At 40.9% G+C, this 57,671-nt stretch carries 52 protein-coding genes (1 of these 52 running past the window's edge); 39 read left to right on the top strand and 13 right to left on the bottom strand.

Annotation, left to right across the window (positions count from 1 at the left end):
- The 5 genes from fadB to EGC86_RS19560 all read left to right on the top strand — a co-directional run.
- Nucleotides 1-77 carry the end of a fatty acid oxidation complex subunit alpha FadB gene (gene fadB, locus EGC86_RS19580; RefSeq protein ID WP_123778739.1) on the top strand. Its footprint begins 2,074 nt before the window's first position, so the window shows 77 of its 2,151 coding nt (coding positions 2,075-2,151); its start codon lies off the left edge, out of view; its stop codon occupies nucleotides 75-77.
- A 22-nt stretch (nucleotides 78-99) separates the two neighbouring features.
- Nucleotides 100-1,263 carry an acetyl-CoA C-acyltransferase FadA gene (gene fadA / locus EGC86_RS19575; protein ID WP_011635504.1) on the top strand — a complete coding sequence of 388 codons (1,164 nt, stop codon included), beginning with the start codon at nucleotides 100-102 and terminating at the stop codon, nucleotides 1,261-1,263.
- A 245-nt stretch (nucleotides 1,264-1,508) separates the two neighbouring features.
- Complete coding sequence (tusA, locus tag EGC86_RS19570) at nucleotides 1,509-1,754, top strand: sulfurtransferase TusA (protein ID WP_102036113.1); 246 nt, start codon at nucleotides 1,509-1,511, stop codon at nucleotides 1,752-1,754.
- A gap of 3 nt (nucleotides 1,755-1,757) precedes the next feature.
- A complete protein-coding gene (locus EGC86_RS19565) occupies nucleotides 1,758-2,201 on the top strand; it encodes an MOSC domain-containing protein (protein ID WP_123778737.1) in 444 nt (147 codons plus the stop codon).
- Between the two features lie 292 nt (nucleotides 2,202-2,493).
- Entirely contained in the window at nucleotides 2,494-5,676 is a 3,183-nt protein-coding gene (locus tag EGC86_RS19560) for an amidohydrolase family protein (protein WP_123778736.1), read from the top strand.
- A gap of 65 nt (nucleotides 5,677-5,741) precedes the next feature.
- On the opposite strand, the gene EGC86_RS19555 is transcribed toward EGC86_RS19560, so the two are convergent.
- Nucleotides 5,742-6,305 carry a DNA-3-methyladenine glycosylase I gene (locus EGC86_RS19555; protein WP_011635500.1) on the bottom strand — a complete coding sequence of 188 codons (564 nt, stop codon included), beginning with the start codon at nucleotides 6,303-6,305 and terminating at the stop codon, nucleotides 5,742-5,744.
- A gap of 112 nt (nucleotides 6,306-6,417) precedes the next feature.
- Here EGC86_RS19555 and glyQ point away from each other — a divergent pair, with 112 nt between their 5' ends.
- Together glyQ and glyS are read left to right on the top strand one after the other, a co-directional pair.
- Entirely contained in the window at nucleotides 6,418-7,323 is a 906-nt protein-coding gene (glyQ, locus tag EGC86_RS19550; protein ID WP_011635499.1) for a glycine--tRNA ligase subunit alpha, read from the top strand.
- Nucleotides 7,324-7,332: 9 nt separating this feature from the next.
- Complete coding sequence (gene glyS / locus EGC86_RS19545; RefSeq protein ID WP_123778734.1) at nucleotides 7,333-9,417, top strand: glycine--tRNA ligase subunit beta; 2,085 nt, start codon at nucleotides 7,333-7,335, stop codon at nucleotides 9,415-9,417.
- A 136-nt stretch (nucleotides 9,418-9,553) separates the two neighbouring features.
- On the opposite strand, the gene EGC86_RS19540 is transcribed toward glyS, so the two are convergent.
- The 5 genes from EGC86_RS19540 to dnaA form a co-directional block, all read right to left on the bottom strand.
- Nucleotides 9,554-10,606, bottom strand: coding sequence for an HDOD domain-containing protein (locus EGC86_RS19540; RefSeq protein WP_123778732.1), 1,053 nt, complete (start codon nucleotides 10,604-10,606; stop codon nucleotides 9,554-9,556).
- 100 nt (nucleotides 10,607-10,706) lie between these two features.
- Nucleotides 10,707-13,124, bottom strand: a complete 2,418-nt coding sequence (gene gyrB / locus EGC86_RS19535) for a DNA topoisomerase (ATP-hydrolyzing) subunit B (RefSeq protein ID WP_123778730.1) — start codon at nucleotides 13,122-13,124, stop codon at nucleotides 10,707-10,709.
- A 15-nt stretch (nucleotides 13,125-13,139) separates the two neighbouring features.
- Nucleotides 13,140-14,222: a DNA replication/repair protein RecF gene (recF, locus tag EGC86_RS19530; RefSeq protein WP_059746106.1), complete on the bottom strand. Its 1,083-nt coding sequence runs from the start codon at nucleotides 14,220-14,222 to the stop codon at nucleotides 13,140-13,142.
- 88 nt (nucleotides 14,223-14,310) lie between these two features.
- Entirely contained in the window at nucleotides 14,311-15,411 is a 1,101-nt protein-coding gene (gene dnaN, locus EGC86_RS19525) for a DNA polymerase III subunit beta (protein WP_011635494.1), read from the bottom strand.
- A 19-nt stretch (nucleotides 15,412-15,430) separates the two neighbouring features.
- Nucleotides 15,431-16,816 (bottom strand): chromosomal replication initiator protein DnaA, encoded by a 1,386-nt coding sequence (gene dnaA, locus EGC86_RS19520; protein WP_011635493.1) that lies wholly within the window; start codon nucleotides 16,814-16,816, stop codon nucleotides 15,431-15,433.
- Between the two features lie 445 nt (nucleotides 16,817-17,261).
- Here dnaA and rpmH point away from each other — a divergent pair, with 445 nt between their 5' ends.
- The 6 genes from rpmH (at nucleotide 17,262) to EGC86_RS19490 (ending at nucleotide 21,704) form a co-directional block, all read left to right on the top strand.
- Nucleotides 17,262-17,399, top strand: coding sequence for a 50S ribosomal protein L34 (rpmH, locus tag EGC86_RS19515; RefSeq protein ID WP_006083827.1), 138 nt, complete (start codon nucleotides 17,262-17,264; stop codon nucleotides 17,397-17,399).
- Nucleotides 17,400-17,411: 12 nt separating this feature from the next.
- Nucleotides 17,412-17,768: a ribonuclease P protein component gene (gene rnpA, locus EGC86_RS19510; RefSeq protein ID WP_011639470.1), complete on the top strand. Its 357-nt coding sequence runs from the start codon at nucleotides 17,412-17,414 to the stop codon at nucleotides 17,766-17,768.
- Nucleotides 17,735-17,989 carry a membrane protein insertion efficiency factor YidD gene (yidD, locus tag EGC86_RS19505; RefSeq protein ID WP_011639469.1) on the top strand — a complete coding sequence of 85 codons (255 nt, stop codon included), beginning with the start codon at nucleotides 17,735-17,737 and terminating at the stop codon, nucleotides 17,987-17,989. The genes rnpA and yidD overlap by 34 nt, the downstream gene beginning before the upstream one ends.
- Before the next feature lie 3 nt (nucleotides 17,990-17,992).
- A complete protein-coding gene (yidC, locus tag EGC86_RS19500) occupies nucleotides 17,993-19,621 on the top strand; it encodes a membrane protein insertase YidC (protein ID WP_123778729.1) in 1,629 nt (542 codons plus the stop codon).
- Nucleotides 19,622-19,702: 81 nt separating this feature from the next.
- The gene (gene mnmE / locus EGC86_RS19495; RefSeq protein ID WP_123778727.1) at nucleotides 19,703-21,064 is read left to right on the top strand and encodes a tRNA uridine-5-carboxymethylaminomethyl(34) synthesis GTPase MnmE; all 1,362 of its coding nucleotides are present in this window, start codon (nucleotides 19,703-19,705) and stop codon (nucleotides 21,062-21,064) included.
- 25 nt (nucleotides 21,065-21,089) lie between these two features.
- Nucleotides 21,090-21,704, top strand: coding sequence for a 3'-5' exonuclease (locus EGC86_RS19490; protein ID WP_123778725.1), 615 nt, complete (start codon nucleotides 21,090-21,092; stop codon nucleotides 21,702-21,704).
- Nucleotides 21,705-21,755: 51 nt separating this feature from the next.
- On the opposite strand, the gene EGC86_RS19485 is transcribed toward EGC86_RS19490, so the two are convergent.
- The gene (locus tag EGC86_RS19485; protein WP_011639465.1) at nucleotides 21,756-22,622 is read right to left on the bottom strand and encodes a LysR substrate-binding domain-containing protein; all 867 of its coding nucleotides are present in this window, start codon (nucleotides 22,620-22,622) and stop codon (nucleotides 21,756-21,758) included.
- Nucleotides 22,623-22,763: 141 nt separating this feature from the next.
- Between EGC86_RS19485 and EGC86_RS19480 the strand changes: the two genes are divergently transcribed.
- From EGC86_RS19480 to EGC86_RS19375, 22 genes are all read left to right on the top strand, one after another.
- Nucleotides 22,764-23,894, top strand: a complete 1,131-nt coding sequence (locus EGC86_RS19480) for an S-(hydroxymethyl)glutathione dehydrogenase/class III alcohol dehydrogenase (RefSeq protein WP_011639464.1) — start codon at nucleotides 22,764-22,766, stop codon at nucleotides 23,892-23,894.
- A gap of 73 nt (nucleotides 23,895-23,967) precedes the next feature.
- On the top strand, nucleotides 23,968-24,813 hold the full coding sequence (gene fghA / locus EGC86_RS19475) for an S-formylglutathione hydrolase (protein WP_123778723.1): 846 nt from the start codon (nucleotides 23,968-23,970) through the stop codon (nucleotides 24,811-24,813).
- A 283-nt stretch (nucleotides 24,814-25,096) separates the two neighbouring features.
- Nucleotides 25,097-25,537, top strand: coding sequence for an FMN-binding protein MioC (gene mioC / locus EGC86_RS19470; protein WP_123778721.1), 441 nt, complete (start codon nucleotides 25,097-25,099; stop codon nucleotides 25,535-25,537).
- A 471-nt stretch (nucleotides 25,538-26,008) separates the two neighbouring features.
- On the top strand, nucleotides 26,009-27,898 hold the full coding sequence (gene mnmG, locus EGC86_RS19465) for a tRNA uridine-5-carboxymethylaminomethyl(34) synthesis enzyme MnmG (protein ID WP_123778719.1): 1,890 nt from the start codon (nucleotides 26,009-26,011) through the stop codon (nucleotides 27,896-27,898).
- A 112-nt stretch (nucleotides 27,899-28,010) separates the two neighbouring features.
- Nucleotides 28,011-28,631, top strand: a complete 621-nt coding sequence (rsmG, locus tag EGC86_RS19460; RefSeq protein WP_041413262.1) for a 16S rRNA (guanine(527)-N(7))-methyltransferase RsmG — start codon at nucleotides 28,011-28,013, stop codon at nucleotides 28,629-28,631.
- 62 nt (nucleotides 28,632-28,693) lie between these two features.
- Nucleotides 28,694-29,482, top strand: coding sequence for a ParA family protein (locus EGC86_RS19455; RefSeq protein WP_123778717.1), 789 nt, complete (start codon nucleotides 28,694-28,696; stop codon nucleotides 29,480-29,482).
- A gap of 9 nt (nucleotides 29,483-29,491) precedes the next feature.
- Nucleotides 29,492-30,373 (top strand): ParB/RepB/Spo0J family partition protein, encoded by an 882-nt coding sequence (locus EGC86_RS19450; RefSeq protein ID WP_102036199.1) that lies wholly within the window; start codon nucleotides 29,492-29,494, stop codon nucleotides 30,371-30,373.
- A 225-nt stretch (nucleotides 30,374-30,598) separates the two neighbouring features.
- Nucleotides 30,599-30,982 carry an ATP synthase subunit I gene (locus tag EGC86_RS19445; RefSeq protein ID WP_086019818.1) on the top strand — a complete coding sequence of 128 codons (384 nt, stop codon included), beginning with the start codon at nucleotides 30,599-30,601 and terminating at the stop codon, nucleotides 30,980-30,982.
- Between the two features lie 12 nt (nucleotides 30,983-30,994).
- Nucleotides 30,995-31,789, top strand: coding sequence for a F0F1 ATP synthase subunit A (gene atpB, locus EGC86_RS19440; RefSeq protein ID WP_011639456.1), 795 nt, complete (start codon nucleotides 30,995-30,997; stop codon nucleotides 31,787-31,789).
- A gap of 65 nt (nucleotides 31,790-31,854) precedes the next feature.
- Nucleotides 31,855-32,106 (top strand): F0F1 ATP synthase subunit C, encoded by a 252-nt coding sequence (gene atpE / locus EGC86_RS19435; RefSeq protein ID WP_011639455.1) that lies wholly within the window; start codon nucleotides 31,855-31,857, stop codon nucleotides 32,104-32,106.
- A gap of 37 nt (nucleotides 32,107-32,143) precedes the next feature.
- Nucleotides 32,144-32,614: a F0F1 ATP synthase subunit B gene (atpF, locus tag EGC86_RS19430; RefSeq protein WP_011639454.1), complete on the top strand. Its 471-nt coding sequence runs from the start codon at nucleotides 32,144-32,146 to the stop codon at nucleotides 32,612-32,614.
- Nucleotides 32,615-32,630: 16 nt separating this feature from the next.
- Nucleotides 32,631-33,164 (top strand): F0F1 ATP synthase subunit delta, encoded by a 534-nt coding sequence (gene atpH, locus EGC86_RS19425; RefSeq protein WP_011639453.1) that lies wholly within the window; start codon nucleotides 32,631-32,633, stop codon nucleotides 33,162-33,164.
- 14 nt (nucleotides 33,165-33,178) lie between these two features.
- A complete protein-coding gene (atpA, locus tag EGC86_RS19420) occupies nucleotides 33,179-34,720 on the top strand; it encodes a F0F1 ATP synthase subunit alpha (protein ID WP_011639452.1) in 1,542 nt (513 codons plus the stop codon).
- A 53-nt stretch (nucleotides 34,721-34,773) separates the two neighbouring features.
- Nucleotides 34,774-35,634 carry a F0F1 ATP synthase subunit gamma gene (gene atpG, locus EGC86_RS19415; protein ID WP_011639451.1) on the top strand — a complete coding sequence of 287 codons (861 nt, stop codon included), beginning with the start codon at nucleotides 34,774-34,776 and terminating at the stop codon, nucleotides 35,632-35,634.
- Between the two features lie 35 nt (nucleotides 35,635-35,669).
- Nucleotides 35,670-37,061 carry a F0F1 ATP synthase subunit beta gene (atpD, locus tag EGC86_RS19410; protein WP_011639450.1) on the top strand — a complete coding sequence of 464 codons (1,392 nt, stop codon included), beginning with the start codon at nucleotides 35,670-35,672 and terminating at the stop codon, nucleotides 37,059-37,061.
- A gap of 36 nt (nucleotides 37,062-37,097) precedes the next feature.
- Entirely contained in the window at nucleotides 37,098-37,526 is a 429-nt protein-coding gene (locus EGC86_RS19405; RefSeq protein WP_011639449.1) for a F0F1 ATP synthase subunit epsilon, read from the top strand.
- Between the two features lie 148 nt (nucleotides 37,527-37,674).
- Nucleotides 37,675-39,039: a bifunctional UDP-N-acetylglucosamine diphosphorylase/glucosamine-1-phosphate N-acetyltransferase GlmU gene (gene glmU / locus EGC86_RS19400; RefSeq protein WP_123778715.1), complete on the top strand. Its 1,365-nt coding sequence runs from the start codon at nucleotides 37,675-37,677 to the stop codon at nucleotides 39,037-39,039.
- A gap of 269 nt (nucleotides 39,040-39,308) precedes the next feature.
- The gene (locus tag EGC86_RS19395; protein ID WP_123778713.1) at nucleotides 39,309-41,402 is read left to right on the top strand and encodes a TonB-dependent receptor; all 2,094 of its coding nucleotides are present in this window, start codon (nucleotides 39,309-39,311) and stop codon (nucleotides 41,400-41,402) included.
- Nucleotides 41,403-41,588: 186 nt separating this feature from the next.
- Nucleotides 41,589-42,359 (top strand): DeoR/GlpR family DNA-binding transcription regulator, encoded by a 771-nt coding sequence (locus EGC86_RS19390; RefSeq protein WP_102037443.1) that lies wholly within the window; start codon nucleotides 41,589-41,591, stop codon nucleotides 42,357-42,359.
- Nucleotides 42,360-42,396: 37 nt separating this feature from the next.
- Nucleotides 42,397-44,226, top strand: a complete 1,830-nt coding sequence (gene glmS / locus EGC86_RS19385) for a glutamine--fructose-6-phosphate transaminase (isomerizing) (RefSeq protein WP_011639445.1) — start codon at nucleotides 42,397-42,399, stop codon at nucleotides 44,224-44,226.
- Between the two features lie 141 nt (nucleotides 44,227-44,367).
- Entirely contained in the window at nucleotides 44,368-45,429 is a 1,062-nt protein-coding gene (locus EGC86_RS19380; RefSeq protein WP_123778712.1) for a type I restriction endonuclease, read from the top strand.
- 148 nt (nucleotides 45,430-45,577) lie between these two features.
- Nucleotides 45,578-45,916: a DUF805 domain-containing protein gene (locus EGC86_RS19375; RefSeq protein WP_059746122.1), complete on the top strand. Its 339-nt coding sequence runs from the start codon at nucleotides 45,578-45,580 to the stop codon at nucleotides 45,914-45,916.
- 167 nt (nucleotides 45,917-46,083) lie between these two features.
- Here the strand turns inward: EGC86_RS19375 and EGC86_RS19370 are convergent, their stop codons facing one another.
- Both EGC86_RS19370 and EGC86_RS19365 read right to left on the bottom strand, forming a co-directional pair.
- Nucleotides 46,084-47,277 (bottom strand): class I SAM-dependent rRNA methyltransferase, encoded by a 1,194-nt coding sequence (locus EGC86_RS19370; protein ID WP_123778710.1) that lies wholly within the window; start codon nucleotides 47,275-47,277, stop codon nucleotides 46,084-46,086.
- 478 nt (nucleotides 47,278-47,755) lie between these two features.
- Nucleotides 47,756-48,421, bottom strand: coding sequence for a class I SAM-dependent methyltransferase (locus EGC86_RS19365; protein WP_059746124.1), 666 nt, complete (start codon nucleotides 48,419-48,421; stop codon nucleotides 47,756-47,758).
- Between the two features lie 546 nt (nucleotides 48,422-48,967).
- Here EGC86_RS19365 and EGC86_RS19360 point away from each other — a divergent pair.
- The 3 genes from EGC86_RS19360 to EGC86_RS19350 all read left to right on the top strand — a co-directional run bounded on the left by EGC86_RS19360 (nucleotide 48,968) and on the right by EGC86_RS19350 (nucleotide 51,591).
- Nucleotides 48,968-50,143: a porin gene (locus EGC86_RS19360; protein ID WP_123778708.1), complete on the top strand. Its 1,176-nt coding sequence runs from the start codon at nucleotides 48,968-48,970 to the stop codon at nucleotides 50,141-50,143.
- Nucleotides 50,144-50,257: 114 nt separating this feature from the next.
- Entirely contained in the window at nucleotides 50,258-50,788 is a 531-nt protein-coding gene (locus EGC86_RS19355) for an FMN-binding protein (RefSeq protein ID WP_123778706.1), read from the top strand.
- Nucleotides 50,746-51,591 (top strand): PepSY-associated TM helix domain-containing protein, encoded by an 846-nt coding sequence (locus EGC86_RS19350; protein WP_342634250.1) that lies wholly within the window; start codon nucleotides 50,746-50,748, stop codon nucleotides 51,589-51,591. The genes EGC86_RS19355 and EGC86_RS19350 overlap by 43 nt, the downstream gene beginning before the upstream one ends.
- 18 nt (nucleotides 51,592-51,609) lie before the next feature.
- Here the strand turns inward: EGC86_RS19350 and EGC86_RS19345 are convergent, their stop codons facing one another.
- From EGC86_RS19345 to EGC86_RS19330, 4 genes are all read right to left on the bottom strand, one after another.
- The gene (locus tag EGC86_RS19345) at nucleotides 51,610-53,211 is read right to left on the bottom strand and encodes a methyl-accepting chemotaxis protein (RefSeq protein WP_123778702.1); all 1,602 of its coding nucleotides are present in this window, start codon (nucleotides 53,209-53,211) and stop codon (nucleotides 51,610-51,612) included.
- A gap of 778 nt (nucleotides 53,212-53,989) precedes the next feature.
- Nucleotides 53,990-54,211, bottom strand: coding sequence for a DUF2061 domain-containing protein (locus EGC86_RS19340; RefSeq protein ID WP_059746129.1), 222 nt, complete (start codon nucleotides 54,209-54,211; stop codon nucleotides 53,990-53,992).
- 197 nt (nucleotides 54,212-54,408) lie between these two features.
- On the bottom strand, nucleotides 54,409-55,323 hold the full coding sequence (locus EGC86_RS19335; RefSeq protein ID WP_011639435.1) for a 1,4-dihydroxy-2-naphthoyl-CoA synthase: 915 nt from the start codon (nucleotides 55,321-55,323) through the stop codon (nucleotides 54,409-54,411).
- A 99-nt stretch (nucleotides 55,324-55,422) separates the two neighbouring features.
- Entirely contained in the window at nucleotides 55,423-55,770 is a 348-nt protein-coding gene (locus EGC86_RS19330; RefSeq protein WP_011639434.1) for a hypothetical protein, read from the bottom strand.
- A gap of 76 nt (nucleotides 55,771-55,846) precedes the next feature.
- Here EGC86_RS19330 and ccoG point away from each other — a divergent pair, with 76 nt between their 5' ends.
- Nucleotides 55,847-57,274: a cytochrome c oxidase accessory protein CcoG gene (ccoG, locus tag EGC86_RS19325; RefSeq protein ID WP_123778700.1), complete on the top strand. Its 1,428-nt coding sequence runs from the start codon at nucleotides 55,847-55,849 to the stop codon at nucleotides 57,272-57,274.
- Nucleotides 57,275-57,671 lie beyond the last annotated feature (397 nt).

The following is a 57,671-nucleotide window of genomic DNA, read 5'->3' as shown; positions in this document are numbered from 1 at the left end:
ATCTTGGTGGCTTATATCAGGTTACCGATGCAATGCGTGCACTTGCAGCCAACAATGGTAGTTACTACCAAGCCTAATTAGTGTGAAAGGAATTAAATCATGAAACAAGCTGTTATCGTAGACTGCATTCGCACCCCAATGGGCCGTTCTAAGGCAGGGGTATTTAGAAATGTACGTGCAGAAACATTGTCTGCAGAACTAATGAAAGCACTAATGGTGCGCAACCCACAATTAGACCCAAACGACATTGAAGATGTTATTTGGGGTTGTGTGCAGCAAACTCTAGAGCAAGGCTTTAACATTGCCCGTAATGCATCATTGTTAGCTGGTATTCCTAAAACGGCTGGCGCTGTAACGGTAAACCGTTTATGTGGTTCGTCAATGGACGCCCTTCATCAAGCGGCTCGCGCCATTATGACTGGCCAAGGTGATACCTTCATTATTGGTGGTGTTGAGCACATGGGTCATGTACCAATGAACCACGGTGTTGATTTTCACCCAGGCCTTGCAAACCGCGTAGCTAAAGCATCTGGCATGATGGGCTTAACCGCTGAAATGTTAGGTAAAATGCACGGTATCACTCGTGAGCAACAAGATGCATTTGCTGTACGTTCTCACCAACGTGCCCATGCTGCAACTATCGAAGGTCGCTTTGCTAAAGAAATTTGGGGCATTGAAGGCCACGATGCCAACGGCGCACTAATTAAAGTGATGACCGACGAAGTAATTCGTCCAGAAACGACACTAGAGTCACTTGCGGGTTTACGCCCAGCATTCGACCCAGTTAACGGCACGGTGACTGCAGGTACATCATCTGCATTATCTGACGGTGCTTCTGCAATGTTAGTGATGGAAGAATCTAAAGCACGTGCTTTAGGCTTAACCATTCGTGCACGTATTCGTTCAATGGCTGTTGCCGGTTGTGATGCTGCAATTATGGGCTATGGTCCAGTACCTGCCACCAAAAAAGCATTAGCACGCGCGGGCTTGTCGGTTGCCGATTTAGACCTTATCGAATTAAACGAAGCGTTTGCTGCACAGTCATTACCTTGTGTTAAAGATCTTGGCTTGCAAGATGTTGTCGATGAAAAAATTAACCTGAACGGTGGCGCAATTGCATTGGGCCACCCACTAGGTTGTTCTGGCGCACGTATCTCGACAACACTGATCAACTTGATGGAAGAAAAAGATGCAACGCTTGGTCTTGCCACTATGTGTATCGGTTTAGGTCAAGGTATCGCAACTGTATTCGAACGCGTTTAATCGTTCTCATACCAAGCTGATACTTTTCAGTTGTATGAAGTGAGTTGTAAAAACGAGCCAAATTGGCTCGTTTTTTTATTTTAAAATTCTTCTACTTTGGCTAATGTTCCACGTGAAACATGTTTTATGAAAATTAAAAAATAATAAAAAACTCAATATAACTTAAAAACCAAGCAAACTTGGCAAGCTTTAATGACAAGAGTAACATTAGCGCTAATTTGATAAGTAAACATAGACAGCATTTAATGAACGATATTTATACCCAGGCACAACACCAACTCGATGCACTTGGCCTTCGATGCCCAGAACCTGTAATGATGATCCGAAAAACAGTACGCAAAATGGCAGAAGGTGAAACCTTGTTAGTCATTGCAGATGATCCTGCCACAACTCGTGATATTCCGAGTTTTTGTGAATTTATGGATCACACGTTAATTGCCAGTGATACCAGCAAAACGCCATACCAATATTTACTCAAAAAAGGACTTTAACTAATGACCATCACATTGGAAGCTATCGCATATAAAACAGCGAAGCGCGGCATAATGAAGCCAGCCTTTTGTGCCAATGTGACCTTAGAACGAGGTGTCGAAAATGATATTTTTGGCAGACCAGGAAAACGTCAAGTTACTGTAATGTCAAAACAGCAGTGGCAAACAGTCTGCCAACAAATTAATGCCGATTTAGACTGGTTAACTCGAAGAGCGAATTTATTGATCAGCGGCTATGAATTTAGCGCTGCAGATGTTGGCAAAATAATCTCGATCGGCGCTGAACTTAAATTACAAATTACAGGCGAAACTGATCCGTGTAAAAAAATGCAACAAGCACATTCAGGACTAGAGCAAGCACTAACCCCCGAATGGCGTGGCGGAGTCACCTGCCGCGTAATTCAAGCTGGGTTAATACAACCAGATGACTCGGTAAACATAGATTAGTAAAACCGATAAATCATTTTCGTTTAAGCCTTTCATATTAAAATCTATCACTATAGCACTCGTTGTTTGTTAATAAATAACAAACAAACGTGTTAATGTCTGTCATTAATTGATACAGATTTGTTGTACACCTTATCGGTAATTTATGCGATAAAGGAACCATTCAAACCGACAAACGCAGTAAAGCCAAATACTCTTCAGGTCATCTAATCATGCCAAATGATATGAACTAAATGAGTATAGGCTTGATTAAATCCACTGAAAATAAAAACGACAACGGATAATCTACTCTATGTTGACTCAAAAACTCACCCCACTTTACACCGCAATAGCACTGACCCTTGGTATTTCTGGTTTTGCTTATGCCGAAGATGACAAAGTAAAATGGCATGTAAATGCTCCTGAAAATGCGCCATTAAGTAAAATAGATATCAATGTTACCGAAGGTACATGGATGAACGTCAATGTATCACCTGATGGTGAACACATTGTATTTGATTTATTAGGTGATATTTATCAAATACCGATAGCAGGAGGACAAGCTAAACCACTGGCACAAGGTATAGCTTGGCAAATGCAGCCAGTATATAGCCCAGACGGGAAGTATATAGCTTTCACCTCTGATGAAGATGGTGGCGACAATATCTGGATAATGAATGCCGACGGTACCAATCCACACCCTATCACTACCGAAACATTTCGTTTACTCAACAGCCCGGCCTGGAGTCCTGATTCACAATACCTAGTAGCACGTAAACATTTTACCGGCACCCGCAGCCTCGGAGCGGGTGAAGTGTGGATGTTTCACGTTGCAGGTGGCGAAGGCGTTAAACTAACGGAGCGCCCTAACGAACAAAAAGATTTGGGTGAACCGGCCTACTCGCCAGATGGACGCTATATCTACTTTAGCCAAGATGCGACCCCAGGCAAGACCTTTCATTACTCAAAAGATTCTGTGAAAGGCATTTATAAGATTAAGCGTTATGACACCCAAACAGGCGATATTGAAGTATTGATTGAGGGCACCGGTGGAGCAATTAGACCGACACCTAGTCCTGATGGCAAAACCCTTGCCTACATCAAACGCGATGGATTTCAGTCGACCTTATATTCCCTAGACTTAAAGTCTGGTGAAGAAACCAAGCTGTATGACAAACTCGATCGTGACATGCAAGAAACATGGGCTATTCACGGTGTATATCCAACAATGTCGTGGACCAAAGACAATAAGCACATCGTATTTTGGGCTAAAGGTAAAATCAATAAACTTGATGTCGACAGTAAACAAGTAACAGACATTCCATTCAGTGTTAGCACTCAAAGAGATATTCAGCCATCGGTCCGCTTTACTCAAAACTTAGATAAAGATGAATTTGATGTAAAAATTCTGCGTATGGCACAAGTATCACCAGATGGCGAAAAAGTGGTATTTGAAGCCTTAGGTAAAATTTGGGTTCGTGATATTAAAGACGGAAAACATAAACGATTAACCCGTTTAGATGATGACATCAATGAGCTATTCCCACAGTGGTCACGTGACGGTAAAGACATCGTGTTCACTACATGGAATGATCAACAGCAAGGCACCGTCAGTGTTGTTAGCGCCAGAGGTGGTAAAGCCAAGGTGTTAACCAACGAGCCTGGCAAATATGTAGAGCCAACTTTTTCGCCTGATGGCGAATATATTGTTTATCGAAAAGCTCGCGGTGGATACATGACACCACGAACTTGGTCACAAGAACCGGGTTTATATAAAGTCGATATCAAAGGAAAGCAAAGCACTAAACTAACTGCCAGTGGCCATCAACCACAATTTGGTAACGACTCAGATCGTGTTTACTTTATGGATTCTGGGGAGACCCCAGAGTTTGCATCAATCGGTATGAACGGTTTTGAAAAACGAACCCATTACACCAGCGACCACGCTACCGAGTTTCGTTTATCACCAAACGGTGAGCACCTAGCTTTTGCAGAGCGCTTTAGAGTGTACGTCACTCCTTTTGCGAAACACGGCGAAACCATTGCTATTGGACCTAAAGCAAGCAACTTACCCATTACCCAACTAAGTGCTCGTGCCGGCGAAAGCATTAGCTGGAACGGTAAAAATAACCAACTGTATTGGACATTGGGCCCTGATTTATACCAAGCCGATGTCGACACTCAATATACAAAATCTGAAACCAAGGTCGATCCTAAAATAACCTCTATTGGCTTTAAAGATAAGGCCGATGTTCCACGTGGAACAGTTGTGTTTACTGGCGGTAAAGTGATCACTATGGAGAATGATCAGGTTATTGATAATGGCGTTGTTATCGTTAAAGACAATAAAATTATCAGCGTTGGTGATGCCAATACGATTATTCCTAAAAATGCTCAAGTCATCGATATTAGCGGTAAAACCATTATGCCTGGCATATTTGATGCCCATGCACATGGCGGCCAAGCAGATGATGAAATTATTCCACAGCAAAACTGGGCCTTATATTCTGGCTTATCACTTGGAGTAACATCTATTCATGATCCATCGAATGACACAACCGAAATTTTTGCTGCTTCCGAACAACAAAAAGCAGGCAATATTGTTGGACCACGTATTTTCTCAACAGGGACTATTTTATACGGCGCCAACTTACCAGGTTATACCTCGCATGTAGATTCACTTGATGATGCAAAGTTTCACTTAGAGCGTCTTAAAAAAGTCGGTGCGTTTAGTGTTAAGAGTTACAACCAGCCACGTCGAGATCAGCGACAGCAGATAATTGCTGCTGCACGAGAACTCGAAATGATGGTAGTCCCTGAAGGTGGCAGTTTACTGCAGCACAATTTGTCTATGATAGCGGATGGTCACACCACCGTAGAACATTCGTTGCCAGCGGCTTCTATTTATAATGACATCAAACAATTTTGGAGCCAAACTGAAGTTCACTACACACCGACCTTAGTTGTCGCATATGGTGGAATTTCTGGCGAGCATTACTGGTATGACAAAACTGATGTTTGGGCTCACCCTCGCCTAAGCATGTATGTTCCGCATGATATTCTTGATGCCCGTTCAATGCGCCGCACGACCGCGCCAGACGAACATTACAACCATTTTAATGTTGCCCGTGTAGCAAATGAGTTAAACAACATTGGCGTTAAACCCAATATTGGTGCTCACGGTCAACGAGAAGGATTGGCTGCACATTGGGAGATGTGGATGTTTGCTCAAGGCGGTATGAGTAATATGGAAGTATTAAAAACAGCGACTATTAACCCTGCCGTCACCTTCGGTATGGATCATCAACTGGGTTCTATTAAAGTTGGTAAATTAGCGGACTTAATAGTGATTGATGGCGATCCATTAGCTGATATAAGAACGACTGATAAAGTCACTTACACCATGGTCAATGGTAAGTTATTTAATTCAGAAACCATGAATCAGCTAAATGGTGATAAACATAAACGTAAGCCATTTTTCTTTGAAAAAATCTAACAATTAAGTAAGACAATAAAAAGGGTGTTCCACGTGGAACACCCTTTTTTATACTTTTAATAAAATCAATACTGACCGTGACAATGACAATCTGTCGTATGATCGTTTACCATTCCAACCGCTTGCATAAAAGCATAACAAATTGTTGGGCCAACAAAATTAAAACCAAGCTTTTTTAATGCCTTAGACATAGCTTCAGATTCTGCCGTTTGTGCAGGAACTTGGCTTGATGAACTGAAGTTGTTTGCTCTCGGTTCACCACCAACAAATCCCCATAAAAACTTAGAGAAATCATCACCCTGCTCAACAAAGGCTAAATAAGCTTTAGCATTTCTGATGATCGAGTTTATTTTAAGACGATTGCGTACAATACCCGGTTCTAGCATTAACGCTTCCACTTTAGCTTGATCGTACTGTGCAATAATACTCGGCTCAAAATTAGCAAACAGTTGCTGGTAGTTTTGTTGCTTTTTAAGAATCGTAATCCAAGATAATCCAGCTTGTTGACCATCAAGACACAACTTAGCAAAAAGCTGTTTGGCATCGAACTCTGGACGTCCCCATACTGTATCGTGGTAATGCTGATATAAAGGGTCTTCACTTACCCAGCCACATCGGTTAACTTGCATGGTATGGTTCCATTAACGTTTTTATTAGTACGTTAAAAAATAACCTACATCTGCCTTGCTCTACAAGGTATAATCATTAACATTTTCTATTAATAGCCTGACAGTAGTAGACATGACGACGAAACACGACGTAAAGACATTTCAGGGTTTCATCCTAACCCTTCAGGAATATTGGGCGCAGCAAGGTTGCGCAATTGTTCAACCTCTAGATATGGAAGTTGGCGCTGGTACTTTCCACCCGCAGACGTTCTTACGTTCATTAGGCCCTGAGCCAATGAGCAGTGCATACGTGCAACCGTCTCGCCGTCCTACTGATGGACGTTATGGTGAAAACCCAAACCGCCTGCAACATTACTACCAATTTCAAGTAGTGCTAAAGCCATCTCCAGATAACATTCAAGAGCTTTACTTAGGCTCACTTGAAGCGCTTGGCATCGACACCAAAGTACATGACATTCGTTTTGTTGAAGACAACTGGGAGTCGCCAACATTAGGTGCTTGGGGTTTAGGCTGGGAAATTTGGCTTAATGGTATGGAAGTTACTCAGTTCACCTACTTCCAACAAGTTGGCGGAATTGAATGTAGCCCTGTTACAGGTGAAATCACTTACGGGCTTGAGCGTTTAGCCATGTACATTCAAGAAGTTGATAGCGTATATGATCTTGTTTGGACTGACGGACCACTTGGTCGTGTCACTTATGGTGACATTTTCCATCAGAACGAAGTAGAACAGTCTACCTATAACTTCGAACATGCCGATGTCGATTTTATGTTCACCCTATTCGATCAATGTGAAAAAATGTGCATGCACTTACTATCACTAGAAAAGCCATTACCACTACCTGCTTACGAGCAAGTAATGAAAGCATCACACGCTTTTAACTTACTTGATGCTCGCCATGCTATATCAGTCACTGAACGTCAGCGTTATATCCTTCGCGTTCGAACTATGGCAAAAGGTGTTGCAGAATCTTATTATCAAGCACGTGAAGCTCTTGGCTTCCCAATGTGTAAGTAGAGGTAACGAATGAATTTTGAAAACTTACTCATTGAAGTTGGTACCGAAGAATTACCACCAAAAGCGCTGCGCACGTTAGCTGAATCATTTTTAACGAGCTTTACAGATGAATTAACTAAAGCTGATTTACCTTATGAATCTGCAGTTTGGTATGCCGCCCCTCGCCGCTTAGCGATTAATGTGTTGGGTCTAGCATTAGCACAAGCTGATAAAGTCGTTGAAAAACGCGGCCCCGCGGTTAGCTCAGCATTTGATGCTGACGGTAACCCAACTAAAGCAGCACAAGGCTGGGCTCGTGGTAACGGTATTACGGTTGAGCAAGCAGAGCGATTAGTCACCGATAAAGGTGAATGGTTAGTCCATCAAGCTAAAGTGGTTGGCGTTGAAACCAAAAGCTTAATAGCTGACATGGCACAGCGCGCACTCGATAAGTTACCAATCCCTAAGCCAATGCGTTGGGGTAACAACAAAACTCAGTTTATTCGCCCGGTTCACACCGTGACAATGTTATTAGGTAGCGAATTAGTTACTGGTGAATTACTTGGTATTAAATCTGACCGCATTATTCGTGGCCACCGCTTTATGGGTAAAGCCAGCTTTGAGCTGGATCATGCTGACAATTATTTAGCCGCGCTAAAAGAGCAAGGTAAAGTTCTAGCAGATTATGAATTACGTAAATCGCTAATCAAAGCTGATGCTAAAGCAGCAGCATCTAAATTAGGTGGTATTGCCGATATCCAAGATAGCCTACTTGAAGAAGTCGCTTCTCTAGTTGAATGGCCAATAGTGTTAACAGCAAGCTTTGAAGAAAAGTTTTTAAACGTACCTTCTGAAGCGTTGGTTTACACCATGAAAGGTGACCAAAAATACTTCCCAGTATTTGATAAAGCCGGCAAATTACTGCCTAACTTTATCTTTGTCACCAACATTGAATCTAAAGATCCACAACAGATTATTTCAGGTAACGAAAAAGTAGTTCGCCCACGTTTAGCGGATGCTGAGTTCTTCTTTAATACCGATAAAAAGAACACACTTGAATCTCGTATTGCCAGTTTAGAAACGGTTGTATTCCAAAAACAACTTGGTACGTTAAAAGCGCGTGTTGAACGTATTTCTGAGTTAGCAGGTTTCATTGCGACGCAAATGAACAACAACGGTGTTGAGACCAGCAATGTAGATGCTAGCCGTGCCGGTTTATTGTCTAAAACAGACCTAATGAGCAACATGGTAATGGAATTTACTGATACTCAAGGCACTATGGGCATGCATTACGCCCGCCTAGATGGCGAAACAGAAGCTGTTGCTATTGCACTTGAAGAACAGTACAAACCTAAATTTTCTGGTGATACAGTACCAACGGCTACAGTATCGTGTGCGGTTGCACTAGCTGAAAAGTTAGATACGCTAGTGGGTATTTTTGGCATTGGCCAAGCACCAAAAGGTGCAGCGGACCCATTTGCACTTCGCCGTGCGGCCATTGGTATTTTGCGCGTTATTGTAGAAAACAAACTGCCACTCGACTTAGTTGAGTTAATTGCTAAAGCACAAGCTTTGCATGCGCCCAATATTACTAACACCAATACAAGTGATGATGTGCTTGAATTCCTTCTCGCACGTTTCCGAGCTTGGTACCAAGATAAAGGCATTCAAGTTGATGTTATTTTAGCTGTACTGGCTCGTCGTCCAACAAAACCTGCTGATTTTGACAGTCGTGTTAAAGCTGTATCACATTTCCGTGGCTTAGAAGCTTCTACAGCGCTAGCAGCGGCAAATAAGCGTGTTTCTAATATATTGGCTAAAGTTGAAGGCGAATTACCCGCAACCATCAATTCAGCTCTATTAACAGAACCAGCAGAGAAAGCGTTAGCTGATAAGCTTGTACAGTTACAACCACAGTTAGCTCCACTGTTTGCTGATGGCAATTACCAACAAGCATTAACGCTATTGGCTGACTTACGCGAAAATGTCGATCAGTTCTTTGAAGATGTGATGGTAATGGCAGATGATGAAGCATTGAAAAATAACCGCTTAGCGTTATTAACCAATCTTCGTGAGCAGTTCTTGCACGTTGCAGACATTTCGTTGCTGCAATAATGTAAATTAGCTGCAGTTGAGATAAAAGCGCCGTAAGGCGCTTTTTTTATGACTTACTTTTTTATAGCTTAAGAGTATCAGCCACAACTTGGGGCTATAAAGGATTGAGACAGACCTTACCCGCATTGAAAACAATTTAAAACTGGATAAGCTTTTGATGTAATTCTATAAAATCTTCTTCACTACACTCTACCTGAGCTAACAATACCGCTAGTGCTGGTTGAGGCAATTTGTCGACTTGTAACAGCATTGAACATTCACTAATAATATTGGCTTTCCAAATAAGCAGTGTCATGCCATCAGTTGGTTTAATATTAGTATTGGCCAATAACGTTAACGGTGTTTCAAAGTGTTGTGAGAGTTGCCAACTGCGCGCTAACAATGCACTTAAGGTTAACGATTTTGTGGTCATCACCTGCTTAAAAAGTATTGAATTGGGTTGCTCTCCTGGTTCTGCTTGATAAAAAGCGTCCACCAGCATTTTAAAAATCGCAATTTTACCCACATCATGCAGTAAGCCTAATAGAAAAGCACTGTCACGTTGCTCGTTGCTCGCTAACTCGCTAGCCAAAAAAGCCACTTGCATAGAATGACGCCAGATTTCAGCCCCAAAGCGTCTAAAGTAAATTGGCTTTATATCGATTAACTCACGGGCTAAACACGCGGTAATAAATTGCCTTAATTGTTGCCTGCCCACTTGTACTAACGCTTGTTGAATACTGCTAACATCGGTATCCGCTCGTTTAAAAGCGGGCGAGTTACATAACTTGAGCACTTCAACACACAACAAAGGGTCTTGCTCAATAAGTAGTATTAACTCTTGGGTTTCAATATTGTCGTCGCCAAGTTTTTTATCAAGCTCGAGTATTTTACTGGGAAGCTTTAATACGTTTTCTGCAATCGACTGCGGTGAGCTTAATGCCTGTTCAATATTTTGCATTACACTACGTTCAAGGTTATTGGCAATACCTGTGGTCGTAGTGGATGGAGTTGCAAACAATAAACTATAAAATAAAGCCGATAGATCTAATTGTGATTCAACAGCTTGATGCTCCGTAACCTCAATTGCAGGTACAGGAGTCTGTGGTTTAGCTTGTTGACGTTTTTCTGCGGTGGTAACGCCAGTGAATTTAGCCTGTTCATTGCGGTCACGAACATTAAACAATTTTTTAAAGAAACCAATAACCACTATAAATAGCCTTATGAAGTGTTAAGTAAATACGATTATAACCATAGCACTAAAAACAAAAATGGGTGCCAAAGGCACCCATTTTTACACAAAACTTATGTTATACGTCTAAGTTGGCCACATTAAGCGCGTTAGTTTCAATAAACTCACGACGCGGCTCAACTTGGTCACCCATCAAACATGTGAATAGCTGATCAGCAGCTACCGCATCTTCAATAGTAACGCGTAACATACGACGTGATTCCGGATCCATTGTAGTTTCCCACAATTGTTCAGGGTTCATTTCGCCCAATCCTTTATAACGTTGTATGTACAGGCCGCGTTTCGCTTCACTAATAGTCCAATCTAATGCTTCTAAGAAGCTTTCAACTTCTTTAACACGCTCACCACGTTGTACATAACCACCTTCTTCAATCATACCCTCTAATGCCGCGCCTAACTTAGCGATACGCTGGTAATCAGATGAAGTGAAGAAGTCATAACCAAATAGATAGTTAGTATCGATACCGTGCTTACGGATTGTCACGCTAGGGGTGTAAACCTTGCGCTCAGGGTCAAGCATTACATTGGCAGTAAAAATAATACCGCTACTTTCACGTTCAACTAAATCTGCAATGAAGCCATTACACCATTCGGTCATTTGCGCTTCATCACTTAACACTGCGGCAGTCACTTCAGGGTGATACAACATACGGTCAAGTAGGTTGGTCGGGTAACGTTTTTCTAGGCGCTTAATAATGCGCTCAACTTCACGATACTGTGCCACTAAACGCTCTAATGGCTCACCAGACATACCAAAAGCACCTGGGCTTGGATAAATATTGGTGCCATCAAGAGCTTGAGTGGTTAAATACTCAGTCAATGCTGGCTCATCTTTCAAATACTGTTCTTGCTTACCTTTTTTCACTTTGAAAAGTGGTGGTTGAGCAATATAAATATAGCCACGCTGGATCAATTCAGGCATTTGACGGAAGAAGAAGGTCAACAGCAAAGTACGAATGTGTGAGCCGTCGACGTCAGCATCGGTCATGATGATGATGTTGTGATAACGAGTCTTATCTGGATTATATTCATCGCGGCCAATGCCACAACCTAATGCAGTAATCAACGTTGCCACTTCCTGTGAAGATAACATCTTATCAAAGCGCGCTTTTTCTACGTTTAAGATCTTACCTTTTAGCGGAAGAATCGCTTGGTTTTTACGGTTACGTCCCTGCTTGGCAGATCCACCAGCAGAGTCTCCTTCCACTATATATATTTCAGAAAGACCAGGATCTTTCTCTTGGCAATCAGCTAATTTACCTGGCAAACCACCTAAATCTAGCGCGCCTTTACGACGTGTCATTTCACGCGCTTTACGCGCCGCTTCACGAGCACGTGCAGCATCAACAATTTTACCAACAATTAATTTAGCATCGGCTGGGTTTTCTAATAGGTAATCATTTAACTGCTCACCCATTGTTTGTTCAACCGCGCTTTTCACTTCACTAGACACAAGTTTGTCTTTAGTTTGCGAGCTAAACTTTGGATCAGGTACTTTTACTGAAATAACCGCGGTCAAGCCTTCACGCGCATCATCACCAGTGGCACTAGTCTTACCTTTTTTGTTAAACCCTTCACGTTCCATGTAGTTATTCAAGTTACGTGTTAATGCACCACGGAAACCGGCTAAGTGAGTACCACCGTCGCGTTGTGGGATGTTATTGGTAAAACAAAAAATATTCTCTTGATAACCATCGTTCCACTGCATAGCAACTTCAACGGTGATACCGTCTTCGCGTTCATGAGAAAAATGGAAAACATCTTTGTTAATCGGCGTTTTGTTACGGTTTAAGTAATCAACAAAAGCACTAATACCGCCTTCATACTTAAAGAATTCATCTTTACCGTCGCGCTCGTCAACTAAACGAATGCCTACACCAGAGTTCAAAAATGATAGTTCGCGTACGCGTTTGGCTAAAATTTCAAAATGAAATTCAACATTAGTAAACGTGTCACTACTTGGCCAGAAGCGGAGTTCGGTACCGGTTTTAACCGCATCACCAATTTCTTTGATAGGCGCATCGGGTACACCATGAGTATAAAACTGCTCATAGACTTTACCTGCTCTACGAATGGTTAACTGCAGTTTTTGCGATAACGCGTTAACTACCGATACACCCACACCGTGCAGACCACCAGAGACTTTGTAAGAGTTATCATCAAACTTACCGCCAGCATGAAGTACGGTCATAATAACTTCTGCGGCAGATATCCCCTCTTCTTCATGTATCGAAACAGGAATACCACGACCATCGTCTTTTACTGAGACTGAACCATCTGAATGAATGCTAATGGTGATATCACTACAATGGCCTGCTAAAGCTTCATCGATAGAGTTATCGACCACTTCGAATACCATGTGATGAAGACCTGTGCCATCATCAGTATCACCAATGTACATACCAGGTCTCTTACGGACTGCATCAAGGCCTTTTAATACCTTGATACTCGAAGAATCGTAACTATTCTCTGACATATTTATCTCTCGTTGTTATTCAATAACCGTTACCAGCCCTTGTTCCACATGAAACATCCTGTTTGGAGGGCTAGATAACGAATCGACTATTGCTTGCGGATCGATCGCAGTGACAAAAATTTGTGCACCGGTTTCGGTTAACTGCTGTAGCAATAGCTGCCTATGCTGTGCATCCAACTCCGACGGTAAATCGTCGACTAGATAAATACTATTTTTATCTAGTTGTTGTTTGAGCAACTTTCCCTGTGCAATACGCAGTGCACAGACTAATAATTTTAATTGTCCACGGGACAACGCATCCTGCGCTGGCAAATTACCCACTCGCAAACGTAAATCTGCTTTGTGGGGGCCGCTGCCCGTATTTCCAGCGGCTAAATCTCTTGAATATTGGTTTTCAAGTAATTGGGCAAAATCCGTTTTACTGTCCCATCCTCGAGTAAAAGAAACCTTAATATCAATCTGAGGTAAAAACACTCCGATTATACCCTTTAGTAGCACATTTAACGAGTCTACATATTGATTTCGTATATCGGTAACCTGTTCAGCATACCGCACCAACTCCTTATCCCAAAACTGTATTTGGCTATAGGAAGATTGATTTCTAAGTAATTGGTTTCGTTGCTTTAATACCTTTCGAGTATTCACCCAAGCTTGATAGAAATGTGGATCAGAATGAAATGCACCCCAATCGATAAATTGACGGCGGGCTTTAGGTCCCTCGAACAATAAAGAAAAACTTTCGGGAGTAATAACTTGGATGGGTAATGTTTCGGCCAGGGTTGATAAACGCTTCACTTTCTCGCCATCAATTTTTACTTCGATCTCACCACTTCGATGACGACGTAAGCCAATTTTACAATCTCTATCTGCATCAATTAAATGTGCAAATAAGGTGAGTTTATCATCATCATTATTGATCACACGTTGGGATAAATGGCTGCGAAACGAACGCCCCATTCCCAAGAAGTAAATAGCTTCAAGAATACTGGTTTTGCCACTGCCATTTTGACCGTAAATCAAATTTAAGCCATCACAAGGCTGTAATGAAGCAGAGGTAATATTACGAAATGAACCAATGTTAATGCGTGATAAACTCATGAAGACCTATTGTGATAACCCAATAAAACGCTAGAGACAAAGAAGGTGCTTTGCAGCACCTTTGATATAGCAATAACACAATAACGCATTACAGGCGCATTGGCATCACCACATACATAGAATCTTCTTCTTTGTGGTTCTCAATCAAGGCACTGGAATTACCATCAATTAAAGTAATTCGCACTTCATCACTGGCTAAGTTGTTTAATACATCAAGCAGGTAACTAACATTAAAACCAATTTCTAGATTGTCAGAGTCATATTCAACATCAATAATCTCTTCTGCTTCTTCTTGCTCAGGATTATTGGCAGTAATTTTCAATAAACCAGTTTCAAGCTGAATACGTACTCCACGGAATTTTTCATTCGATAGGATAGAAGCACGAGTTAACGCTTGTTTTAGTTGATTGCGACTGGCGATAACCACTTTGTTGCCACCCTTAGGTAACACACGGCGGTAATCAGGGAAACGGCCATCAACAAGCTTACTGGTAAATACTGCAGAACTGGTAATTGCTCTAATGGCATTATCACCAATGGCAATGGTAATGTCCTGATCATCACTGTCGAGCAAGCGCGCCATTTCAACCACCCCTTTACGAGGCACAATCACTTGCTTTTCAGGTAATGAAACATCAAGCGTACGATGGCTTAAGGCTAAACGATGTCCGTCGGTAGCAATAGCACGTAATACATTGCCTTCCGTTTCAAATAACAAACCGTTGAGATAATAACGGACATCTTGGTTAGCCATTGAAAACTGAGTTGAATCAATAATCGACTTCAACACGCCTTGCTTTAAGCTAAATTCGATATCCGCTTGGAATTCTTCAACGTTGGGATAATCTTCGGCGGGTAATGTTGCCAATGAAAAACGGCTGCGACCTGAACGCAACAACCATTTATTATCTTGTTGTTCGACCTTTAATTCGCTCTGCTCTGGTAATGACTTAACAATATCCAGTAGCTTTTTAGCAGGAACCGTCGTACGACCGATATCAATGTCACCATGAATAGCCGCTTGGCCCACCAACTCAACCTCTAAATCAGTGCCCGTTAGCTTAAGTGATGACTCACTAACTTCAACTAATAAGTTGGCTAAAATAGGTAAGTTGTGTCTGCGTTCTACCGCGCCGCACACTAGCTGCAACGGCTTTAATAGGGCGTCCCTATCAATTGAAAATTTCATCGTGTCTACATTCCCTGAATTAAGAAGACAAAGTTCTAATCAAGTTAGCATAATCTTCTTTAATATCATGACTTTCTTCGCGCAGTTGGGCGATTTTACGACAAGCATGCAATACTGTCGTATGGTCACGACCACCAAAAGCATCACCAATTTCCGGTAAACTTTGGTTAGTAAGTTCTTTAGATAGCGCCATTGCCACTTGCCTAGGCCTTGCCACACTGCGAGAACGGCGTTTAGACAGCATATCTGCCATTTTTATTTTGTAGTATTCAGCAACAGTCTTCTGAATATTATCTATAGTGACTAATTTTTCTTGCAGTGCCAAGAGATCTCTTAATGCTTCACGCACAAAGTCGATAGTGATTGGACGGCCAGTAAAGTTAGCATTAGCAATCACGCGGTTTAGTGCACCTTCTAATTCACGTACGTTTGAACGTAAACGCTTGGCAATAAAGAATGCCACTTCATCAGGTAGGTTTATTCCACTCTCTTGTGCTTTGCGCATTAAAATCGCTACGCGGGTTTCTAATTCAGGTGGCTCAATAGCAACCGTTAAGCCCCAACCAAAGCGTGATTTTAAGCGATCCTCTACCCCGTCGATCTCTTTTGGATAACGGTCTGAGGTTAAAATAATTTGATGATTACCTTCTAACAATGCATTAAAGGTATGGAAAAACTCTTCTTGTGAACGATCTTTATTGGCAAAAAATTGAATGTCATCAATAAATAGCGCATCGACACTACGGTAATAACGTTTAAATTCTTCGATCGCGTTATTTTGCAGCGCTTTTACCATGTCCTGAACAAAACGCTCAGAATGCATATACACCACTTTGGCATTGGGATTATTTTTAATAATGCCATTACCAACCGCGTGTAAAAGGTGAGTTTTACCTAAACCAGTGCCGCCATATAAAAATAACGGATTATAAGCACCACCAGGATTTTCAGAAACTTGCAATGCCGCTGCTTTGCCTAACTGGTTCGATTTACCTTCAACGAAGTTATCAAATTGGTAAGTAGGATTAATATTGCTGCGGTGATTAGGGTTAATAATCGGTTCAGCCTGGGTATTAAAGGACGTGGTTCCTACCTGGGCTTTAGTTTGGCGATTAACAGGTTTAGCCGCTACAGGAGCTGGCGCAACCGGACGAGCTGAAGGACGGCTACCAATATCAAAACGTAACTTAGGTGCATTACTGCCCATTTGTTCAGTAAAAAATTGATTAATGATATTGATGTATTTATCGCGTACCCAATCCAGCACAAAACGATTTGGCGCATACAAAACCAAAGTATCACCATCCATTTCAGCCTGTAACGGACGGATCCACATACTGAACTGCTGTGCTGATAACTCGTCTTGCAGTCTGCCGATACATTGTTGCCAAAGTGAAACCGCCACTTATTTATCCCCAAATATCTTTAATCAAAGGAGGTGTATTCTATAGGGAGATCACAATGATCGCTATCCTTTAAAGAAGAATTATCCCCAGCGGGATCATTCTGTGTATATATCTGAGATCAGCGAAGATCAAAATCGATCCATTAATTGCAAAATTCAAGCAAATCCAGCTTTATTAACCGATCCACCTTGATCTATAATAGCATTTCTTTGATCTACTGAAACAACGAAAGATCCACAAGATATAGTGTCTGTACACAGACTTATCCACATCTTCTGGTGCTTAATCGATAGTAGCTTCAAATAAAGATTGGCAGAAATTTGTCATATAAGTACTTTCGTTATTGACGAGGCTACTTAAAGTGATTACAATTCGGCCTCTTTTTTGCCCTTACCTCTAATTTTGGAGATAAGGTAAATTCACTAACAAAGACGGATTGCCATCATGAGTAAACGTACTTTTCAACCTAGCAACCTGAAGCGCAAGCGTTCTCACGGCTTCCGCGCTCGTATGGCTACTGTAGGCGGCCGTAAGGTCCTTGCACGTCGTCGTGCGAAAGGTCGCGCTCGTTTATCTGCGTAAGTAGATAACTAGGTGACTAGCTATACCTTTTCGCGGGAGTTACGTTTGTTAACTCCCGCGCAATTTAAATCTGTATTCTCCAATCCAATCAAAGCATCCTCTGCTGAAATAACTCTGCTCGCAATTCCAAATTCAGAGCAACATCCTCGTTTAGGATTAACTGTGGCCAAACGTTTTGTTAAACGTGCAAACCAACGTAATCGTATTAAACGTGTGATAAGAGATAGTTTTCGTTTACATCAACACGACATCCCAGATATAGATATCGTTGTATTAGTCAGAAATGGCGTGATGGAAATGGAAAATGCAGAACTACACAAATTAATAGAAAAGCTATGGCGCAAACTCAGTCGCCGTTACAATGGCTAGCAACCACGGTTATCCGTGGTTACCAAATTCTTATCAGCCCTTTATTGGGACCGCGTTGTCGGTTCAATCCAACTTGTTCTTATTATGCTATAGAAGCAATAAAAACACATGGAACAGTAAAAGGTAGTTGGTTTGCAATGAAACGCATATTAAAATGTCACCCTTTACATCCCGGCGGTAGTGATCCCGTCCCCCCTAAAAATGACAGGTGTAATAAATAGGCTATGGAATCTCAACGCAATATATTGCTAATCGGTCTGCTGTTTGTCAGCTTTTTAATGTGGCAACAATGGCAAACAGATAAAGCACCAAAACCAGCAACAGCACAAACTGTTACTCAAACTAACGCCGCCTCACAACACAGTGCTGACGTTCCAGAAGCAGATATCTCTGGAGTACCAGTAGAATTACCTGCAAATAAAAACCTTATTAGCGTTAAAACTGATCAGCTTGATATTAAAATCAGCCCGATTGGTGGTGACATAGTTTATGCCGCATTAGTGGAACATAAACGCGAAATTGACAGTAGTGATCCATTTGTCATTTTAGAGCAAAAGAACAATTTCACTTATATCGCCCAAAGCGGACTTATTGGTCGTGATGGTATTGATAGTAGTGCCAATGGTAGAGCAGCTTATAGTGTTCAAACCAATTCATATTCTTTAGCTGATGGTAAAGACACATTAACCGTGCCATTTACTTATACAGCAGACAACGGTGTCACCTACGTAAAAAGCTTTACGTTCACCCGTGGTCAATATGATGTCGGCGTAGATTACAGCATCAGCAATACTTCAGCTGCACCGTTACAAGTGCAGATGTATGGTCAAATTAAGCAAACGATTAAAGAATCTGAAAGCAGCATGATGATGCCAACCTACCGTGGTGGTGCTTTCTCGGCTCAAGATACTCGTTATGAGAAATATAACTTTGACGATATGGCTGACAAAAATCTCGCTAAAGTAACACTCGGTGGTTGGGCTGCAATGCTACAACATTACTTTGTGTCAGCTTGGGTGCCGCCAGCAACCGATTCAAACACCATTTTCTCAAGTATGAGTGCTGGTGGAATGGCTAATATTGGTTTCCGTGGTGCGGTATATGATATTGCTCCTGGCGCGACTCAAGAAATTAGCTCGCAGTTTTATGTTGGTCCAAAAAACCAAAAAGAGCTTTCAGCTATTTCTGAAACCTTAAACTTGGTTGTTGATTACGGCTTCTTATGGTGGTTAGCCATTCCAATCCATTGGTTATTGATGTTCTATCAATCATTTGTGGGTAATTGGGGTGTAGCTATTATTTTGATCACCCTCACCGTCCGCGGTGGTCTATATCCGCTGACTAAAAAGCAATATACCTCTATGGCCAAAATGCGTAATCTGCAGCCTAAATTGACAGAGATGAAAGAACGCTTTGGTGATGACCGTCAAAAGATGGGTCAAGCTATGATGGAACTGTATAAGAAAGAAAAAGTAAACCCTATGGGCGGTTGCTTACCTATTCTGTTACAGATGCCAATTTTCATCGCATTATACTGGGTACTACTAGAAAGCTATGAATTACGCCACGCGCCATTCATGCTTTGGATTACTGACTTATCAGTTCAAGATCCATACTATGTATTGCCATTGTTAATGGGCTTATCAATGTTCTTGATGCAAAAAATGCAACCGGTAGCGCCAACAATGGATCCAATGCAAGTGAAAATGATGCAGTGGATGCCAGTTATATTTACCGTATTCTTCTTATGGTTCCCAGCTGGTCTAGTACTTTACTGGTTAGTGGGTAACTTAGTTGCAATCACACAGCAGAAAATTATTTATGCTGGCCTTGAGAAAAATGGCATAAAATAAGCCTAAGCTCAATGTTGTATAACTGATTAAAAAGGCGGCTGATTAGCCGCCTTTTCCTTTATCAATTTTATAGGTAATACCGTGACAACAGACACTATTGTGGCACAAGCCACCGCCCCTGGAAGAGGTGGCGTAGGCATCATTCGTATTTCTGGTGATTTAGCCACTAATGTAGCAACAGCGATTATTGGCCATGTGCCTAAAACTCGTTACGCAGAATATTGTGACTTTAACAATGCTGACGGTCAGGTGATTGATCAAGGGATTGCGCTATTTTTTAAAGGACCAAATTCATTTACCGGCGAAGATGTCCTAGAACTGCAAGGTCATGGTGGTCAAATCGTGCTCGACATGCTAATTAAGCGTGTCATGGAAATAGACGGTATTCGCATTGCTAGACCAGGTGAGTTCAGCGAACAAGCCTTTATGAACGATAAACTCGACTTAACTCAAGCAGAAGCGATTGCTGACTTAATTGATGCTACCAGTGAACAAGCAGCAAAAAGTGCCTTGCAATCACTACAGGGTGAATTTTCAAAAGAAGTACACGAGCTTGTCGACCAAGTCACCAACCTGCGCTTATATGTAGAAGCAGCGATTGACTTCCCCGATGAGGAAGTCGACTTCCTATCCGACGGTAAAATTGCCAACGCGTTATATAAAATCATCAGTAAACTAGACACTGTACAAGCTAGCGCCAAGCAAGGTTCAATCATCCGCGAAGGAATGAAGGTTGTGATTGCCGGCCGCCCTAATGCCGGTAAATCAAGCTTACTTAATGCATTAGCCGGTAAAGAGTCAGCCATTGTGACTGAAATAGCCGGAACGACTCGCGATGTACTTCGTGAACATATCCACTTAGACGGTATGCCACTGCACATTATCGATACGGCTGGGTTACGAGACACACTCGATACTGTTGAACAAATAGGTATCGAACGCGCATGGGCAGAAATAGCCAGTGCCGATAGAGTCTTGTTTATGGTCGATGGCACCACAACTGATGCTGTGAATCCTCACGAAATTTGGCCCGACTTTATCGACCGTTTACCTGCAAAACTAGGGGTAACGGTAGTACGAAATAAAGCAGATCTAACGGGTGAAGCCTTAGATAAAACCGAAGAACAAGGCAGTTGTGTTTACCGGATATCAGCTAAAACAGGTTTAGGTGTTGATGAGTTAAAGCAGCACCTTAAATCATTAATGGGTTACCAAAGTAACTTAGAGGGTGGATTTATTGCCCGTCGTCGCCATTTAGAAGCTCTCGACTTAGCCGCAAATCACTTACAGTTGGGCAAAGAACAGCTTGAAGTATATTTAGCTGGAGAGTTACTGGCAGAAGAACTGCGCATGACACAAATGGCCTTATCTGAAATCACCGGTAAATTCACATCCGATGATCTATTGGGCAAGATTTTTGGCTCATTCTGTATTGGTAAATAGTGTATCGATAAATAGGTGTAAATTGATGAAACTCGCTAACCAAGTTGTGGTACTCGATTTTGAAACCACAGGACTATCACCAGATAACGGTGACCGAGCCATAGAAATTGGGGCGGTTAAGTTAGTTAATGGTCAAATAGTCGATACTTTTCAGGAATTGATTAATCCTGGTCGGCGAGTCAATAGCTTTATTGAGCAATATACTGGTATTAGTAACGATATGCTTAAACATGCCCCAGCGTCCAAACAAGTCATGGGGCAGTTTGCTAAGTTTATTGATGGTTTTAATTTGGTGGCACACAATGCCAGCTTTGATAAAAAGTTTCTCGATGCCGAGTTTAGCCATAGCAAACTGCATTACAGCGGTCAATTTGCTTGCTCGTTGTTATTATCAAGGCGGATAAGCCAAGATGCCCCCAACCATAAGCTTGGCACGCTTGTAGATCATCACCAATTACCTAACGATGGCGTGTTTCACCGGGCCTTGGCTGATGCCACCATGACCAGCCATTTATGGTTACATCAAATAGATCTATTACAACTACAGCTGCCCAAACAAGCTATTACCATTGATATTATCAATAAAATATCCAGCCTTCCAAAAGCTCAAATTGCACGTTATTTGCGAACTATGAGCTAGAGTCTTGTTAACTTCCATCGTTAACATTGGTTCGAGAAAAACAGCATATAGTTACAACTCTTGCGATAACTTATCGACCAGCAATCTGACTTTGGGTGATAAATGGCGATTATGCGGATACAAAGCCCAAATACCTTCTTTAGGTTGTTGAAAAGGAGCAAGCAATACCACTAACAGCCCCTCTGCTATAGCATCATTGACGTAATATCCTGGTAACTGCACAATCCCCAAACCACATATAGCTGCATTCAATAAACTCAAACCACTGCTACAAGCTAAAGACCCATGCACTTTTACCGTCTTAGGTTTACCTTGCTCAACAAAATGCCAATGTGACTGACTGCCGATTAAACAATTATGCTGACTTAACTCCGATAACGCATAAGGCGTACCGTATTTAGCGATATAACTCGGGGCTGCGCACACATATTGGCTTCGACTCGTAAGCCGCTTTGCCATCATAGTAGAATTAGTTAACCGCCCTAACCTAATCGCCAAATCATAACCACCATCCACTAAGTCAAGTTGCTGATTAGTCAGCTCACAAATCACTTCAATGTCAGGATATTGCTGCATAAAATCAATCACTATCGGCATGATAAACTTTTCACCGTAAGTCACTGGTGCAGTAATTCTAATCAGTCCTTGTGGCTTATCTTTTAAACTTGAAATAGCGCGTTCTGCTTCATCAAGACTGTTTAATACCTGGCGACAATGCTGATAATAGACCGTACCTTCTTCAGTTAACGATACTTTACGAGTGGTGCGATAAAATAATTTGGTGTTTAAACGGTTTTCAAGCTGACTAATTTGTCGACTCACTTGCGCGGTAGAAATACTCAAACGCTTGCCAGCCACAGTAAAGCTGTCCGTTTCGGCCACCGCCACAAATTCAAAAATGCCTTCCCACTTCATCATTATTACATTCTCGTAAAAGTCATTTGCAAAATAAGCTAATTATCATTCTATGATAAACAAATACAATGACTAAATACACTACACTGTAGCCATACCTCTTAACCATGTTGACCATGGTCGTTAATGTTAAGGAAATCATTTATGTCAGCACAATTTATTAAATCAAAAGCAGCTATTGCTTGGGGACCTGGCCAGCCACTATCGGTAGAAGAAGTCGACGTCATGTACCCAAAAGCGGGTGAAGTCATGGTACGTATTGTGGCATCTGGCGTTTGTCATACCGATGCTTTCACGCTTTCAGGTGATGATCCTGAAGGGGTATTCCCGGCGATTCTTGGTCATGAAGGTGGTGGTATTGTTCACATGGTCGGTGAAGGCGTTACTAGCGTACAAGTCGGCGATCATGTTATTCCGTTATACACAGCAGAATGTGGAGTATGTAAATTCTGTACTTCTGGTAAAACCAATCTTTGCAGCGCAGTACGTGAAACTCAAGGCAAAGGATTAATGCCAGACGGCACCACGCGTTTCTTTAAAGATGGTGAGCCAATTTTTCACTACATGGGTTGTTCAACATTTTCTGAGTACACAGTATTACCGGAAATATCATTAGCCAAAGTCAGTAAAGATGCGCCATTAGAAGAAGTATGTTTATTAGGTTGTGGTGTGACCACCGGCATGGGCGCTGTATTGAAAACAGCTAAAGTTCAAAAAGGTGATACTGTCGCTATTTTTGGTTTAGGCGGTATCGGTCTATCAGCAATTATTGGTGCCACCATGGCTGGCGCCAGCCGAATTATTGGTATTGACCTTAATGAATCTAAATTCGAACTTGCCAAAAAATTAGGTGCAACCGATTGCATTAATCCTAAAAACTTTGATAAGCCGATTCAAGAAGTGATTGTAGAAATGACCGATGGTGGTGTCGATTTCTCGTTTGAATGTATTGGTAACGTCAATGTTATGCGCAGTGCATTAGAGTGTTGTCATAAAGGTTGGGGGGAGTCAGTCATTATTGGTGTAGCCGGTGCAGGCCAAGAAATATCAACCCGTCCATTCCAGTTAGTCACTGGTCGCGTATGGCGCGGCAGTGCATTTGGTGGCGTTAAAGGACGCAGTGAATTACCGGGTATTGTTGAGCAATACTTAGCTGGCGAATTTAAACTTGACCACTTTATAACTCACACCATGGGTATTGAAGGTATTAATGATGCATTTGATTTAATGCACAAAGGTGAAAGTATTCGCAGCGTGATCCACTTTGCCAAGTAACGCTTAATTTATCATGACAGACGCAGTTAAGCGTTAAACAACTTAACTGCGGTCTGACAAATAAGGACACATAATGACCATTGAAAGTATCAGCAGTACCAAAGCATTTGGTGGTTGGCATAAACAATACAGTCATCAATCAAGTGCGCTAAATTGCACCATGCGGTTTGCTATTTACTTACCACCACAAGCCGAAACCCAAAAAGTACCGGTTTTATACTGGTTGTCAGGGCTTACATGTACTGATGAAAACTTTATGCAAAAAGCAGGTGCACAGCGCATAGCAGCCGAATTAGGCATGGCTATTGTCGCACCCGATACCAGCCCACGAGGTGAAAATGTCGCAGATGATGCAGACAGCGCTTATGACTTTGGTTTAGGCGCAGGCTTTTATCTAAATGCCACTAAACCACCATTTAGTCAGCATTACCAAATGTATGATTACGTGGTAAACGAATTGCCTGCATTGATTGAAGCTCATTTTCCGGTAACAGAACAACGTAGTATTAGCGGTCACTCAATGGGTGGACATGGCGCGTTAACTATCGGATTAAAAAATCCTAATAAATATAAAAGCTTGTCTGCATTCAGTCCTATTTGTCATCCAATGGACAGCCCATGGGGCATCAAAGCATTCCGCGGTTACTTAGGTGATGACCAGCAACAATGGAAACAATACGATAGCTGCGAGTTAATGGCCAATAGCCAACAATTTGTGCCCGCGCTGGTGGACCAAGGCAGTAATGACAATTTTTTGAACGAGCAATTAAAGCCACAAGACTTAGTCAAAGTAGCAAAAGACAAAGGTTATCCGCTTGAGCTAAGAATGCAGCCTGGTTATGACCACAGCTATTATTTTATCGCGACATTTATTGAAGACCATCTGCGTTTTCATGCAAAGTATTTGTCATTAAGTTAGTTATCCAAGTAATACTGCAGTATTAACCCCATATCAACGAGCCTTATAAGGCTCGTTTTTTTATGCTAAAAACATTAAAAACTCATGTTAACCAACAAAAAAAGCCTAAATAAAAGCACTTAAAAACGCCTAAAGCACACTTATTTACACCGTTATTCCCCTTTATAAACACAAATAAGCCAACATTAATCGCAATTGAACGAGTAAAATAGCCAAATGCATCGCCCCACAGCGATCAAAACAGGTATGCAATAATGAAATATACAGATAATTTGGAGTCAAGATGGCAAAAGTAGCATTATTAGTAGGCACAACATTAGGCGGTTCAGAATATGTTGCCGATGAAATGGCGGCTCAACTTGCTGAGTTAAACCATCAAACAGAGGTCTTTATTGAGCCTAATATAGATGAATTAGCAGATTTTCCAGTGTGGATCCTTGTATGTTCTACTCATGGAGCAGGCGATCTTCCCGACAATATAGTTCCGTTTCATAAGCAATTAATGATCGAAATGCCCGATCTTAACCATATCAAGTTCGCTTTATGTGCAATTGGCGACTCTAGTTACGATACTTTCTGCCAAGGACCTGAAAAAATAACCTCACTACTTTTACAGAATGGATCTAACGCTATTGTGGATAAGATCCAAATAGACGTGCAACGAGATCCAATACCTGAAGAACCTGCTCTAGCGTGGTTATTGCAATGGCAGCATCTTATCTAAGCCTATATAGATCCGATCATATCCTGAATAAATCCTGATCAACTCACAGATTAGATCATACTTATCCACAATATATTATTTATTAGTATAAGTTTGTGGATAAGCTATTATTTTTAGCGATCATAACTCTGTACTATTCACAGTCCGATCTGCTCAATGATCACCCTTGTGGATAACTACCCGATCTATCCCCATGTTATCTTGAGTTTGATCGCGATCAGATCACAGGTTAGTTTTGACTTTACATATTGATTTTAAAAAGAAATAAAAGTTATCAACAGAAAATTCCGATCCTAATAATAAACATAATAAAAAGATCTATATAAAGATCTTAAGATCTATTAAGCAAACCGCATCTTGATCAATCAGTGAAAAATGATCGTTCACGTTCAGACAAGCAAGTGCTAAAATGATCCAATCGAAAACAGATTAAATTCGAATTTAACTTTCTTAGCTATCAAAGGTCAGATAATGCATTTTCATGAACGGTTTGATGTAATTGTTGTTGGTGGTGGTCATGCCGGAACTGAAGCAGCACTTGCAGCTGCAAGAATGGGCTCAAAAACATTATTGTTGACCCATAACATCGACACACTTGGCCAAATGTCTTGTAATCCTGCTATTGGCGGGATTGGTAAAGGCCATTTGGTAAAAGAAATTGATGCCTTAGGTGGTGCAATGGCAACTGCCACTGACTTTGCCGGTATTCAATTTAGAACATTAAATTCAAGCAAAGGCCCTGCCGTTCGTGCAACACGTGCACAAGCAGACAGAGCGCTATATCGTCAAAAAATCCAGCATATTTTACAAAACCAACCTAATTTACGTATTTTCCAACAGGCTGTTGATGACCTAGTTGTTGAAAACGATAAAGTTATTGGTGTAGTAACACAAATGGGTTTAGCTTTCGAAGCACCTGCAATTGTATTAACAACGGGTACATTCTTAAGCGGTAAAATCCATATTGGTATGCAAAATTACAGTGGTGGCCGTGCAGGCGATCCACCAGCAATTGCATTAGCGAATCGTTTACGTGAATTAAATATCCGTGTTGGCCGTTTAAAAACCGGTACACCTCCACGTATTGATGCTAATACCATTGATTTTACACAAATGACCGAACAAAAAGGTGACACACCACTTCCAGTAATGTCATTTATTGGTGATGTTAGTCAGCATCCAAGACAGGTTTCATGTTTTATCACTCATACCAACGAGAAAACCCACGACATTATTCGTGGAGGACTAGATCGTAGCCCAATGTACTCAGGCGTTATAGAAGGGATCGGACCACGTTATTGCCCGTCTATCGAAGATAAAATCCATCGTTTTGCAGACAAGTCGTCACATCAGATATTTATTGAACCTGAAGGACTAAGTACTAATGAAATTTATCCAAATGGTATCTCAACCAGTTTACCGTTTGATGTTCAATTAAATTTAGTCCGCTCAATTAAAGGCATGGAAAACGCCGAAATTATGCGTCCTGGCTATGCTATTGAATATGATTATTTTGATCCACGCGATCTTAAGAACTCATTAGAAACTAAAGCCATCGAAGGACTCTATTTCGCCGGCCAAATTAACGGTACTACTGGTTACGAAGAAGCCGGAGCTCAAGGTTTACTTGCTGGAATGAATGCATCACTGCAAGTTCAAGGAAAAACGGCCTGGTGCCCACGTCGTGATGAAGCTTATTTAGGCGTTTTAGTTGACGACTTATCAACCTTAGGTACAAAAGAACCGTACCGTATGTTTACCAGTCGTGCGGAATACCGTTTATTACTACGTGAAGATAATGCCGATTTACGATTAACTGAGAAAGGCCGTGAATTAGGCTTAGTTGATGATAAACGCTGGGAATCATTTATTGCCAAAAGAGAATCGATCGAATTAGAACTTCAGCGCTTACGCAGTCAATGGGTCCACCCAAATTCTGCTTTATTAGGTGTACTTAATCCACAATTAAACACCCCTATTTCACGTGAAGCATCATTTGAAGATTTGCTACGCCGTCCTGAAATGAATTATGCAAAGCTAATGTCATTAGAAGGTTTTGGCCCTGGACTTGATGATCAGCAAGCTGCTGAACAAGTGCAAATTCAAGTTAAGTACTCTGGTTATATTCAACGTCAGCAAGATGAAATTGATAAAGCGATCCGTCATGAAAATTCATTATTGCCCCTTGATCTGGATTATCAGGAAGTTCCAGGTTTATCAAATGAAGTGATCGCAAAACTAAATAATCATAAACCTGACACTGTTGGACAAGCATCACGGATCTCAGGTATTACCCCTGCAGCTATCTCAATTTTGCTAGTACATTTGAAAAAACGAGGTTTATTGCGAAAAATCGCATAAATCTAGTTATTTTTACAACTCAATACCACAAGGGAAGCCATAAGGCTTCCCTTAGTGCTTTTACGGCTTCATAATAACTGCCGTCTTTATCATGCAACCTACGAGGCTTTCTGTGTTATCTGCCCAACTTAAAACCTATTTAGCTGAAATGAATATGTCGGCCACTGAATTACAACAAAAACAATTAATAGGTTTTGTTGAAATGCTTGATAAATGGAATAAGGCTTATAATCTCACCGCTGTTCGCGATCCTGAGCAAATGTTAATCCGTCATGTTATGGACAGTTTGACCGTTTCTCCTTATCTTGAAGGACAACGTTTTATCGATGTAGGAACTGGCCCCGGTTTACCAGGGATCCCATTAGCGATTATGAATCCAGATAAGCAGTTTGTATTGCTAGATAGTTTAGGTAAACGAATCCGTTTTCAAAAACAGGTTCAGTTTGAATTAAAAATCAATAATATTACTTCGGTAGAAAGTCGAGTTGAAGCTTATATCCCAGAGATTAAATTTGATGGTGTGTTAAGCCGAGCATTTGCATCAATTCAAGATATGCTCAGTTGGTGTCATCATTTACCGACCGAGAAAGGCACTTTTTATGCATTAAAAGGCCAGTTAAATCAGCAAGAATTACAAGAGATGCCAACAGGATTTTCGTTGGTAGAAACCATTGTATTGCATGTACCAATGTTAGATGAACAGCGACATTTATTAAAAATTGCTAAGCAATAACTCGCATTTCTTTCGCTAATTAAGCTAACCGGACATCAATAACTTTAAGACAGGATGACATTGTGGGTAAAATCATTGCCGTAGCCAACCAAAAAGGTGGCGTTGGAAAAACAACTACTTGCGTTAATTTAGCCGCATCACTTGCCGCCACAAAGCGTAAAGTGTTGTTGATCGATTTAGATCCTCAAGGTAATGCGACCATGGGCAGTGGTGTCGATAAATATGAAGTCGAAAACACCGCTTATGAATTATTAGTCGAAGAAAAACCCTTTGCCGAAATAGTGATTAAAAATACCATTGGTAAATATGATTTGGTCGCGGGTAATGGTGATGTCACTGCTGCTGAAATTAAATTAATGGAATTTTATGCGCGTGAGATCCGTTTACGCAATGCATTAGCACCGATCAAAGATGATTATGACTTTATCTTTATCGACTGCCCTCCATCACTCAATATGTTAACTGTAAATGCCATGTCTGCTGCTGATTCAGTGCTTGTGCCAATGCAATGTGAATATTATGCCCTAGAAGGCTTAACTGCGTTAATAGACACCATTACCAAGCTAGGCGCCATGGTTAACCCTACATTAAGCATAGAAGGCATTTTGCGGACTATGTATGATCCGCGTAATCGTTTATCTAATGATGTATCAGACCAACTCAAACAGCATTTTGGTGAGAAAGTGTATCGCACTGTCATACCGCGAAATGTTCGTTTAGCTGAAGCACCTAGTTTTGGTGCACCTGCCATGTATTACGACAAATCAAGTGCTGGAGCTAAAGCCTATTTAGCCCTAGCAGGTGAAATAATCCGTCGTGCAGAACAGCAAACTCAACCCAAACAAGCGTAGGATACAAAAATGACCTTAAAAAAACGCGGTTTAGGTAAAGGCTTGGATGCCTTGTTAAGCCACAGTAATACTGCTAGTCGTAAAAATGATCAAGCAGAAGAGCCGCAATCAGCATCGTTAAATGACTTACTTCACCTTGATCTTGATTTGTTGCAACCAGGTAAGTATCAACCACGTAAAGATATGTCGCCGGAAGCACTAGAAGAGCTAGCAGAATCAATTCGTGCTCAAGGTGTTATACAACCTATTGTTATACGTAAAATTTCTGCAACTAATTATGAAATTATTGCCGGTGAACGTCGTTGGCGTGCTGCTCAACTCGCTAAACTTGATAAAGTCCCGTGTATTGTAAAGCAAGTGGCTGATGACGCTGCAGTCGCTATCGCGCTAATTGAGAATATTCAGCGAGAAGATTTAAATGCAATGGAAGAAGCCATTGCCTTACAGCGATTATTAGAAGAATTTGAATTAACACATCAACAAGTGGCTGATGCCGTTGGTAAATCTCGTGTTAGTGTGTCTAATTTATTGCGTTTAAATAGCCTTAATGAACCTGTTAAACGTTTGTTAGAAAACGGTGATATCGACATGGGCCATGCCCGTGCTTTATTGGCGGTAGAAGGCGATGAACAGACAAATTTAGCTCGATTAGTAGCCTCAAAAGAAATGACTGTTCGAGAAACTGAACGATTAGTTAATAAAGCCCTAAATCCGGCTAAAGACGCCGAAACACCAGCTAAAGATCATGATGTTAGTCGTTTAGAACAAGAGTTAATTGAAAGACTCGGTGCCAAGGTTGCTATCAATCATGGTAGTAAAGGTAAAGGCAAAATTGTAATAAATTACCAGAATCTCGCTGAATTAGACGGAATTTTAAGTAAAATTCGCTAAAATGTGGAACAAACCAATTTCATTAGTAAGTTTGTGACATAGGTCTAATTTTAGTTTTTGATTATTTAGCGCTGAATCGTGCGTAAAATCGTTGTTTTACTATCATCAAAGTTGCAAACAAAGCGCGAAAAGGTATACTTTGCAGGCTTTTTGAATCTTAAGGCTAGTTTAATATATTAAATTTAACATTAGGATCGCGAAAGGCAATAATGCGGAGATATGAAGTTGGGTAATGTTTTAGCGCGTCGTGGCAGGTTAGCAGCCTATAAATTAGTGCTGGTACAAGCGGCAGTCGCGAGTATTATTTCAACACTATTTTTCGTTATGTGGGGAGCACAGTATGGCCTATCTGCACTTGCAGGTGGCGTAATTGCTGTACTTCCTAATTTTGTATTCGCAACCCTAGCTTTCTCACATAGTGGAGCAAGCTCAGCAGCAAAAGTGATTAAAAGCTTTTACTGGGGGGAAGCGGTAAAGATGCTATTAACCATTGCATTATTTTCGTTAGTGTTTATCAATCTAAAAGTTGGATTTATGCCGCTTTTTACCTGTTACTCATTAGTGTTAGTTGTACATTGGATAGCACCTTTATATTTCAAGCAAAGTTAAGTGGGATGAATCATGTCTGCAACTGGTGAAGAAATGACACAGCAGAGCTATATCCAACATCACCTTACCAATTTAACCGTTGGTGAAGGATTTTGGACTTGGAACATTGATTCGTTGCTCTTTTCGGTTGGGCTTGGAATGTTGTTCTTATGGCTGTTTTACCGTGCCGGCAAAAAAGCGACCACAGGCGTTCCTGGCAAATTTCAATGTTTTGTCGAGATCATTGTTGAGTTCGTTGATAGCAGTGTGAAAGAAACTTTTCACGGCCGCAATCCTGTTATTGCGCCTTTAGCTCTGACAATTTTCGTCTGGATTTTCATGATGAACTTCATGGATATGATCCCAGTCGATTGGTTACCTTCATTGGCTTTATTAGCTGGTGTTCCATACCTAAAAGTTGTTCCGACTACAGACGTTAACATTACCTTCAGCTTAGCTCTTGGTGTGTTTGTGCTGATTATTTATTACAGCATTAAAGTCAAAGGTGTTTCAGGTTTTGTTAAAGAACTAACATTTCAGCCTTTTAACCATTGGGCAATGATACCCGTCAACTTATTATTAGAAACAGTAACTCTAGTTGCGAAGCCGATTTCATTGGCTCTTCGACTATTTGGTAACTTGTACGCTGGTGAGTTGATATTTATCCTTATTGCATTGATGTACGGTTCTAACGTGGCGTTATCTGCTCTAGGTGTAGGATTACAACTAGGTTGGTTAATTTTCCATATTTTAGTTATTACTTTACAAGCATTTATTTTCATGATGTTGACCATTGTTTATTTAAGCATGGCGCATGAAGATCATTAAGGGTAACCGAAAATTTTTTTGACCTAAATCATTAATAACAACGATTTAGAATATTGGAGATAGATATGGAAACTGTATTAGGAATGACGGCTATTGCTGTTGCTCTACTCATTGGTATGGGTGCATTAGGAACAGCTATTGGTTTCGGCCTTTTAGGTGGGAAGTTTTTAGAAGGTGCAGCTCGTCAGCCAGAAATGGCGCCTATGTTACAAGTTAAAATGTTCATCGTAGCGGGTCTTTTAGATGCCGTAACTATGATTGGTGTAGGTATTGCGCTATTTATGCTATTTACTAACCCATTGGGTGCAATGCTTTAACTAACGCTTCTGTCTTTAATCTAACTAGGAGGCTGTTGTGAATTTCAACGCTACCCTATTCGGTCAGACGGTTGCCTTTATTCTCTTCGTGTGGTTTTGCATGAAGTTTGTATGGCCTCCGTTGATGAATGCCATCGAAGAACGCCAGAAGAAAATTGCTGATGGTCTGGCTGATGCCGGCCGTGCAGCAAAAGATCTAGAGTTAGCACAAATTAAAGCTACTGAGCAACTTAAAGAAGCAAAAGTAACTGCCAACGAAATTATTGAGCAAGCTAATAAGCGTAAGGCTCAAATCGTTGAAGAAGCTAAAGTTGAAGCACAAACTGAGCGCGCTAAAATTATCGCTCAGGGTCAAGCAGAAATTGAAAACGAACGTAATCGCGTGAAAGATGATTTGCGTAAGCAAGTTGCTCTACTAGCTATCGCTGGTGCAGAGAAAATTCTTGAACGTACGATTGATCCAGAAGCCCACAGTGACATTGTTAATAAACTTGTTGCTGAAATTTGATTAAGGGAGTTGAGTTATGGCTGAATTAAGCACCATCGCTCGCCCTTACGCAAAGGCAGCTTTTGATTTTGCTGTTGAGCATAAAGCAGTAGAAAGTTGGACAGAAATGTTAACTTTCGCTTCATTGGTAAGTGAAAACGAATCAATAAAGCCACTGCTTAATGGTACTCTCGCGAGTACACAGCTTGCCACACTGTTTATAAAAGTATGCGGTGAGCAAGTCAATGAGCAAGGTCAAAACCTGATAAAGGTAATGGCTGAAAACGGTCGTTTAGGGATACTGTCAACAGTATCGCTACTTTTTGCTGAATACCGTAATGAGTGGGCAAAAGAAGTTGAAGCCGATGTGGTTTCTGCTACTGAGCTAAGCTCTGAGCAACAGCAGCAAATTAGTGTTTCTTTAGAGAAACGTCTCGCACGCAAAGTTAAGCTGAATTGCAGCATCGACGCATCGCTTATTGGCGGTGTAATTATTAAATCAGGCGACCTAGTCATTGATGGCTCGGTAAGCGGTAAGTTATCGCGTTTGTCTGAAAAGCTGCAGTCGTAATTGGGAGTTTGAGCATGCAACTGAATTCCACTGAAATCAGCGATCTGATTAAGCAGCGGATCCAGCAGTTCGACGTCGTTAGTGAAGCTCGCAACGAAGGTACAATCGTTGCAGTAAGTGACGGCATCATTCGCATTAACGGCCTAGCCGATGTAATGCAAGGTGAAATGATCGAACTGCCTGGTGGCTGTTTTGCAATCGCGTTGAATTTAGAACGTGATTCTGTCGGCGCCGTAGTGATGGGGCCTTATGCTAATTTAGCAGAAGGCGATAAAGTAAGAACCACTGGTCGTATTCTTGAAGTACCGGTGGGTCGTGGTCTACTTGGCCGCGTTGTTAACACTCTAGGTGAGCCTATTGACGGAAAAGGACCTATCGACAACGATGGTTTCTCTCCTGTTGAAGTGATTGCCCCTGGTGTTATTGAACGTAAGTCAGTATCACAACCAATTCAAACTGGTTATAAAGCCGTTGATGCTATGATCCCTATTGGTCGTGGTCAACGTGAATTGATTATTGGTGACCGTCAGACTGGTAAAACAGCGATGGCAATCGATGCAATTATCAACCAGAAAGAATCAGGCATTAAGTGTGTCTATGTAGCTATTGGTCAGAAAGCTTCTACCATCGCTAACGTAGTACGCAAGCTTGAAGAACATGGTGCATTAGCTAACACTATTGTTGTTGTTGCTTCAGCTTCTGAAGCTGCTGCACTGCAATACTTAGCGCCATATTCTGGTTGTTCTATGGGTGAATACTTCCGTGACCGCGGTGAAGATTCTTTAATCGTATATGATGATTTGTCTAAGCAAGCAGTTGCTTATCGTCAAATTTCATTACTATTGAAGCGTCCACCAGGACGTGAAGCATACCCAGGTGACGTTTTTTATCTACACTCTCGTTTATTAGAGCGTGCTTCACGCGTAAACGTGAATTATGTAGAAAAGTTCACTAAAGGTGCAGTAACAGGTCAAACTGGTTCGTTAACCGCTTTACCTATTATTGAAACCCAAGCTGGTGATGTATCAGCGTTCGTACCGACCAACGTAATTTCTATTACAGATGGTCAAATCTTCCTTGAAACTGATTTGTTTAACTCAGGACTACGTCCAGCAGTTAACCCAGGTATTTCTGTTTCTCGTGTTGGTGGTGCTGCGCAGACTAAAATCATCAAGAAACTGTCTGGTGGTATTCGTACTGCACTTGCACAGTATCGAGAGCTTGCTGCGTTCTCACAGTTTGCATCTGATTTAGATGATGCAACTCGTGCTCAACTTGAGCATGGTGAGCGTGTAACCGAATTAATGAAGCAAAAGCAATATGCTCCTATGAGCGTTGCTGCCCAGTCTGTGTCTATTTTCGCAGCTGAAAAAGGCTACCTTAAAGGTGTTGCTTTAAATGAAATCGGTCGCTTCGAGGCCTCTCTGCTTTCATACATGAACAGTCAACATACTGACCTAATGAACACCATCAATGCTACTGGCGATTATAACGCTGATATCGAAGGTGAGTTAAAGGCAGGCATGGACAAGTTCATTGAAACCCAAACCTGGTAATAATGAACACGGGGTGTCATTAGGCACCTCAGGTCCCAGATTGGAGAGTAGAGATGGCCAGCGCTAAAGAGATTAAAACCAAGATCGCGAGTGTTAAAAATACTCAGAAGATCACTTCCGCTATGGAAATGGTTGCCGCCAGCAAAATGCGCAGAGCGCAGGAACGCATGGCAGCGAGCCGTCCATATGCAGAAAATATGCGTAAGGTGATCGGTCACGTAGCGCAAGGTACTCTCGAGTATAAACACCCCTATTTAGAGGTGAGAGATGCCAAGCGGGTTGGTTACATTGTTGTAGCAACCGACCGTGGCCTTTGTGGTGGTTTGAACGTCAACCTCTTTAAAAAGGTTGTGTCAGACGTTAAAAAATGGAAAGAACAGGGTGCAGACGTTGAGTTTTGCCCAATTGGTGCCCGTTCTGTTCAGTTTTTTAAAAGCTTTGGTGGTGAAGTTTCCGCCCATGCATCAGGTTTAGGCGATGCGCCAAAACTTGCTGATTTGATTGGCACTGTACGTGTCATGTTAAAAGCTTACAACGAAGGTAAATTGGATCGTCTGTACATTGTGTTTAACAAATTTGTTAATACAATGACCCAGACTCCGGTGATCGAACAGCTGCTACCTTTACCTAAGTCAGATGAAGAAGTAGCTAGTTATCCTTGGGATTATATTTACGAGCCAGATCCAAAAGAAGTTTTGGACCTATTGTTAACTCGTTATGTAGAGTCACAAGTATATCAAGGTGTTGTTGAGAATATTGCCTCTGAACAAGCTGCCCGTATGGTAGCTATGAAGGCGGCAACAGACAACGCTGGCGAAATGATCGATGATTTGCAACTCGTCTATAACAAGGCCCGTCAGGCTGCGATTACGCAAGAACTGTCGGAAATTGTATCAGGCGCTGCAGCGGTTTAGGTTTAGGTAACGAAATCAAGTTTAGAGGATTAATCATGAGCACAGGTACTGTTGTCCAAGTAATTGGCGCGGTTGTGGACGTAGAGTTTCCACAAGATTCTGTACCTCGAGTATATGACGCTCTGAAGATCACTGGTGAAGGCGCCTGTAATGGTTTGGTGCTGGAAGTTCAGCAGCAACTAGGTGGTGGTGTAGTTCGTACCATCGCTATGGGTTCTTCTGATGGTCTGCGTCGTGGTCTAGAGGTAGCAAACTCAGGTTCACCAATTACTGTTCCGGTAGGGGTTGCAACCCTTGGCCGTATTATGAACGTATTGGGTGAGCCTATCGATGAAGCGGGTCCTATTGGTGAAGAAGAGCGTTATGTTATTCACCGTGCAGCCCCTTCATACGAAGATCAGTCAAATTCAACTGAGCTATTAGAGACAGGTATCAAGGTTATCGACCTTGTTTGTCCTTTCGCTAAAGGTGGTAAAGTCGGTCTGTTCGGTGGTGCTGGTGTTGGTAAAACAGTCAACATGATGGAACTGATTAACAACATCGCTAAAGCTCACTCTGGTCTTTCTGTTTTCGCTGGTGTTGGTGAGCGTACTCGTGAGGGTAACGACTTCTACTACGAGATGGAAGATTCAGGCGTATTAGACAAAGTAGCCATGGTTTATGGTCAGATGAACGAGCCTCCAGGTAACCGTTTACGCGTAGCGTTAACTGGCCTGAGTATCGCTGAAAAGTTCCGTGACGAAGGTCGTGACGTATTGTTGTTCGTGGACAACATTTACCGTTACACCCTAGCGGGTACTGAAGTGTCTGCACTATTAGGTCGTATGCCTTCTGCAGTAGGTTATCAGCCAACACTAGCTGAAGAGATGGGTGTTCTTCAAGAACGTATCACTTCAACTAAGTCTGGTTCGATTACTTCTGTACAAGCAGTATATGTACCTGCGGATGACTTAACTGATCCGTCACCAGCAACAACCTTCGCTCACTTAGATGCGACTGTTGTATTGTCTCGTCAAATTGCATCTTTGGGTATTTACCCAGCGGTTGACCCATTGGATTCGACTTCACGTCAGTTAGATCCACAGGTTGTTGGCCAAGAGCATTATGACGTTGCAAACGGTGTACAAACTGTATTACAGCGTTATAAAGAGCTGAAAGACATTATTGCTATCTTGGGTATGGATGAATTGTCAGATGATGACAAAACCATGGTATTCCGAGCACGTAAGATTGAGCGTTTCTTATCTCAACCTTTCTTCGTAGCAGAAGTCTTCACTGGTTCTCCTGGTAAGTACGTTTCTCTTAAAGACACCATCCGTGGCTTCAAGGGTATCTTGGATGGTGAGTTCGATCACATCCCAGAGCAAGCGTTCTACATGGTTGGCTCTATCGATGAAGCTGTCGAAAAAGCTAACAAAAAGAAATAACTAGGCCGTAAAGCTTAGTTCTTTAAGGAGAACTTGATGGCAGCCAAAACAGTCCAACTTGATATTGTTAGTGCAGAAAACAGCATCTTCCATGGCCAAGTTAGCTTTTTAGAAGTTAATGGTGCTGAAGGTGAGTTAGGTATTATGCCTAACCATGTTGCGTTACTGACAAAAATCAAGCCTGGTATGGCGCGCTTTATCAAGCAAGATGGCAGTGAAGAAGTGTTGTATTTATCAGGTGGTTTACTTGAAGTACAACCTACTGCAATTTCAGTGCTTGCTGATGTAGCATTACGTGCCGATGATATTGATGAAAAAGCTGCTTTAGAAGCCAAAGAACGTGCAGAGCAAGCAATTGCTAATGCCGGTACTGACTTCAATTATGAAGCTGCTACAATCGAGTTAGCCAAATCTTTGGCTCAATTACGTGTTGTTGAATGCATCAAGAAAAATATCACCAGATAATCTGATTATTTGACGCTTAAAAGGCGACTCTTACGAGTCGCCTTTTTTATTGCCTATTACTGGCTAACTTAGCGCCTTTGTTTTCCCTTTGGTTGATATTCCGCTAAAATGACCGCAAATCTCTATCTGTTCAATAAAGGAATGCTCAATGTCGTTAAATGTTGTGATCTTAGCTGCAGGAAAAGGAACTCGGATGCGCTCAGATCTGCCTAAAGTGCTGCATCCCATTGCCCATAAAAGTATGGTGCAACACGTTATCGATACTGCCAATTCTTTAGGTTCATCGGCTATTCAGTTAGTGTATGGCTATGGTGCAGATAAATTACAAGCGGCTTTAGGTGAGCAAGCATTAAATTGGGTATTGCAAGCAGAACAACTCGGTACCGGCCATGCCGTTGCCCAAGCTAACCCAAATATTAACGACGACGACACGGTATTAATTCTTTATGGTGATGTGCCGCTAATTCAACAATCGACCTTAGAAGCTTTATTGGCTGTTCGTCCTACAAATGGTCTTGCTATCTTAACTGTCAATTTACCTAATCCAACAGGTTATGGTCGTATCGTTCGTGAACAGGGTAAAGTAGTCGGAATTATTGAACAAAAAGATGCTAATGCTGAGCAGTTAGCTATTAACGAAGTGAACACCGGCATTATGGCGGTACCAGGTAAGCAGTTAAAAGCATGGTTAAATCGTTTATCTAATAATAATGCTCAAGGCGAATACTATTTAACTGACATTATCGCCATGGCTAATGCTGATGGTGTTGAAATTACCACCTCACAACCACAATCAGCTATTGAAGTCGAAGGCGCTAATAACCGCGTACAACTTGCGCAATTAGAGCGAGCTTATCAAGCTCGAGCTGCTGAAAAAATGATGCTTGAAGGCGCTAATTTACGCGACCCTGCTCGTATTGATATTCGTGGCGACGTGTCTGTTGGTATGGACGTGATGATTGATGTTAACGTTATTTTTCAAGGTAAAGTCACCTTAGGTAATAACGTGACAATTGGAGCCGGCGCGATTTTGATTGATTGCGACATTGCCGATAATGCAGAAATTAAACCTTATACTATCGTTGAAGGCGCTAAGCTTGGACAAGCTGCCAGTGCTGGACCTTTTGCTCGTTTACGCCCAGGGGCAGAGCTTAAAGAAGATGCTCATATTGGTAACTTTGTTGAAATTAAAAAGAGCGTATTAGGTAAAGGTTCTAAAGCTGGTCACTTAGCCTATTTAGGCGATGCAAAAATTGGTGCTGGGGTTAATATAGGTGCCGGTACGATTACCTGTAACTATGACGGTGCCAATAAGTTTATTACCACTATTGAAGATGGTGTATTCGTCGGTAGCGATACCCAACTTGTTGCACCTGTGACAATCGGTAAAAATGCTACTTTAGGTGCTGGTTCAACCATAACCAAAGATGTAGCAGAAAATGAACTGGTGATTACGCGCGTTAAACAGCGTCATATTACGGGTTGGCAACGGCCGATTAAAATTAAAAAGTAGATTTTTATACTGATTATTCTAAAGCGGCCATTGGTCGCTTTTTTATTGTCTTAAAGATTATGAATATTAAACTTACCAAATAAAATCACAAAAAGAGATAATTTAAGCTTAAATTCATTTTAGTATGTTGGCTCAATGCATTGGTTTATATATATTTTTGATCAATATCACAGTCAATTGTAAATATTAAAAAATAAGTTTAAATAGAAACGCTTCTCATTTATATTACTCTCGTTTGTTGGAGTAGAGGTTTCATTGAGGAGTTGTAAATGGTATTTAAATATTCAGTTATAGGTTTAGCAGTTGGTTCAGCATTAATGACGATGCCGGTAATGGCTGAAGTATCTAGTTATACAAACATAGAACGTATTAATGTTGTGGGTCGAACTTTTAACGATTATAAAGTCGGTACAGCATCTGGTGCTATGCGCGGTGATATCGACCTAATGGATACCCCACAGTCAGTCAATGTTATCCCTGATTTTGTCACCGATGAACAATTGGCAACTAACCTTGCTGAAGTATTAGTGAATGATTCAAGTGTAACGGCAGGGACTACACGCTGGAACCGCCAGGTTTTCAGTATCCGTGGCTTTGAGTTAGATTCTGGTAATGGTTATTTAATTAATGGCCACCAGCAATGGTCTCACTACATACAACCTATTGAAACTCTACAACAAGTTGAAGTGCTGAAAGGTCCTTCTAGTATGTTGTATGGCCAATCTGGTCCAGGTGGTTTGGTGAATATGGTCACCAAAAAGCCGACTTATGATTCTATGCTTAATGTAGGTGTCGACACTGATGGTTACGGCTCTACCCGTGCACAAATTGATGCTGGAGGCAGTTTAAATGATGCCCAAAGTATTCGATATCGTGGTGTGTTAGTAAAGCAAGACACAACATATTGGCGTGAATATTCAACCACAGAAGAAAACCAAGATCGTGATCGTTGGTTAGGTTATCTTAATATGGAATTTGATTTAACAGATGATGTATTGCTATCTGTTAAATACGATCACACTCAAGATAAAGCCGGTATTGATGCGGGTGGTTGGTTAGACTCTCAAGGTAATGTTATAGGCAATAATAAAACTATTTGGGATGCTCCTTGGGCCTTTACCGATAATACGGTTTCAAATTTAGGTGCAGATCTTACTTGGCATATTAGTGACGATTGGAAAATTAAAGCCGGTTATAACGATCAGCAATTCAATCGTCAACGTTTCGACTCTGCGCCACAATATACCACGGCTCCTTTTAGCAACGGTTACAGCATTAAACCATTTGATCGCTATGATGACTGGCAACATAAAACCGCTTATATCGATTTTACTGGCGAGTTTGATTTTGCAGGAGTTCAACACCAGTTATTGATAGGTGCAAACTATCTAGATTATTTCTATCAACAACAGATCCAGCGTGGAACAAGCCAAACAGTTATTCCTGGGCAGTCAGTTATTAAGCCTGATCTTGATTATCATCTAAGTAGCAAAGGTGATCCGAGCGAATACAAATATTATGGTTTCTATTTACAAGATTTAATGACCGTAAACCAACAGTGGAAGTTGCTTGCTGGTGTACGTTATGACGAGCAAAAGAAAGACGGCTTAGGTCAGAACAGTTATGCGGTATCGCCTAAGTTTGGGGCTATTTACTCGCCAATGGAAAATGGCAGTATTTACGTTAACTATTCAAAAAGTTTTACTCCACAAGGTGCTGTTAATAATCAATTTGACGTTAACGATGAACTGGATTTAAAACCTGAATATGGTATTCAGTACGAAGTGGGTACCAAATGGGAACTGTTTGACGATAGCTTATTACTCACTGCGGCTGTATTTGATATCACTGTTGAGAATATTACAATATCTGAAGTATTACCGACTCCAATAGATTCCTATACTGATATCACTACCCAAGGTGGTGAGCAGAAACATCGTGGATTTGAAGTGGGCGCTCAAGGTCAGTTAAGTGACGATTGGTTCATGACATCTTCAATGATGTACCTTGATGCTGAATATCACACGGGTGATGAACGTGAAGGTAAAACACCTGTTGATGCGCCGGAATGGTCGGCTAATATCTGGACTCGCTATGAAATGACTGAAGACTTTGCGATAAACTTTGGTGCTATCTATGTTGGTGAGCGTTTTGCCAACACTGATAACAGTATTAGTAAAGACGGTTATATCCGTTTCGATATCGGCGCAGCCTATACTATGGATGTTATGGGGAAAGACGTCAGTGTACGCGCCAATGTCAGAAATCTATTCGATACCGACTATATTGAAGGTGGTCAGTATAATATGGTCACCATTGGTCAAGATCGTAATTTCAGTGTTGCCGCCGAAGTTAAATTCTAATATTAACGAAGGTTTTATATTTTAAAAACTAACGTGTATTGATTAATCAATTAAAAGCCTCTGCATATGTCAGAGGCTTTTTTTGTACTTTTATTTCAATTTTTGAGCGATAAGATCTAGATAAAGTTTCATTTGATGCTAAAATATCTTTCGTTTCGAAACTTATATGAAAGATAGTTAATTTAAATGACTAAACGTAACACCCAACAACGTCGTCATTCGATCATTAAATTGGTTAATGAGCAAGGCGAAGTCAGTGTCGATGAACTGGCGAATCTATTTGCCACTTCGGAAGTCACTATTCGCAAAGACTTAGCCATGCTTGAAACTCATGGACTATTATTACGACGTTATGGTGGTGCGGTGCCTGTACCTCAAGAAATGACCCAAATAGTCAGCGAAAACCTATCATTAAATAAACAAGCTATTGCCGCTAAAGCCGCTGAGCTGATCCGCGACCATAACCGGATCATCATCGACAGTGGTAGCACTACATCCGGAATTGTTCAGCAGCTTAATGACAAGCGTGGCTTGGTGGTGATGACGAATTCACTGCAACTGGCAAACGCTATTCATGAACTTGAAAATGAACCTACATTATTGATGACCGGTGGCACCTGGGACCCTCACTCAGAGTCTTTTCAGGGCCAAGTGGCAGAGCAAGTATTACGGTCATATAACTTCGACCAACTTTTTATCGGTGCCGATGGTATCGACCTCGATCGTGGCACCACCACATTTAACGAACTAACCGGCTTAAGTAAAGTAATGGCTGAAATGTCTCGTGAAGTCGTGGTGTTATTAGAGTCGACTAAAATTGGCCGACGGATCCCTAATCTAGAATTACCTTGGGATGTGGTTAATGTCTTAGTTACCGACGATAACATCACCCAAGAAGCCGTTAACACTATTTCAGCACATGGTGTCAGAGTAATCCTCGCACCATACGCTAAGTAAACAAAATTAAATTGAAACAGTAAAGGAAACAACAAACATGTGTGGAATCGTAGGCGCAGTGGCGCAAAGGGATGTTGCAGAAATTTTAGTAGAAGGCTTACGTCGTCTAGAATACCGTGGTTATGACTCAGCTGGTGTTGCTGTTATCCATCAAGGTGAGTTAAGCCGTACTCGCCGCGTTGGTAAAGTACAAGAGTTGTCATCGGCACTAGATGCTGCACCGTTAAGCGGCGGCACTGGTATTGCCCATACTCGTTGGGCAACTCATGGTGAGCCAAGCGAACGCAATGCACATCCACATTTATCTGAAGGTGATATTGCTGTTGTTCATAACGGTATTATTGAAAACCACAGTAAATTGCGCGAGATGCTAAAAGGTTTAGGTTACGTATTTTCATCTGACACAGACACCGAAGTTATTTGTCACCTTGTTCATCATGAACTAAAAACAGCTGCTACCTTATTAGTGGCAGTACAAGCGACAGTAAAACAGCTTGAAGGTGCCTACGGTACAGTTGTTATCGACCGTCGTGATAGCGAACGCATGGTTGTTGCCCGTAGCGGAAGCCCATTAGTCATTGGTTATGGTTTAGGTGAAAATTTTGTTGCCTCAGATCAATTAGCATTACTACCTGTAACACGTTCATTTGCCTTTTTAGAAGAAGGTGATGTCGCAGAAATTACGCGTCGCGAAGTTAACATTTTTGATATTAATGGCAATGCAGTTCAGCGCGAAATGAAAGAGTCGGAAGTGACTCATGATGCAGGTGACAAAGGCGAATACCGTCACTACATGTTAAAAGAGATTTACGAACAACCAACGGCAATTGCTCATACTTTAGAAGGTCGTATTGCGGGTGGTAAGGTTTTAGATTCAGCTTTTGGTGAAAATGCCGCTGAATTTTTAAAAGACATTAAACACGTGCAAATTATTGCCTGTGGTACCAGTTACCACGCGGGTATGGCAGCGCGTTACTGGTTAGAAGATTGGGCTGGCGTATCGTGTAATGTTGAAATTGCATCTGAGTTCCGTTATCGCAAATCGCACCTGTTCCCAAATAGCTTGTTAGTGACTATTTCACAATCTGGTGAAACAGCGGATACGTTAGCTGCAATGCGCCTAGCAAAAGAAATGGGCTACAAAGCCACTTTAACTATTTGTAACTCAGCAGGTTCATCGTTAGTACGTGAATCTGACATGGCTTACATGATGAAAGCTGGCGTAGAAATTGGTGTTGCATCAACTAAAGCCTTTACTGTACAACTTGCTGGCTTGTTAATGTTAACAACAGTTATTGGTCGTCATAATGGCATGTCTAGCGACATGGAAGCAGCTATTACTCAAAGCTTGTTATCAATGCCAGCTAAAGTGGAACAAGCGCTTGGCTTAAATGATGCAATTGCAGAATTAGCAGAAGACTTTGCCGACAAGCAACATGCATTATTCTTAGGTCGTGGTGATCAATACCCAATCGCGATGGAAGGTGCATTAAAGCTAAAAGAGATTTCATATATTCACGCCGAAGCTTACGCATCTGGTGAGTTAAAGCACGGTCCATTAGCCTTGATTGATGCAGATATGCCAGTTATCGTGGTTGCACCGAACAATGAATTACTCGAAAAGCTTAAATCAAACGTTGAAGAAGTGCGTGCTCGTGGCGGACTAATGTATGTGTTTGCCGATGTTGATGCTGAGTTTGAATCAGATGAGACTATGAAAGTCATTCCAGTGCCACACTGCGATGAGTTCATGGCACCGTTAATTTACACCATTCCATTACAATTATTGTCATATCATGTGGCATTAATTAAAGGTACCGACGTAGACCAACCTCGAAATTTGGCTAAATCGGTTACTGTTGAATAAGGTTCTGAATTTTTTACAAAAAGGCTTCTTTTGAAGCCTTTTTTATTGTCCGTTTTTTATACAAAAAGCATTATGGTATTTGATTTTTATCTGCTAACTTGAAATAGGAGTTATATTATTTATTAACATGAGGTCGATAAGATGGATTTTATTGAACGAATAGATGTTTTAGCAAAACGAATTCCCCAAATAGCTGCCAGTTTACACACTGAGGAAGCAACCAAAAATGCGTTAATTATGCCATTTCTTCATACCGTGCTTGGTTATGATGTCTTTAACCCTAACGAAGTCATCCCTGAATTTACGGCAGATATAGCGACTAAAAAAGGCGAGAAAGTTGACTACGCTTTAGTTAAAGATGGTGAAGTACAAATTCTTATAGAATGTAAAAAATACGGTGAAAAGCTATCAATTAAGCATGCAGGACAATTATTTAGATATTTCTCTGTTACAAACTCTCGTTTAGCCATCCTGACTAACGGAACAGAATATCAATTTTTTACTGATTTAGATGCTCCTAACAAAATGGATGAAAAACCGTTTTTAACGTTAGATTTATTAAATATAGATGAGCATTTAATCCCTGAACTTAAGAAATTGACTAAGTCTTCATTTGATGTTGAATCCATAGTAAATGCTGCTGGAGAGTTAAAGTATTTAAATCAAATTAAAAAGCTATTAAACGAGCAATTTAAAGACCCTGAAGAAGAGTTTATAAAGTTCTTTGCTGCAAGGACTTACGATGGTGTTCTTACTCCAAAAGTAAAACAGCAGTTTACTGAAATAACTAAAAAAGCATTAAGGCAATTTTTAAGTGACAGCATCAACGAAAGGTTAAAATCTGCCATTGGAGATGAACAAATCTCGAAAATAGAAGATGAGGATAAGTGTCTTCTAGATGATGAAAAACCTAAAATAGTGACTACTAACGATGAAGTTGAAGGCTTTAATATTGTTAAAGCAATTTTAAGAAAAAATGTAGATGCGAGTCGAATTATTGCTAGAGATACCCAAAGCTATTTCGGGGTGTTATTGGATGATAACAACCGTAAACCTCTATGTCGTTTACACTTCAATGCTAAACAAAAGTATATTGGTTTATTTGATTCTGATAAAAATGAAATAAGATATCCAATTGAAACGTTAGATCAGATTTTCGATTTTAGTGATGAACTATTAAAAATGACAGCATACTACGAGTAAGTCATTAAAGGATGATTGATTTACCTTGAATGTGCTGGTAAGTTATTAAAAGCATTAGAAATTGTATTAATGAAAGGTCGGTTAGATTATTTATCGATATTCTGCTAATGCCCAGTCAATTATTTATCAATAACAAGGACGGTTCTGAATGGATTATTTTGTAGGCGCGTTAAAAAAGTATGCTGATTTCACTGGTCGAGCGCGAAGAAAAGAATATTGGATGTTTATACTTGTTTATACCATTATCAATATTGTCTTAGCTGTACTTGGTTTAGAGACTATTTCAATGATAGTGAGTCTTGCGTTATTAGTTCCAAGTCTTAGTATTGCAGCTAGAAGGTTACATGACACAGGCCGTTCTGGCTGGTGGCAATTAATACTATTAATTCCGCTCATTGGCTTAATCGTTCTGATTGTTTTCTTGGCCCAAGACAGCCATGATGCAAATGATTACGGTGTTAACCCTAAATTGGGTGTTCCAACATAAAACAGATCAAGATATCGTGATGCCGCTAATACTCATATTGACTTAAACGCATTTTAATTGTGTGGTAGGTATTAGCGGTACAAGGCTTCATTGAGCTGATCGCGATTTTTATAGAATAAAAAAGGGAACAAATATTGTTCCCTTTTTGCTATCTTCCATTGGCTAATTTACCAGACTCTGGCAACCAAACCCTTTAGGTAATAACCTTCTGGGAATGCGCTGCTAATAGGGTGGTCGCTTGCTTGGTGCATGCGTTCAATAAATTGCACTTCACGCTTGGCATCAAGTGCGGCATCGGCAACCACTTTTTGGAATAGGTCTGACTGCATTAAGCCTGAACACGAGAACGTCAGTAATATTCCGCCTGGATTAAGTAATTGCATCGCAATCATATTGATGTCTTTATAACCGCGACATGCGCCATCGAGTTGTGACTTATTGTCGGCAAATTTAGGCGGGTCTAAAACAATAACATCAAAGGTTTTACCTTCATCTCGGTAAAGTCGTAGTAATTTAAATACGTCAGCTTCGTTATAATTTACATGGTCATCATTAAGATTATTAATGGCCATATTATTGCGAGCAGTTTGCAGCGCTAAGGTTGATACATCGACGTTTTCAATACTCGCAGCGCCAGCTTTGGCGGCATACAAGCCAAAAGTACCAGTGTAACAGAAGCAGTTAAGCACTGATTTACCTTTGACAAAACGAGCCGCCATAGCACGGTTGTCACGCTGATCCAGATAGAAACCTGTTTTATGACCTTTAACAACATCGACGGCAATCTTAATACCGTTTTCTTCGATGATGACGGGCATAGCAGGTAGCTCCCCGTGCAGTAGTCCTACTACCGGAACTAGGCCTTCTTTCTTTCTCGAGTCGACATCTGAACGCTCATAGATAGCGCAGTCAGGATATTGAAGAACCAGTTGCTCAACGATAGTGTCGCGCCACTTTTCAGCACCAGTACTCAATAACTGACATACCAGAACATTGGCATAACGGTCTATGGTGATACCGGGTAAACCGTCCGATTCAGCGGCAATTAAGCGATAGCCCGTTAGACCTTGTTCGCGGATCAAATCATCACGACCCGCTTGGGCTCTTTTAATGCGTCGGGCGAAAAAATCGGCATCGATAGTTTCTTCTTTGTCGAAGGTCCATATCCGCACTTGGATTTGAGATTCTGGCGACCAGGCACCGCGTCCGAGCCAATGCCCGTCGTGCGCCACTACTTCAACAGTGTCACCAGCTTGCGGTTTTCCGCCATTGACGTTGTGAATTCCATTGGAAAATATCCAAGGGTGGCGACGTTCTAATGAACGTTCGCGGCCAGGTTTAAGTTTAATTCTGATAGCCATGGTATTGCCTAATGTAAAGTATAAAAGGGGTAAAAAGAGTTACCGCGCTCCCGATAACGATGCCATATAAACCTAATCGTAATTCATTATTTACTTGGGGGTAATGACTCAATAGTTGAATGCATTAGCCAGGGGGCGACGAAGTGGGATCATAGCCTGTTTTGAGCCTAAAAACCTGACAAATAATTAAATGGTAAGCTTAGCGTTGTATGGTTAACGTCAATTCTGATGATTGAATTAATAATTATTGTTTATTCCATCATGTATTAACGGTTTTTTATTGAGTTGGAGCGAGCTTAAAGGTTGATGCACAATCAAGTATGGCTACATATTTGTAATGATCGACTGATTAACGTGATGCTTTGCTCACAGCTAAAACAACCCAACAAGTATTTAGCAGCAACGATGCTAAGCGTTGCTGAACCCCAGTATTTGAACACACTGATTATTGGTACTAGATAGTGACAATGATACTTGATTAGGCAACGACATTACCACGCGAAAAAACCAGAATGTAGCCTTTAAAGGGCAGTGCTAAATAGTCGGTGTGTATTGGTTTAAAATGGCTGCTGATAAAACCGAACTCTGCTAATTTTACACTGAGTTTATTTTTTCGGCCTCGGCCTGGGTCTACGATAATGACGTCACATTTTTCACTGGCATGGTTTTTAATAAAATAAGCCAATAACTGCACATGCTCATCTTCGTACAATAAATCACTGCCGATGATGACATCAAAGAGTCCCAGTTTGCTGGTATCATTGGCCCAATCTACTCGCTCAAAAGCAATGTTTTTGCCATTGTTGAGTTTTGTGTTTCGATTAAGGAACTGCTCAACTTCTGGGTGATAGTCGGTTGCGGTTATATCGGCATGTTTTTCATTAAGAAGTAAGCTTGATAGCGCTATTCCACAGCCTATTTCTAGAATTCTTTTACCTTCGGTTTTGTAATCCAACATATAGTTAGCCAGCACTAAACTTGATGGCCATACAATGCCAAAAATAGGCCAGCTCGCAGAGGATATTCCAAGTTTTTCAGCTATGCCTGTAGGGTCATAAAATTCTTGATTATTACGTAAGGTACATAGATGAACATCTATGTCACCAAATTCAACGGTTTGGTAGCTTAAGCGTAGAGCTGTCATTGGGCCGTCTCAAAAATTGAGCGCTCAGCCAGCTATCGAGGACAAATAAATGACAAAACGAAGAGGTTTTAGTTAGGTTATAGCAGTTCGTTAGAAAGGCAATATATTTAACTAACGGTCAGGTTTTATTCGACTCAAATTTTTGTTAAAAGCATCATAGTATTGTATTTTTAACTACGCTTTGGAATTCAATTGGATTAATGCTCTATTCAAACATTAATTCCTTCATAACGGAAGAAACCAACGTAAACAGCTTGATTTTCCTCATTATTGCACCAGATTGGCACCTCTATAGCTTCTTCAAAAAAACCATTTATATCAATTCAGAATATAATTCAGGCCCGTCATCAGTTTGAACATTTTTTATCAATGATTGTTTCTGTTGTGATATTTAACTGTAATTTTAGCTTATTAAATATGTGACATACGTATCATAAACTTAATGATAATGGTTTGCATTAACATATTCGTTATGTATAATTCACGAAAATTTACATTTATTTACACAGCTTCAAGATTGTTCACATTATCTAATTGGGATGGAATATGAAAAAAACGTTAATTGCTGCAACACTATTTAGTCTTTTGGCTAGTAATCAAGCTATGGCTTCTGACGAAAAAACGGAACTACGCCAGATTATTGAGCAGCAGCAGAAAGTGCTTAAAGATCTTGAAAAGCGTCTTGAGCAAACTGAAAAGCGTGTAGAAACTACTGCAGATGTAGTAGAAGCAACTGCATCAAGCAAGTCGGCAACCACTATTGGTGGTTATGGTGAATTACACTATAACAACATTAGCAATAACCAAACGGGTACCGACAAGAAAGAATTCGACTTCCACCGTTTCGTTTTATTTGTAGGTCACGAGTTTAACAGCACTACTCGTTTTTTCTCTGAACTAGAAGTTGAGCACTCAATTGCCGGTGAGAGTAAAAAAGGCGAAGTTGAGCTAGAGCAAGCTTATATCGAGCACGACTTTAATGAGATGCTTACCGCTAAAGCAGGTTTGTTTTTAATGCCAGTGGGTATTATCAACGAAACTCACGAACCAACAGTATTTTACGGTGTTGAGCGTAACCCAGTAGAAAAAGACATTATTCCTGCAACATGGTGGGAAGGTGGTTTAAACCTTAATATTAAAGCGGCTCCAGGTTTAGCGTTTGACACTGCAGTGACATCTGGTTTGTATTTGGATGAAAGCTCAGGCTATAAAATCCGTAACGGTCGTCAAAAAGTATCTGAAGCAAAAGGCGAAGATTTAGCTTATACCGGTCGTGTAAAATACACTGCAGTACCGGGTTTAGAATTAGCTGCCACGGTTCAGTACCAGTCTGACTTAACTCAAGGTACTGCTGGTGTTGATAGCGCTTCTGCTACATTGTTAACCGCACACGCTATTTACAGCATTGAAAACTTTACTGTTAAGGCTTTATTCGCCCAGTGGGATATTGATGGTAAAGAAGCTGAAGCATTAGGTCGCGATAAGCAAAATGGTTTCTATATTGAGCCTTCTTACCGCATTAATGAACAGTTTGGTGTGTTTGCTCGTTATAACGAGTGGGACAACAATGCCGGTGATAGCGCTGACACCAAGAAAAAACAAACCAACGTGGGTGTTAACTACTGGTTACACGAAAACGTAGTGTTTAAAGCTGATTACGAAAACATTGGTGGAGCTGCAGATTCAGACGGTTTCAACCTAGGTGTTGGTTACCAGTTCTAATTGATGAGCATTCAGTAAAAAGACACTCCGATAAAACAGATTATCGGTAAAATTATGGGTGCCAACAGTGTATATTGTCGGCACCCTTATTTTTACTCTTGGCTAAGGATTGATATGCAGGCAATATTACGATCATATTTGATGCTATTTATGATGGGATTAGCTGTTTATTTGTCGGCGTTTAGTGCTGTAGCAACACAGTATCAGTCAAATGACGCCTTTATTAACCAAGCATTTAATGGCAATGCTGGCGAGTCTAAAGTGTTGTGGTTAGACGATGATCTAAAGCAAGCCGTAGAAGCTATTTTAGCCCATCGTTTTAATAAAATGCGTATGCGCTACTGGCAACACAATGATGAAACCGTTTGGATAATGGACGAAATAGGCAAAGAGTCGCCGATTACGGTCGCTATTCATATTAAAGACCATCAAATTGTGCGGACTAAAGTGTTGGTTTATCGTGAAAGTCGCGGTGACGAGGTTCGTCATGATTTTTTTACAGACCAATTTAAGCTGGCCAAGTTAGATGATCAACATCAGCTTGATAAGCATATAGACGGGATTACTGGTGCGACATTATCAGTAAGAGCGTTAACTAAGTTATCGCGCATTGCATTATTACTTCATGCGCATGTGGTGCACTAAGCCACGTTTCAATTCAAGCGGATCATTTCAAGCAGGTTAGTGTGACTAAAACATCTCGACGTAACCGTTTTAGGCTTAAGATTTTACGAGCCCTTCGTCCTTGGCATCGTCGCTTAGGATTAGTGAGTGCGTTGTTTATCTTATTGTTAGTGCTTACAGGTGTGGCAATAAACCACAGCGATGATTTTGGTTTAGACCAAACACCAGTTACCCAGTCGTGGTTGCTTGATTATTATGGTATTGCTGCACCTTCTCATGTTGCTCAGTTTGGTGTTGTACCGTCTGCATTATATATTACCGATAATTTGTTGTGGCAAAACCAACATATGATTTTAGAGGCAAATACGACCTTAATCAGTGCCAGCTATGTCGATAACATGCTGGTGGCCATAGATGCACAGCAATTGTATTTGTTTAATGATCTTGGTCAATTGCAAGAAACTCAAAATGCCAGCACTGGTCTTCCATCTGGTTTGTTAGCGCTAGCGATTGTAGATGGGCGGGTGTGGTTAAATACCAACAATGGCGTGTATCAAGCCGACGAACAACTTATCGATTGGCAAGCTATTGCGCCGTTAACAACACCAGTCGCTTGGCTGAGTGAAAGTAAAGTTGTAGACAAAGAGGTTGTTAATCTTGCTCGTAGTGCTAATTTGCATTGGCAACGCGTGATGCTCGATTTACATAGTGGACGTTTATTTGGTCATTTATCGGTTTGGTTATGGGACTTATTCGCGCTAGCATTGTTAATGGTATCTCTCAGCGGCTTTTGGATTTGGTTAAAACAAAAACCACCGAGATAGTCTATTCAATTACCGTGTTTAGCGTTCAAACTGATCAACCGTGTCGGTTAGCTTATCGGCTAAATTACTCAACAAATTACCAGCCTCGCTAATTTGATGATTACCTTCAGAAACTGACTCACCTAATAGCGTGAAATCTTGCACTTTAAGTTTAACTGTATGCGCTTGCTGCTGTGAAGCTTGTGCTAGCATGGCAGATTCTTGACTGACGGTAGCAAGAGACAAAATAAGTTGGCGGCTCTGTTCAAGTGTTATTACTAACTGATTTGCTAATGATACTGAGTGTTGTGCTTTTTGTTGGTTTGATGCCATATTGTCGACCGCAGATTGAATTGAATTGACAATATTGGCCAGCATTGTATTTATTTCTACTGTTGAATTGTGCGTGCGTAAGGCTAGCGTTCTAACTTCATCAGCAACAACCGCAAAACCTCTTCCGGTTTCACCTGCTCTAGCCGCTTCAATGGCTGCGTTCAATGACAATAAATTTGTTTGTGAGGCAATATCGGCAATGGTTTTAACCACCGTCGCCACTTGTTTACCTGAGTTTTGCAGTGTTAGTAACATACTGGCAGTTGTTTCTATGTCTTGAGCCAGTACACTAATGCTGTCTGCTGTTTGTTTAACTTCTTTTTGCCCTTCAACCATACTTTGCGCGCCCTGCTGAGCAGAATCTGATGCACTTTGTGAATGTTCAACACTTTGCTCCATTTGTTGCTCAAGTTGCGACATCACATCTACTAAACTCACAATAGTGTGTTGAAGCTCATCCACAGAGGCTGATGATTTACCTGTTGTGTTACTTAACTGGGCAACGGTTTGGCTAATACTGGCGATGGCGTCATGTACTTCATTCATTCCTAAACGGAATACGTTAATTAGGCCATTAACACTGGTGGCCACATTACTAATTTCAACGATACATTCGTCAGACAATTTAGCTTTCAAATTACGATTTTGGGCAATGCGGGTGAGGTCGTTTGATAGTTGTTGTATAGGTGTGGCAATTTGTTTTTGTGCTGCTAAGTAGGCCCCAACAGCCACAACCAACATGAGCCCAACTAATACGAAAATAAGCATAGTATTATGGCCAAGTTCATTTTGAATGTTCATCGCATTAAGGTTGGCTTGAGTTGAGATTTCCTCAGCAAGAACATCTAGACGATCTTTGAGCTCGTTAGCACTGTTATTTAATGTGCTTAAATGATTACGGGCATTGTCCCAATCTACCGATGATTTACTCATGGTGTTTTCAAGTGCCGATAACGCGGCGTTAAGCGCGTCAATTTGTGGCATTAATTGGGTAGATGTTACGGTATTTAATTGTTGATATTGCTCGTTAAGGTTTTTTTCTAGTTTAACTTTATTCTGGCTAAATTCTGTAACATCGATAGTTGTGCCATATAAAGAATAACCCATTAATACCAATTCTTTGGCAAGGCTTTGTACTCGTGTAATGCTGTTAAGCGCTGGTAATGTGCCATCGACAAAACCACCAACTTCTTGTTTCACGGTTTGGTTGCTGTTATTGAGTAAAACAGCAGCCACTAGGGTCATTAATAAAATAGCTGCATAGCCTAGTAGAATACGAGCTTTGATAGTATTAAAAGCGTTAAACATGGGTTAATACCTTAATCGGGTCATTTTTTGATCTCAGTGTTATTAAGACCGGATACAAGAGAAGTTATGTTCATTTTATTCTAATGTTAAACATATCGGCACAGTATTAACATTCTTGATTAGGAATCGTTAAATTATGCTAGTTGTGTATATTGTGGATATAAGCTGATTAGTGGCCAAAAGGACTATCGACTCTAATTTGTACATATTCGTGTCAATAATAGCCTAGTGTTGTGCTTATATCATGGCGAGCATGATTAATTATTCTATTGATAAATAGTCTTAATAACGTTGAAACAGATAAACAATAGCTTGAACAGATGCATAATCGCGATTACAAATTCAAATTAACCATACATGTTATTGGTTGTAGTCTGCATCTACATTTGTTTGACAGTCAGTGCTGGTGATAAGGATATTGGAAGGTGGCGTTCATGTTGTTTCAACACTGTATGGAGGTAATCCTGCAGTGGCAAGTCATCAAATCCTCGTTAATTACGATATTAACTTTTGATGTTTTGTATTTGAGATCTTTACAATATTAGCATTAGGTCTAATCGTCGTTCAGTCGTCTAAATATATGCAGCTTGTACAGTGTGGTCTGTATGCTTACCTGTTTAACTATGCCGGTTATTCGTAAACAGTCCTATTGAGTTATAAGGTCAATACGTATTAGGCTGGAAAATCTTGTCGCTTACGATATTGCTATCGTTAAACTCGCATCGTATAGCAACAAGCATATGTTAGTCAGATGATGGTTATCAATGTCAGCATCATCTTAGCTCACAAGCTGTATTGACTCAGTTGTTATTTCAGTTTGTTGCATCTTTTTCAACTCAATATTTTTCCACACTTTGTCATGAAAGTAGAACACAACTGTATTGACGGCAGGCTCAAGCAGGGCAATGGTACCACCGATAATAATGCTACCGGTTAATAGGTAGGTAATCGTAAAAGCCACACTGAAGTGTAAAATGGCAAAGCTGATTGTCTTTTTCATGATGAATCCCCTGTTTGATTTATTTAAATGATAACAGTTCTCATTATCATGTAAAGAGGGTTGATTCGATTATTGCAAATGAAAATTTCGATTACGTTTGTGATTTTTAATATTGAAAACAATAAAGGCCCTAAAAAGGGCCTTCCATTACAGTTAATAACATGAATTAATTCAGGCGATAACAACAGATATTGTGATTAGTAATGCCACGGGAAACGTGAAAAGTCTTGATCTCGTTTTTCTAAAAAGGCATCACGACCTTCTTGAGCTTCTTCACTAGCATAGGCTAAGCGTGTTGCTTCACCGGCAAACAATTGTTGGCCAACCAAACCATCATCAGCCATATTAAAGCCATATTTAAGCATACGCATTGCAGTGGGGGATTTAGAATTGATCTCTTTGGCCCAGGCTAAGGCTTCAGTTTCTAGTTCGGCATGTGGAATGGCGCGGTTTACCATACCCATGTTAAATGCCTCTTCTGCAGAGTAATTAAACCCAAGAAAGAAGATTTCGCGGGCACGCTTCTGACCAATCATCTTGGCTAAATAAGCACTGCCATATCCGGAGTCAAAACTGCCTACATCAGGGTCGGTTTGCTTGAAAACAGCATGTTCTTTTGACGCCAACGTTAAATCACAAACCACATGTAAACTATGTCCACCACCTACAGCCCAGCCAGGTACAACCGCAATGACCACTTTAGGCATGAAGCGGATCATTCGCTGCACTTCTAATATATGCAGACGCCCCATGCGAGCGACATCTGGTGTACCTTCTTCAGCACCTTCATATTTATAGCCATCTTTACCACGAATACGCTGATCGCCGCCTGCGCAAAATGAGTACTGACCTTTTGCTGATGGTCCATTGCCTGTAATGAGTACACAACCTACATCGGACCATTGTCTAGCATGGTCTAAAGCTGTATAGAGTTCGTCTACCGTTTTAGGGCGAAATGAATTAAGGCAATCAGGCCTGTTTATTGCTATACGCACCGTGCCTTGAGATTTTGCGCGGTGGTAAGTGATGTCTTCAAAATTGAATCCTTCGACAAGATCCCATAACTCAGGGTCAAAGATGTCAGATACCGATTCAGCTTGTGATTGTGTCATAAAAAAAACTAGCCCCTATTGCAGATATTACACAAAGGCTAGGCTTATTTGATACTTAGGTCAATTCGTTACCATAAAATCGTTAACGATCTCGAGTTATTAGATTTTATCGCAAATAAATTGCAGATTGTCTTTAGTAAAAACAGGGTGGCGAGCACTACTATGGCAGTATTGGCTTTTAAACTCGCTAATTGCTTCATTACTGGTAAATACACCATCTAATTCACGAATTTCAATTGTCGATAAACGCTCATAAATTTCCGTTTTAATTTGTGGAATGTGTTTATCTATTTTAGTGATTTTTGTACCAGTCATCGAATCAAGCTTTTTATCTGCCTTAGTAAACATCGTTTTAATGTCATTAATGGGCTTATCAAGCTTGTCTGTTTCTGTCGCGAAATAATAAATAACCCCCGCGATTATTGCTAATCCTATCCAGCCTCTCATCTTTTTATCCAATAATGTGTTATTACCTATATAATAAGCTAGTTATCGTTCAATATTAAAGCAGTAAGGCTGTAACATGACGACAGAATCCAACTCCAAGGACTTTTCCAAACAACAACGTATTCAAATCCATCAACCTGATGCTAGTAAAGCAGACCGATTCAATCCGCGCAACCGTATTTACGTAAGAGCTGTCGATGGCTTATGGACAACCTTACGACGTTATATGGGTTGGATAGCCATGTTATTTTTCTTACTTCTGCCTTGGTTACCCTGGGGAGACCGTCAAGCCGTTTGGTTTAATCTTGCTGAGCAAAAATTTCACGTCTTTGGTTTAACTATTTGGCCACAAGATCTCACCTTGCTTGCCGCACTCTTTATGATAGCCGCATTTGGGCTGTTTTTCGTTACCACTTATCTAGGCCGAGTGTGGTGTGGCTATACATGCCCACAAACAGTGTGGACCTTCATCTTTATATGGTTTGAAGAAAAGTTTGAAGGGGCGCGTAATAAACGAATAAAGCTCGATCAAATGCCATGGAGTGTCAATAAACTCTCGCGTAAAACAGCAAAACATACCTCTTGGTTATTAATATCACTATTAACAGCTACTACCTTTGTATCCTACTTTGTTCCAAGTCGTGAGCTCTATATTGACTTTTTTACCCTTAATGCAGGTGGCGGGATATATTTTTGGGTGGTTTTCTTCACTATTGCTACTTACGGTAATGCCGGATGGATGCGTGAGATCATGTGCATTCACATGTGTCCCTATGCCCGCTTCCAAGCTGCCATGTTTGATAAGAATACCTATATAGTAGGCTACGACACCCAACGCGGTGAAACCCGTGGTCCTCGTACACGTAAACAAGATCCTAAAGAGATGGGTTTAGGCGACTGTATTGACTGTGACTTGTGTGTACAAGTGTGCCCAACTGGAATCGATATTCGTAATGGTCTGCAATACGAATGTATTAACTGTGGTGCTTGTATCGATGCATGCGATAACACTATGGAACGAATGGGATACGATAAAGGGTTAATCAGTTACACAACAGAAAACAAACTTGATGGTGTGCAAGAAAAGGTACTGCGACCTAAGTTAGTTGGTTACGGTGTGGTGCTGACTGCGATGATATTAATATTCATTTATGCCAGCGCAACGATTGCTCCGGTACGTATGGATGTCATTAGAGATAGAAACTCACTTTATCGAGAAAATAACCAGGGCAATACAGAAAATACCTTTACGATTAAAATTCTCAATAAAACAGAGCAACCACAAGAATACGAACTAAGCGTCGAAGGTTTGCCTAATGCCAGATGGATTGGCCCACAGCATGTATCGATAGAAGCTGGTGAAGTATTAACCCTGCCAATTAGTATTGCAGTTGATCCTATTGAGTTGAAGAGAAGTCTCACCAAAATCGATATCAAAATAACTGCACAAATAGATGGTAGCCCAATAGAAATAAAACAGGAAACTCGATTCTTTGGTGATTAGAACCGAGTGAAATAGCCTAAAAAGGGACGGATAGTCCCTTTTTTGTTCTTTTCGATTGAAAAAGCACCTCTCGGTCATGTTTTTGCAATATTTAGCCTATTTATGCTTGCACAAATAATTAAGCTCCCTATAATGCGCAACCACTGACACGGCATACGTCGCTGACAGGTTGTAAGGTTCAAATTGAAGTTTACAACGGCAAAAAGAAAGTTTGAAAAAACACTTGACGCCAACACGGGAAAGCGTAGAATACGCACCCCAAGCCAACGGCCTAGCGTCTTATGGTGATGTCTGAAAAATTGATATCAACGTTCTTTAACAATCTAAACAAGAAATCTGTGTGGACATTCACAGGTATTGAGTTATTCGAAATTGTCTTCTGTTCTTCGGAATGTTG

Origin of the sequence: Shewanella frigidimarina (genome assembly GCF_003797125.1) — a bacterium.
Classification (GTDB): Bacteria; Pseudomonadota; Gammaproteobacteria; order Enterobacterales; family Shewanellaceae; genus Shewanella; species Shewanella frigidimarina.
The sequence above is the reverse complement of the archived record's forward strand: the minus strand, read 5'-3'. Positions and strand labels throughout refer to the sequence as shown.

Bases quoted from the DNA above. Each gene is read 5' to 3' on its own strand.
- fadA (WP_011635504.1), top strand. From the start codon at position 100: ATGAAACAAGCTGTTATCGTAGACTGCATTCGCACCCCAATGGGCCGT.
- tusA (WP_102036113.1), top strand. From the start codon at position 1,509: ATGAACGATATTTATACCCAGGCACAACACCAACTCGATGCACTTGGC.
- EGC86_RS19565 (WP_123778737.1), top strand. From the start codon at position 1,758: ATGACCATCACATTGGAAGCTATCGCATATAAAACAGCGAAGCGCGGC.
- EGC86_RS19560 (WP_123778736.1), top strand. From the start codon at position 2,494: ATGTTGACTCAAAAACTCACCCCACTTTACACCGCAATAGCACTGACC.
- EGC86_RS19555 (WP_011635500.1), bottom strand. From the start codon at position 6,305: ATGCAAGTTAACCGATGTGGCTGGGTAAGTGAAGACCCTTTATATCAG.
- glyQ (WP_011635499.1), top strand. From the start codon at position 6,418: ATGACGACGAAACACGACGTAAAGACATTTCAGGGTTTCATCCTAACC.
- glyS (WP_123778734.1), top strand. From the start codon at position 7,333: ATGAATTTTGAAAACTTACTCATTGAAGTTGGTACCGAAGAATTACCA.
- gyrB (WP_123778730.1), bottom strand. From the start codon at position 13,124: ATGTCAGAGAATAGTTACGATTCTTCGAGTATCAAGGTATTAAAAGGC.
- recF (WP_059746106.1), bottom strand. From the start codon at position 14,222: ATGAGTTTATCACGCATTAACATTGGTTCATTTCGTAATATTACCTCT.
- dnaN (WP_011635494.1), bottom strand. From the start codon at position 15,411: ATGAAATTTTCAATTGATAGGGACGCCCTATTAAAGCCGTTGCAGCTA.
- rpmH (WP_006083827.1), top strand. From the start codon at position 17,262: ATGAGTAAACGTACTTTTCAACCTAGCAACCTGAAGCGCAAGCGTTCT.
- yidD (WP_011639469.1), top strand. From the start codon at position 17,735: ATGGCGCAAACTCAGTCGCCGTTACAATGGCTAGCAACCACGGTTATC.
- yidC (WP_123778729.1), top strand. From the start codon at position 17,993: ATGGAATCTCAACGCAATATATTGCTAATCGGTCTGCTGTTTGTCAGC.
- EGC86_RS19490 (WP_123778725.1), top strand. From the start codon at position 21,090: ATGAAACTCGCTAACCAAGTTGTGGTACTCGATTTTGAAACCACAGGA.
- EGC86_RS19485 (WP_011639465.1), bottom strand. From the start codon at position 22,622: ATGATGAAGTGGGAAGGCATTTTTGAATTTGTGGCGGTGGCCGAAACG.
- EGC86_RS19480 (WP_011639464.1), top strand. From the start codon at position 22,764: ATGTCAGCACAATTTATTAAATCAAAAGCAGCTATTGCTTGGGGACCT.
- fghA (WP_123778723.1), top strand. From the start codon at position 23,968: ATGACCATTGAAAGTATCAGCAGTACCAAAGCATTTGGTGGTTGGCAT.
- mioC (WP_123778721.1), top strand. From the start codon at position 25,097: ATGGCAAAAGTAGCATTATTAGTAGGCACAACATTAGGCGGTTCAGAA.
- mnmG (WP_123778719.1), top strand. From the start codon at position 26,009: ATGCATTTTCATGAACGGTTTGATGTAATTGTTGTTGGTGGTGGTCAT.
- EGC86_RS19450 (WP_102036199.1), top strand. From the start codon at position 29,492: ATGACCTTAAAAAAACGCGGTTTAGGTAAAGGCTTGGATGCCTTGTTA.
- atpB (WP_011639456.1), top strand. From the start codon at position 30,995: ATGTCTGCAACTGGTGAAGAAATGACACAGCAGAGCTATATCCAACAT.
- atpE (WP_011639455.1), top strand. From the start codon at position 31,855: ATGGAAACTGTATTAGGAATGACGGCTATTGCTGTTGCTCTACTCATT.
- atpH (WP_011639453.1), top strand. From the start codon at position 32,631: ATGGCTGAATTAAGCACCATCGCTCGCCCTTACGCAAAGGCAGCTTTT.
- atpA (WP_011639452.1), top strand. From the start codon at position 33,179: ATGCAACTGAATTCCACTGAAATCAGCGATCTGATTAAGCAGCGGATC.
- atpG (WP_011639451.1), top strand. From the start codon at position 34,774: ATGGCCAGCGCTAAAGAGATTAAAACCAAGATCGCGAGTGTTAAAAAT.
- atpD (WP_011639450.1), top strand. From the start codon at position 35,670: ATGAGCACAGGTACTGTTGTCCAAGTAATTGGCGCGGTTGTGGACGTA.
- EGC86_RS19405 (WP_011639449.1), top strand. From the start codon at position 37,098: ATGGCAGCCAAAACAGTCCAACTTGATATTGTTAGTGCAGAAAACAGC.
- glmU (WP_123778715.1), top strand. From the start codon at position 37,675: ATGTCGTTAAATGTTGTGATCTTAGCTGCAGGAAAAGGAACTCGGATG.
- EGC86_RS19395 (WP_123778713.1), top strand. From the start codon at position 39,309: ATGGTATTTAAATATTCAGTTATAGGTTTAGCAGTTGGTTCAGCATTA.
- EGC86_RS19390 (WP_102037443.1), top strand. From the start codon at position 41,589: ATGACTAAACGTAACACCCAACAACGTCGTCATTCGATCATTAAATTG.
- glmS (WP_011639445.1), top strand. From the start codon at position 42,397: ATGTGTGGAATCGTAGGCGCAGTGGCGCAAAGGGATGTTGCAGAAATT.
- EGC86_RS19380 (WP_123778712.1), top strand. From the start codon at position 44,368: ATGGATTTTATTGAACGAATAGATGTTTTAGCAAAACGAATTCCCCAA.
- EGC86_RS19375 (WP_059746122.1), top strand. From the start codon at position 45,578: ATGGATTATTTTGTAGGCGCGTTAAAAAAGTATGCTGATTTCACTGGT.
- EGC86_RS19370 (WP_123778710.1), bottom strand. From the start codon at position 47,277: ATGGCTATCAGAATTAAACTTAAACCTGGCCGCGAACGTTCATTAGAA.
- EGC86_RS19365 (WP_059746124.1), bottom strand. From the start codon at position 48,421: ATGACAGCTCTACGCTTAAGCTACCAAACCGTTGAATTTGGTGACATA.
- EGC86_RS19360 (WP_123778708.1), top strand. From the start codon at position 48,968: ATGAAAAAAACGTTAATTGCTGCAACACTATTTAGTCTTTTGGCTAGT.
- EGC86_RS19355 (WP_123778706.1), top strand. From the start codon at position 50,258: ATGCAGGCAATATTACGATCATATTTGATGCTATTTATGATGGGATTA.
- EGC86_RS19345 (WP_123778702.1), bottom strand. From the start codon at position 53,211: ATGTTTAACGCTTTTAATACTATCAAAGCTCGTATTCTACTAGGCTAT.
- EGC86_RS19340 (WP_059746129.1), bottom strand. From the start codon at position 54,211: ATGAAAAAGACAATCAGCTTTGCCATTTTACACTTCAGTGTGGCTTTT.
- EGC86_RS19335 (WP_011639435.1), bottom strand. From the start codon at position 55,323: ATGACACAATCACAAGCTGAATCGGTATCTGACATCTTTGACCCTGAG.
- EGC86_RS19330 (WP_011639434.1), bottom strand. From the start codon at position 55,770: ATGAGAGGCTGGATAGGATTAGCAATAATCGCGGGGGTTATTTATTAT.
- ccoG (WP_123778700.1), top strand. From the start codon at position 55,847: ATGACGACAGAATCCAACTCCAAGGACTTTTCCAAACAACAACGTATT.